Below are 55,750 nucleotides of genomic sequence, written 5' to 3'. Positions count from 1 at the left end.
GAGGCGTTGCACGATGTTGAGCGCAGTGCGCTCGGCGGTCAGCATGCTGCGCGCGGAACCACTCACCTCCAACAGGATGGCGCCTTTTTCCACACGCTGGCCATCGGCCACCAGCACCTTGATGCGCAACGACGGGTCGTAGCGCTGGAACACGCGTGCGGCCACCGCAATGCCCGAGACGGTCATGGGTTCACGCGCGTTCATGTGGAAGGACGCCTCTTCCGAGGCCTCGATCATGGTCTGGGCGGTGAGGTCGAAAGCGCCGATGTCTTCGGTCAACCAAAGATCGATCAGGCGGTCGGTGGCAAAGGTGTCGTACATGAGGTGGCTCCTGGTGAGTGTCAGAGAGATGGTGAGAGACAGAAAATGGTCGCGGGATTTATGTTTCGGTAGCGAATGATTTCATTATAAAAACCGCACCACAAAAGTCAAAGGAAATTTTTCGTTTACGAAACATATGACCTGTTGCACACAAAAAAATGCCCGCGTGGCGACGCGGGCATTGACTCCAGTGGCGGCGGACACGTCAGAGGATGTAGCGCGACAAATCCTCGTTGCGGCTGAGCGCACCCAGGCGGGCATCCACGTAGGTCGCGTCCACGTTCACGGTTTGGCCCTGCAGCTTGGTGGCATCGAAACTGACCTCGTCCAGCAGGTGCTCCATCACCGTGGACAGGCGGCGCGCGCCGATGTTCTCGGTGCGCTCGTTCACATCAAAGGCGATCTGCGCCAGGCGGGTGATGCCCTCGGGCGTGAACTCGACCTGCACCCCTTCGGTGGCCAGCAGCGCCTGGTACTGGCGCACCAGGCTGGCGTGGGTTTGCGTGAGGATGGCCTCAAAGTCCTGTACCGACAGCGACTGCAACTCCACGCGGATAGGGAAACGCCCCTGCAACTCGGGGATCAGGTCGCTGGGCTTGGCCAGGTGGAAAGCCCCGCTGGCGATGAACAGGATGTGGTCGGTCTTGACCATGCCGTACTTGGTCGACACGGTGGTGCCCTCCACCAGCGGCAGCAGGTCGCGCTGCACGCCCTGGCGCGACACCTCACCGCCGCTGCCTTCGGCGCGCGAGGCCACCTTGTCGATCTCGTCGATGAAGACGATGCCGTTTTGTTCGGCGCTCTCGATGGCCTGTTGCTTGATCTCTTCCTCGTTGACCAGCTTGGCGGCCTCCTCGTCGATCAACAGGCGACGGGCCTCGGCGATGGTCAGCTTGCGTGTCTTGCGTTTGCCGCCACCCATCTGGCTGAACATGCCCCGCAGCTGCTCGGCCATCTCCTCCATGCCGGCCGGGCCCATCACCTCCAGCGATGGCGCAGCTTGCGCCAGGTCGATCTCGATCTCCTTGTCGTCGAGCAGGCCTTCGCGCAGCTTCTTGCGAAAGACCTGCCGCGTGGCGTTGTCGGGTGCCGGCGGGTTGACGCCGAAGTCACCCCGAGGCGGCGGCAGCAACACGTCGAGGATGCGGTCTTCGGCCGCGTCTTCGGCGCGCATGCGCTGGCGCTTCATGGCGGTTTCGCGTGTCATCTTCACCGCGCTGTCCACCAGGTCGCGGATGATGGTGTCCACGTCCTTGCCCACATAGCCCACCTCGGTGAACTTGGTGGCCTCGACCTTGATGAAAGGCGCATCGGCCAGCTTGGCCAGGCGACGCGCGATCTCGGTCTTGCCCACGCCGGTGGGGCCAATCATCAGGATGTTCTTGGGCGTGATCTCGTGGCGCAGCTTCTCGTCCACCTGCTGGCGCCGCCAGCGGTTGCGCAGGGCGATGGCAACAGCGCGCTTGGCACCGGCCTGGCCGATGATGTGGCGGTCGAGTTCGGAAACGATTTCCTGAGGGGTCATGGCGCTCACGAAAGCACCTCGATCGTGTGGTTCATGTTGGTGTAAATGCAGAGTTCGCCGGCCACTTTCAAGGACTCGCGCACGACCTGCTCGGCGCTGAGTTCGGTGTGGTCGATCAAGGCCTTGGCGGCCGACTGGGCGTAGGCGCCGCCCGAGCCAATGGCCACGATGCCGTGTTCGGGCTCCAGCACGTCGCCGTTGCCGGTGATGATGAGGCTGGCACTCTTGTCGGCCACGGCCAGCATGGCCTCCAGGCGGCGCAGCACGCGGTCGGTGCGCCAGTCCTTGGTCAGCTCGATGGCCGCGCGCACCAGGTGGCCCTGGTGTTTTTCAAGCTTGGCCTCGAAACGCTCGAACAGCGTGAAGGCGTCCGCCGTGGCGCCCGCAAAACCGGCCAGCACCTGGTCGCGGTAGAGCTTGCGCACCTTGCGTGCCGTGCCCTTGACGACGATGTGACCCAGCGTGACCTGGCCGTCGCCGCCGATGGCGACCTGCACACCAGCGGGCGTCTGGCGGCGCACGCAGACGATGGTGGTTCCGTGAAACGATTCCATGTGACAACTTCCATTGCAGGCCCGGCGTGGTGCCGGGCGGAGGGACGAATATACCTATCCCTGAGCGCGGGGGCGCGGCAGCACACGGGCCACGTCGGCGATGCCAACGATGTGGAAAAAGGCGGCCAACAAGCCGTGCACGTTTTGCAGTTCGACCTGGCGCCCGCCGTCCTTGAGCGCCACCGACCACTGGAGCAAGGCCCCAGCGGCCACGAAGTCGGTGCGGGTCACGGCCGAACAATCCACCCCCACCGCACCTTGCCCGGTGCCCGGCTGGGCAATCGCATTGAGGGCGCGGGTCACGTCCCCCAACAGCGCACCTGTGAGACGACCCGTGGGCACCACCAGCGGCGCGGTGGCTGGCGGGCGCATGGCTGGCACGCTGTCGAGCTGTTGCACATGGCAACGCGGCTGTCCCCAGTCGGGTGGGGTCACGCCGTAGGTCACGCAGTAGTCCAGCGCCGCCAGATCAAATTCGTCGGCCCGCCCCATCAGGCGCAAGCTGGCCAAACGCAGTTGCCACCACACGGGGTGGTTCTCGCGCCGTCCCGAGGGTGTGCTGGCGCGCAGGCTGCGGCGCAAGTTGGTGGTACCCACGAACACGATGGCGATGTCGTTCTCCGCCCACCGCTCGAACAACAGCAAGAGGCGTTGCGCCGCCGCCGGGTCGGCCGAGGCCAGCGCCCCCCAGTCCAGCACCAGGTGGGCCGCACTTGCGCCGACCAGGGCCTCCAAGCGGGCCACCGCGGCCACGTCGAGCAAGGCGGGGCAGGTCCACACCGCCGGTGCGCTGCCGCCGGCCACCGCATGATCGGGCAGCGCTGCTGCGGCAGGCACTTTTTCACCAATGGCGCTCCATGCCACCACCGGGTCGCCGTGCTGTCGCGCCCACTCGGCCACGTGCAGCTCGTACGACTCGCGCCGTCCGGTGGCGCGGAAAAAATCCAGCAACAGCGCGCGCAAATCGGCCGCCACCCCACCGTGGCTGGTGTGGGCCACAGCCTGCCCCAGGTGACGCTCGGTGCCGGCGTCATCGCTGTTGGCAAACCGCACCGCCGCCTCTTCCACACCCGCCACCTGCAGGCAAGCCGCCAGCTGCCAACCGGTCTCGTCAGGGCTCGCGGGCTGCGCCCCTTGCAAGGCCTGGGAATGGGTGGTTTCATCGCCAAAAGCCACCGGCAGGCTGTGGGGTGCCTGGCTCGCGGCCCCGCCACGGGTGCTGGCGCCGGGCAGTGGCCAGTGGGTCTCAGCGGCGGGCTGCGTGTGGGGTTGCGAAGACGTGGTGATGCCGTCTTGTGTGGCACCCCAGGTGTTGCCTGCGTGGTAGAGCCTCGCCTGGAGGTGAGCCGCCACTTCGCCCAAAGGGGCGATGTCGGTGGGTGGTGCCTGCAGGCGCTGCGAGCTGCGCGGCGCCTCGTCGCCCGGCACCGGCTGCCACCAGTGGGTGGACATCTGCGCCTCGATGGCGTCGATCTTCTTGATCGTCTGCTCGCGCCCGTCGTTGTCCGAAGGCACACTGCTCTGGAAGAAAGACGGGCGCGCCACGACGTCTTGCGCGTTCTGCTGTTCGCGCTTGCGGATGGTGCGCAGCATGTCGAACTCGCGCTTGCGCACGAAATCGTTGCGCCGCTTGCGCTCGATCGCTGCCTTGAGGGCCTGTTTGTCGGTCAGTTGCCCCGGGGGCTGGGCGCTGTCGCCCCACGCGGCGCCAGGGCCACGCACCAGTTGCGCCACCTTGGAGAGAAATCCACCGGGCGAATCCTTGGACATTCGTCAGCCGCCATGGGAGGCGTCAGCCAGTCAGGGGACCTCAGTCCCCGAACATCTTCTGCTTGAGTTCGCGGCGCTGCTGGGCCTCCAGCGACAGGCTGGCGGTGGGACGGGCCAGCAAACGGCCCACCCCGATGGCTTCACCCGTTTCATCGCAGTAGCCGTAGTCACCGGCGTCGATGCGCGCGATGGCCTGCTCGATCTTTTTCAGCAACTTGCGCTCACGGTCGCGGGTGCGCAACTCCAGCGCATGTTCTTCCTCAATGGTCGCGCGGTCCGCCGGATCGGGCACCACCACCGTGTCTTCACGCAGGTGTTCGGTGGTTTCGCCGGCGTTGGCCAGCATGTCGGCCTTGAGGTTGGTCAGCTTGAGGCGGAAGAACGCCAGCTGAACGTCGTTCATGTACTCGCTGTCGGGCATCGACAACACCTCGTCGTCGCTCAACTGGGCCACCGGTTTGGACTTCCAGTTGTTGGCGAGTTTGGGATCTTTGCGGACAGGGGTGTGCACGGGAGTGTTCATAGCACGTTCATTCGAAAAGGAAAAGGTCGCCTTGGCGGCGTCCGGGTCGTGAGTGGGCAGAGAAACGGCCTGGGCCATCTGCGCCATCATGGCTTTTTTGGCGGCCCGCTTGCCCACGGCCTGCACGGCAATCTCCTGGCCGGGGCGCATGGTGGCCTCAGGGGTGCTGGCGCGTTTGGAAGCCACAGCGGTGCTGCCCGCTGCGGCCTTGCCCGGCGAAGCGGCAGGCCCCGCTTTGGTCGGCGTGGACTTGGCCGGCGCCGGTTTCGACACAGCGGCGGGGACCGCTGGCGCCACCGCTGGCTTGGCCGGCGCTATTTTGGCGGCGGGGGCAGCGGCCTTCTCGACCGGCTTGGCGACCGCCTTCGCCACGGGTTTCGGAGCCGGCTTGGCGGCGGTTTTGCCCCCAGGCGCCTTGGCCGCCAATGGCTGGGCCGCGACCGTCTTGACGGCCGTCACAGGCTTGGCCTTGGTGGCGGCTTTGGCGGTCGATTTTGCGGCGGCTTTCACTGTGTTTCTCCTCGGAACACCGGTCGTCGAATGGGCGGCACCCGATTGGGGCCGCTCCAGCGTGCCTGAGGTTATACCCTGTTTGTCGGCGGTCACCCGCGCGGCAGGCTCCGACCGGAATCCCAGGCCACGCAGTATGGACAGAAACAACATCGCGTCAAGCACCCACGGCGGTCAAGCCAGGCACTGGTCCAGCCCTTGCACCAGGATGTCGCGCGGCAAATCGATGCCGATGAACACCATCTTGCTGACGCGCGCCTCGCCTTCGGGCCAGATCGGTCCGAGGTCGCTGCCCATGAGCTGGTGCACGCCCTGGAAGATGACCTTGCGGTCGGTGCCCTGCATGTCGAGCACGCCCTTGTAGCGCAGCATGCGTGGGCCGTACACCTGCACGATGGCACCCAGGAAATCTTCCAGCTTGGCGGGGTTGAAAGGTTTGTCGGCACGGTAAACGAAGCTTTTCACATCGTCGTCGTGATGGTGGTGGTGACCATGCCCGTGCTGGTGCGAGGGGTGGTTGCAGTGCTCACCGTGTTCGTGGTCATGACCATGGTGATCGTGCCCATGGTCGTGTCCGTGATCGTGGTCATCGGCCTTGAGGAAGTCGGGGTCGATGTCGAGCTTGGCGTTGAGGTTGAAGCCCCGCAGGTCAAACACCTCTTTCAGCGCCACCTCGCCAAAATGGGTGCTGCGCATGGGCGCACGCGGGTTCATGTGTTTGAGGCGGTGGGTCAGCGCGTCCAGCGTTTCGGCATCCACCAGTTCGCTTTTGCTGATGAAGATCTGGTCCGCAAAACCCACCTGGCGCCGCGCTTCCTGGCGCTCGTTGAGCTGCTCGGCCGCGTGTTTGGCGTCGACCAGGGTCAGGATGGCGTCCAGCAAATACTGCTCGGCCACCTCGTCGTCCATGAAAAACGTTTGCGCCACCGGGCCCGGGTCGGCCAGGCCGGTGGTCTCGATCACCACACGCTCAAAATCCAGCTCGCCCTTGCGCTTTTTTTCGGCCAGATCGGCCAGGGTGGAGCGCAAATCGTCGCGGATGCTGCAGCAGATGCAGCCGTTGCTCATCTGGATGATGTTTTCGGTGGTGTCGGCCACCAGGATCTCGTTGTCGATGTTCTCTTCGCCGAACTCGTTCTCGATGACGGCGATCTTTTGGCCGTGCGCCTCGGTGAGCACACGTTTGAGCAGCGTGGTTTTGCCCGAACCCAGAAAGCCGGTGAGGATGGTGGCGGGAATCAGGGACATGGCGGGCAGGTCGGAGGATCAGGAAGGGGTGGTCGAAAAACAGGCGCAGAGTGTATTCGACCTGAGCGTCCCCAGGCTGACCGAGCCCGTCACCGGTCAGGGACGCAGGTAAACGAAGCCCTCACGTGCCTGCAAACGGGCCACCTCGGCCACACCCGAAGGCACAACCTTGGTTTCCATCAGAAGCTTGTTGGCGTCGATCTTGCGCGAAACCAAGGTGTTGTTGCAGACCCGGAACTCCACACCCTTGGACGCCAGATCGGCCACGCTGCCGGAAAAGGGTTGCTCCATTTGGTTGGTGGCGCCATCGATCAAGAAATCGATGCCCAACCCATGGGTGACCACCACGATCTTGGCCTTGGGGTCGGCGGCCAGATGGTTGCGGATGTTCTGGATCGCCCGCGAGGCCTGCGGGATGCCTTCGCTCAGGTGGTAAACCACCTTGATGGCCTCCTGGGCCTGCGCGGCCACACCGGCCATCAGGGCACCGGCCAGGAGCAAACCACGCACAAAACGGGAACGTGAGGTTGAAAACATGAATATCTCCTTATATACCGATGAAATATCGAAGTGTGGCAGTTGCCTGGCGCGGGTGACACCGGGCTAACCCGCAAGCCCCCGTTCACGAACGGGGTTTGCGGCCAGCCTTGCCGGCGCGCGGGTGGGCGGCATCGTACACCTGGGCCAGGTGCTGGAAGTCCAGCCGTGTGTAGACCTGGGTGGTCGCGATGTTGGCGTGGCCCAGCAGCTCTTGCACCGCGCGCAGATCGCCGCTGGACTGCAACAGGTGGCTGGCAAACGAATGCCTCAGCATGTGCGGGTGCACGGGTGTGGCCAGGCCCGCCTGTTGCGAGCGCTGACGCAAGCGCAATCGGATGTGCTGCGGCGTGAGGCGCCGGCCGTGGGCACCGATGAACAAGGCCGGGTCGTCGCCCGCCCAATGCACGCGGAGCACCAGCCAGTCGGCCAAGGCCGCCAAAGCCTGGGCACCCACCGGCACACTGCGGCGTTTGCTGCCCTTGCCCAGCACGTGGGCCTCGCCGGCCTGGGCGTCTATCCAGCCGCGCGCCTGCGGGCCGGGTTGCGCGTCCAGCCCCACCAGCTCGCCCAGGCGCAGGCCACTGCCGTACAACAACTCGGTGATGCAGCGGTCGCGCGCTTCGCGCTCGGGGGCGTCGTCTTCGTTGCCGTGGTCGGCCAGCCGCACGGCGTCGTCCACCGCCAAGGCCTTGGGCAGCGGCTTGCCGGCCTTGGGCGCACGCACATCCAGCACGGGATTGACCTCGATCTGCCCCTGACGCCCCAGCCAAGTGTAAAAGCCGCGCCAGCCCGACAGGATGAGGGCGATGCCACGCGCGCTGCGCCCGCCGCCGTGCATCTGGGCCACCCAGCGGCGGATGTGGGCATCGCGCACCTGCAACAGGCCCACGCCGGCGGCCAGCGCCTGGCGCGCAAGTTTGTTCAGGTCTTCGGTGTAGAGCGCCACGGTGCGCTCGGCCAGCCGTTTTTCCACCCGCACGTGCTGCAGGTAGCCGACGATCAGCTGGGCATCGGCGGGGGGCAACTCAGGGCTGGCACCCATGGCTGGACATCACGCGGCCGTCAGCCGACCCAGGGCGGCGCTCGCCAGTTCGGCGATGCGCTCCAGAAAGTCGGTGCCCATGCCGGCGTGAAAACGCTGGGGGTCGGAGGAGCCCAGAACCAGCAGACCAAACACCTTGTCGGCGGGGCCGGCACGCAAGGGCAGCAGGGCCAGCGAGGCGGCCGGAGCTCCAGCGGCATCTTCCAGCCACGAGGCCGCTTCCAACCCTGGGTTGACACCGCAGTACGGCATGGTCAAGGATGCGGCAAAGGCCTGTGCATCGGCACTGACGCCCAGGGCAAAAGGCTGGACAGCCCATTCGGGGGCCACGCCCCAGACACGGATGGCGGCCTGAGGCACCTGGAACTGGGACTTGATCTGCTCGACGATGACGCTGGGCAAAGCCGACGGCTCGCGGGTCAGCAACAGCTCGCGCGTCCAGCGTTGGAGCTTGTCGGCGATGAGCACGTTTTCCTGCCCGTGGCGGATCATCTCGGCCGCCTTCAGCTCCAGCGAACGGATCTTTTCGCGCAGCATCTCGGCCTGGCGCTCTTGCAGGCTCACGGCCCGCTGGCCGTGTGGGCTGGTCAGTTGCACCGCCGCCAGCAGCTCCGCGTGACGCTCGAAAAAGTCGGGCGTGTTGAGCAGAAAGTCAGCGATGTCGTCTTCGGTGATGGGGTTCATGTCGGTCATAGGTCAGGCCGCGGCGCAGAGCCGCCTCAAGCAAGGCCGCGCCCCCTCGGGGGGCAGCGAACACACGCAGTGGTGAGCGTGGGGGTCATGGTTCCGGGACGTCGATTTCGCCCTGGAACACGGTGGTGGCCGGGCCGGTCATGAGCACCGGCGCGTCCAGCTGGCCGGCGCCACCCGCCCATTCGATGGTGAGCTGGCCGCCGCGTGTGGCCACGTCCACCCGCTCATCGAGCCAGCCCTGGCGTATACCCGCCACCACGGCGGCGCAGGCACCGGTGCCACAGGCCAGGGTTTCGCCCACGCCGCGCTCGAACACGCGCAGCTTGACGTGGCCTCGGTCCAGCACCTGCAAAAAGCCGGCGTTGACGCGCCTGGGAAAGGCCGGATGTGCCTCGATGAGTGGGCCCAGCCCCAGCACAGGGGCCTGGTCCACGTCGTCCACCCGCAGCACCGCGTGGGGGTTGCCCATGGACAGCACCGCCACCGGCACGGCCGCGTGGCCGGGCAGTGGCAAGGTCCACAGGGGCCAGGCGTTGCCACCGGATGCGTCTTCGGGGGCGCTTTCGGTGTAGGCCTGGCCGGCGTCAAACGGCACACGTGGCAGATCAAACACCGGCGCGCCCATGTCCACAGTCACGCGCCCGTCGGCGTTCAAGCGCAGTTCGATCACGCCGCCGTGCACCTTCACACGCACCACATCCTTGGCGGTCAAGCCACGCTCGCGCACAAAACGCACAAAACAGCGCGCGCCGTTGCCGCAATGCTCCACCTCGCCACCGTCGGCGTTGTGGATCACGTACTCGAAATCGACCCCCGCCATCGGCGCAGGCCGGACCGTGAGGATCTGGTCGGCGCCCACACCAAAGTGGCGGTCGGCCAGAAAGCGGTACTGGGCCGCGCTCAGGCCCAGGCGGCCTTGCGTTTCGTCGAGCACAACAAAGTCGTTGCCCGCGCCCTGCATCTTGGTGAATCGGATCAGCATGGCCGCATTATCGGCGTCAATCCGTCACCCACAGTTCGATGCGCCGGTTCCGGGCCCGGCCTTCCGGCGAGTCGTTGGCCACCAGCGGCGCGCGGGCGCCCCAGGCCTCCACGTCCAGCGCAGCTGCGGGCAGGCCACGCTGCACGAGGGCATCGCGCACACGCAGTGCACGCTGCGCCGCCAGCGCGGCGGCAGCGTCGTTGTCGGCGGTGGAGGCGTCGCTGTGGCCCTGCACCCGGCCGCGCCAGGCAGGGCCATCCAACAAGGCAGCAACCACACGGCCCCACACGGCATCGGCGGCGGGGCTGGGTGTGGCGGTGTTGCCAACAAACGCACGGTCGGCCGGCCAGCGCAACAGCAGCGCGTTGTCAGGCGTGCGCTGCACCTCGACACCGGCCGAGGACAGGCTGTCGGCCAGGCGCGCGCGGCGCTGCGCCATCGCCTCGGACCAGACCCGGGTTTGTGCCGCCGGCCCACCCAGTTGCGCGGCCGCGCCTGGCATGCCCCCATCTTGCGGGGGTTGGGCAGCACAGGCCGTCAAAACGATCGTGGCCAGCGCCAACAGCCACACGCGGGCCTTCGTCAAAGGGTCACGCAACACGGTCGGTCTCCAAAAACCGCAACCTTACCGCAGCGTGCCCCACCCGGGCTCAACGCGCGGGCGCCACCGTGGCGGTTGGCGCCGGTGCTGGCGCGGCCTCTGCCATGAAGATCTCGACGCGGCGGTTGCGGCCACGGCCTTCGGCGGTGTCGTTGCTGGCGATGGGCTGGCGAGAGCCCATGCCGCTCACATCCACACGCGACAAGGCCACGCCACGCGCCACCAGATGGTCCCGCGTGCGGGTGGCGCGGTTCACCGACAGCGGGTCGTTGATGGCGTCGCTGCCGGTGTTGTCGGTGTGGCCCACGATGCGCACACGCGCCTGCGGGTTGGCCACCAGGCCTTGCGCAAAACCGTCGAGCACCGTGGCGAAATTGGCCTTGATGTCGGCGCGGCCGACGTCGAAGGAGATGTCGCTGGGCACGTTGATCTTGAGCTGGTTGTCGGCGGTCTTGACGACGTCGATGCCGGTGCCCTGGGTCGCGGTTTCCATCTTTTTGCGCTGGTCCTCCATGCGCTGGGTCCACACGTAGCCGCCGATGGCGCCCACGCCGGCCCCAATGGCAGCGCCTTTGGCGGCGCCACTGCTGCCCCCGGTCACGGCGCCCAACACGGCGCCTGCCGCGGCGCCAATGCCCGCACCCTTGGCGGTGCCCTGCTGGGTTTCGCTCATGTTCGCGCATCCGGTGGCCAACAAGGCCAGGCTCAACACCGCTGCCGTGGTCTGTATCCGCTTGTTCATTCAAAACCTCCTTGATTCATGAAACAGCCCGCATCAAAAGCGGGCCACCCCATTGTCAGAGCGGCGCGTCCCTCAATTTGCAAACGATGTACAGCACTTTGTGAACAAGTGTTCGTCCTGCCCACACCCGGCCATGCACAATCGCCCCACCATGGCACGCAACTCCCAACTCCTGCACCCGCAACGCGAACCCGCCGCGCTGCGCCCTGCCGCCACCGTCCTGCTGCTGCGCGACACACCCGCCGGCATCGAGGTGCTGATGACCCGGCGTTCGCTCACCGCCAGCTTCGCGCCCGGCGCCTACGTGTTCCCGGGCGGTGGCATCGACGCGGCCGACCAGGCGGCCCACAGCCAGTCCACGCGCCGCCCCACGCAGAGCGACCTGCACCTCACGCAGGCCATCGCCGCCATCCGCGAAAGTTTTGAAGAACTGGGCGTGCTGCTGGCCCGCCACGCCGATGGCCGATGGGCCAACACGGCGGACATTGCTGCGCTGGACCGCAAGGCGCCGTTTGCCGCGCAATGCGCCGAGCGTGGCCTCACGCTGGCGGCCGACCAGGTGTTTGTGCTGGCCCACTGGATCACCGACCGCGACCTGCCGCGCCGTTTTGACGTGCCGTTTCTGGTGGCCCGCATGCCCGAAGGCCAGACCCCGGTGGCCGACGAGGCCGAGCAGTTCGAACCCGTGTGGGTGCGCCCGGCCGACGCGCTCGCGCGCCACAAGGCGGGCAATTTCTTCATCATCTTCCCCACCATCCGCACGCTGGAGCGGCTGCAGGCCTACGCCACGGTGGATGCCGTGCTGGCCGCCTGTGCCAGCGAACAGCCGCTGTGGACCAGTTGCCCGCGCGCTGGCCTCAAACACGGCCAGGATTCGCGCCACATGGAGCACGAACCCGAGTTTGGCGAACTGGCGCTGGTGTCGCCGGATGGCCAAATCGTGCACGAGCTGGCCTGGCAGAACGACACCCCCGTGCCGCTGCTCAAGAACGTGCTGCGCCTGACCGCCCCCAACCCCGGCTTCATGACCGGCCCGGGCACCAACAGCTACCTCATTGGCGACCCCGCCACCGGCTACGTGGCCATCGACCCCGGCCCGGACGACGCCGGCCACATCGAGCGCCTGTGGCGTGCCTGTGGCGGGCAGATCCGCCACATCGTCTGCACCCATTCCCACCCCGACCACTCGCCCGGCGCGCGTCGGCTGCAGGCCCTGTGCGCCGAGCGCCCCCCCATCTTGGGCCTGGCCAGCAGCGCCACAGCACGCGCCGACAGCCAGTTCCAGCCCGACCGCGAGCTGGCCGATGGCGAGCGGATCGTTCTGCAGGCCGCAGGGCATGAAACCCACACCCTGCAGGTGGTGCACACCCCCGGCCACGCGGCCAACCACCTGTGCCTGCTGCTGCTCGAAGATGGCCTGCTGGTCTCGGGCGACCACATCCTCAACGGCAGCACCACCGTCATCAGCCCGCCCGATGGCGAGATGCAGGCCTACCTCGATTCATTGGACAAGCTGGCCGACCTCTGCCGACAACACGGCGCCGACTTCATCCTGCCCGCCCACGGCCATGTGCTGGGCGACGCGCCTGGCGCGATTGCCCACCTCAAGGCGCACCGCCTCAAGCGCGAGGCCAAGGTGGCCGCCGCCATGCGAGCCCTGCCCAACGGCAATCTCGACGACTGGGTGCCGCTGGCCTACGACGACGTGCCCGAACGCCTGTGGCCGGTGGCCAAACGGTCGTTACAAGCGCATGTGGACCACATCCGCAGCCTGGGTGGTTTTAATGTCTGACGACAACAGCGGCGTGCGCCTGGCCAAACGCGTGGCCGAACTCAAAGCCTGCTCGCGTGCCGAGGCCGAACGCTACATCGAGGGCGGCTGGGTCAGCGTCAACGGCGCCGTGGTGGAGTTGCCGCAGCACCGCGTCGGCGAGGCCGATGAGGTCACACTGGCAGCCGATGCGCGAGCCACCATGCTGCCGCCCGTAACGGTGATGTGGCACAAACCCGTGGGCGTGCGCTGCGATATCGAACAGGCGCCCAAGGCCGAGTGGCTGGCCGCCGAACACCGCAGCGCCGACGATCGCAGCAAACAACGCCTCTTGCTCAAACACTGGACCGGCCTGCGCTGCGCTGCGCCACTGGACACCGCCGCCAGTGGCCTGGTGGTGTTCACGCAAGAAGGTGGCATCTGGCGCCGCCTGGTGGACGACGCCATCACGGTGGAACACGAACTGTGGGTGGATGTGAAAGGCGTGGTGGCGCCCGGCGCACTGGCGGCACTGCAACGCCAGGTGCGCGCCAGCGTGAACCGCCAGAACGAGGCCGGCACCCGCCTGCGCGTGGCCACCAAAGGCCTGCGCAAAGGGCAGCTGGGCGTCTGGTGCGAGGCAGCCGGCATCCAGCCCGACGCGGTACACCGCGCCCGCCTGGGGCGCCTGGCCCTGGGCACGCTGGCCGTGGGGCAATGGCGCCTGATGATGGGCTACGAGCGCTTTTGAAGCGCCGCCGTGAATAAAGTGTGAAGTCTGCCGGTACGCCGGATTCTGTGCGCGGGGGTTGCCCCCCGCGTGACCGCCATTCCTCTGGGCCGCTGGTCACCCAAGCGGCTCGGTGCTGCCTACCCGCCAACTCCGCGGAACCACGTCACTGTTGGCCTATTTGGCATTGCTGCGCGCAGAGATTGCCCGTTTCACCCCCGGTGGTCTACCTTGCGGCACGCCCCCGGGACTCGTCTCTGTTGCTCTGATCCTCACCTCACGGTGGAGAGCCGTTAGCTCCTGCGCTGTCCTGTGCAGTCCGGACGTTCCTCCAGTGCGACCTTTCGGTACTTGCACCAGCGGCGGTCTGGCAGGCTTCACCTCTCAATTATCGCCTGACTCTTCGGAATCAGCCCGCCGAGCACACCTAGATGATCGATGGCCCCGTGGACGGCGGCGGAGGCGGCGGCGCTGTGATGGACGGTGGGGGCGGGACTGCGGTGAAAGGCGGCACGCCCGTGACAGGCGGTGGAGCGGTGGTCGCAGGTGGTGGCACCGACGTGGTGGGTGGGGGTGGCGGGGGCAGTGGCAGATCGTCCGGGTCGTCGAGCGGCGGAGGCGCTGGCGAAAAATCAGGCGGTGGTGGCAACACCACCTGTGGCGGAGGTGGGGGCGGCAGTCGGGGGTCGATCCGCAGCTCCGACGGGTACTCGGCCCCCCTGTCAAAACCATCGAATCCCTTGCGCCGCAGCGGGTTGTTTTCGGTCACACCCGGGGTGACCGAGAGCGGAGACGTGCTGATGCTGACGGCGGGCACAGGTGGCTTGGGCGCCACCAATGCGCGGGCGCGGGGCATGATCTCCACCGCACGCCCTCGGGCCTCCAGATTCCGGTCACTCAGGTGGCGCGGCACCTGCAACAAGCGCGAAGGCAGGGTGTTCTGGTTGGCCACATAAAAATACTCCTGCTGGCGGAACAACACCTCGCCCGCCTGGTTGCCCACGCCTATGGTGCCGTCGGTCACACCACCGTATGTGCCATCGGCCACGGCGCTGCCGTTGTCATTGAAACAGTCGGCTGCACAATGCAGCGCCGTGAAGTGGGTGCCTCGGATGCCCACGGTCGCGGTCGCGGTCTTGAGGCCAAAACCGTCCGGGTTGTTCTTGCCGATCAGACCGGTCACCGTCCTCAGACCGCCCTTGAGGAGTGACAACACCAAGTGATCGGAGCCGCTCTTGCTGCGGTCGTGCTGAAAGGCCTCCACCTGCATCCGGCTGTTGGAGCGCAACGATGCCAGCGACTCGTCCAGAAAGCGCACCTGCAGCGCGCTGCGCTCGCCCACCAGCAACACGTCGCCCACCTCGATGTCGGCCCCCACCCGCAAAGGCACACGTTGGCCACCCCGCTCAGCAAACACCTCGTCGCCAGAGGCCAGCAGCACGCGCCCCACGGCGGCATGCGCCGATGCCAACCCCAAGGCCAGGCCCACGGCGGCAGACAGTTGTTTCAGTCGCAAAGTCATGGTGTGCCTGGCCTGTCGGTTGCTGTCAGTTGTACTCATAGCGCAGCTTGATCCAGTACGCGGTCTGGCTCACCGAATGCACCGCGATGTTGGACGACTGGCGCCAGCGGTACACATGACCTGACAGGGACCACTCCGGCGTCAACAGGTAGCGGGCCGACAGCTCCATCGCCCATTGGTTGTCCCGCCGAGAGGGCAAACCTGCAGCGTAGCGGTCGCCATACCGGTGGTGCATGTAGCGCACATGGGCCGACACCACCCAATCCACATGGGGGCGCGCGGTGATGTCGGAGCGCAGGCCTATGGCGTGGTTGGACAGATCACCCCGACCACGGCGGTTGCTCTCATCCTGCAACACGATCTGGTTGGTCCAGACGGGCACCCATTGGTTCTCAAAACCCCTGCGCCAGCGGGCATTGAGCCCGGTTGCACGGTGCGAGCGCACCGCGCTGCTGGACCTTTCGGCGGGTCGCGACCCGTCCAGGAAGGGCGGAATCAGGACATCGCGGTAATCGACATTCCCCCAATGGCCGCCCACGCTCCAGTGGTTGAACTGGTCGGCCTGTACACCCCATTCGGCCACCAGGTGCTTGGATGAAAGGTACGACTGGTCGTACAGGCGCATGTGCGACTGCTCAAACCCCACGCGGTACATCTGCCGCCCATAAGAAAACTGGCCGCCCGCCTGCAACGCCATGTGCTGTTGATCAAACGGATCGTGCAAAGCGTCGCTGTAAGCCCGCCCCCGCGCAGACAGAGCGCCGTACACCAGACTCCTCGGCCCCACAGCCAAGCTGCCGTGCATGCCGGCGGCCCAGCTGGAAAAGCGGTCTTCCACACGCTCGTGGATGCTGCCTGCGGGAATCACCCATGTGGGGCCCGTGCCCACCGGGCCTGGTGCCAGCCCGGTGTTGATGTTGTTGTCGTGCCCCACCGCAGCTTCAACAAAAAAGCCCGCCAGGGGCGCATAGCGCCCGGAGCGCATGCGAATGGCGTCCAGATAGCTTTGGAGCAGCTTGCGCTCCAGGGGCTCCGCCTTGTCCAGAAGGCTCAAAAACTCGTCCTTGGCGCGCAGATCCTCACCCATCACAAAATAGCCCCGGGCCAGGTGAAAGCGCGCGGAGCGGTTGTGGGGGTAGTGCATGACATAGCGCTCCAGAGCCAAGGTGCCCTCGCCGGGGGCGCCTGCACTGACGGCCGCGATGCCGAAATAGAAGTCGAACAAGGGATCGCCCAGTTCTCCGCTGGCCGAACGGCCCAGTGTGTAAGCGGCGCGATCGTCACCCGCGCCGATCAGCACCTTCATCTGTTCAGCGGTGGACTGGGCATGGGCGCTGCCCCCCCACCCCAGGGCCCACCCCAGGATGACCAGCACCGCCGGCATGCGAAGGAGCCTGTTCACCACATCGAGTCCTTTGCTGTTGGGTACACCACGCCGGGCATCCTGATGAGCGGTCAAGGGATGCATGACCAGCACATCGGAAACATCCACGAACACATCGTAAAGATAATTTGCAATTGTGCATAGCCACCACCCAGCCCCCACCCACACGGCGTTGGATTCGGCTGAACGTGCCCGCCGGGACAACGCCGCCACAAAACTAAAATGCAGGCTTGCTTGATCAACACGAGCCCCCATGATCCGACTGACCGAACTCAAGTTGTCACTGGCCGACGTGCCGGTGGAACACCGCCGCGCCGCCGATGCCCCCACTGAAACCGAGGCCGACCGCGCTCCCCCGCCCCACCCCACCGCCGCGCTGACGCGCCTGGCCGCGCAGGCGCTGGGCATTGCCGAAAGCGACATCGGCCAACTGCAGGTGTTCAAGCGCAGCTTCGACGCCCGCAAGGCCGAGCTGCTGGCGGTGTACATCGTGGACCTCACGCTCACCGACCCCGCCGCCGAGGCCGCGCTGCTGGCCCGGCACGCGGGCAACCCCCACATCGTTGCCACGCCCGACATGGGCTGGACCGCCCCCGCCCACGCGCCAGCCGGCCTGACGCCGCGCCCGGTGGTGGTCGGATTTGGCCCCTGTGGCATCTTCGCTGCGCTGACGCTGGCACAAATGGGCTTCAACCCCATCGTGCTGGAGCGTGGCCGCAGCGTGCGACAACGCACCAAAGACACCTGGGGGTTGTGGCGCAAGCGGGTGCTCACGCCCGAGAGCAACGTGCAGTTTGGCGAGGGTGGCGCGGGCCTGTTCTCCGATGGCAAGCTCTACAGCCAGATCAAGGACCCGCGTTTTCTGGGTCGCAAGGTGATGCAGGAGTTCGTGAACGCGGGCGCGCCCATTGAAATTCTGTACGAGGCCCACCCCCACATCGGCACCTTCAAGCTGGTGAAGGTGGTCGAGCACATGCGCGACGAGATCGTGCGCCTGGGCGGCGAGATACGCTTTGAGCAGCACGTGAGCGACGTGCTGATCGACAACGGCGCGCTGCGTGGCCTGGTGGTGCGCGATCTGGCCAGTGGCCAGACGCAGGAACTGCGCTGCGACCACGCGGTGCTGGCACTGGGACACAGCTCGCGCGACACCTTCGAAATGCTGCACGCGCGTGGCGTGGACATCGAAGCCAAGCCGTTTTCCATCGGTTTCCGGGTGGAACACCCGCAAGGCGTGATCGACCGCGCCCGCTGGGGCCGCCACGCCGGCCACCCGTTGTTGGGCGCAGCCGAATACCGTCTGGTGCACCACGCCGCCAATGGGCGCGCGGTCTACAGCTTCTGCATGTGCCCGGGTGGCACGGTGGTGGCCGCCACGTCAGAGCCCGAGCGCGTGGTCACCAACGGCATGAGCCAGTACTCGCGCAACGAGCGCAATGCCAACGCCGGCATCGTGGTGGGCATTGATCCGGCACGCGATTTCCCTGGTGGTCCGTTGGCCGGCATCGCACTGCAACGCGCGCTCGAATCGCACGCCTACGTGCTGGGCGGCCGCAACTACAACGCCCCCGGCCAACTGGTGGGCGATTTTGTGGCCGGGCGCGATTCGCAGCAGCTGGGCGAGGTCGAGCCGTCGTACAAACCCGGCGTCACGCTGGGCAGCCTGCACAGCGCCCTGCCCGCCTACGCCATCGAAGCCATGCGCGAGGCCTTCCCGGCTTTTGGCAAAAAAATTCCCGGCTTCGACCGCTTTGATGCGGTGTTGACCGGGGTGGAAACCCGCACCTCGTCCCCCATTCGCATGCCACGCGGCGACAGCTTGCAAAGCACCAACGTGCGCGGCCTCTACCCGGCCGGTGAAGGCGCGGGCTACGCGGGCGGCATTCTGTCGGCAGGGGTGGACGGCATCAAGGTGGCCGAGGCCTTGGCGCGCGAGGCCGTGGCGCTGTTGCCCAACGTTTGACGCCTGCTTCACAGCCGCTTGACATGCCCGGCGCACACTCCGAGCATTCCCGTTGCAGAGGTGCTTCCATGAGATCCATTCCCACCCCTTTGGCCGCTGCCCTGGCGCTGGTGCTGGCCACACCCCTGGCCGCCCAGGCACAGGAGCGCGGCCGCGTCATCAGCCGCACCCCGGTGCTGATGTCGGTGGCCGTGCCCCGCGAGGTGTGCACCGACCGCACCGTCGCTGAAGCGGGCCAGACGTCGGGCGCAGGCGCGTTGCTGGGCGGCATCGCGGGCGGTGCCGCCGGCAATGCCATCGGTGACGGCAGCGGGCGCGCAGCGGCCACCGCCATCGGCATCATCGGTGGCGCGCTGCTGGGCAACAAGATCGAAGGCGGGGGCCAGACCCAAAACCGTGTGGTTCGCCATTGCAGCACCCAGACGGTGTACGAAGACCGGGTGAGCGCCTTCGACGTGGTGTACGAATACGCGGGTCGGCAGTACAGCGTGCGCCTGGCAGAAGACCCGGGCGAGTTCGTGGAACTGCAGCTCAGCCCGGTGGGCGCATTGCCCGAGGCCGCACCGGCACCACAGTACGTGCCACCCCGCACCACCTACCCGCCGAGCTACACCCCGCAGTACGCGCCCCAATATGTGCCCCAGTACGTGGCGCCCCAGTACATCGCGCCGCCGGTGACGCGCATCATCGTCTCGCCCGACTACTACCACGCGCCACCGCCCCGAATCTACTACCCCCCGCCAGCCTACCGCCCCCGGCCTGACCGCGACCACAGGGACGACCGCCGCGGCGATAGACGCGAAGATCGGCGCGAAGACCGACGTGATGACCGCCGCGATGACCGCGCCAGCGCTGGCCGCGACGACCGGCGCGACCAGCCGGTGCCGATCGGGCGCCCATCGCCCCGACCCACGCACCCCGGCGATCGGCGCCAGCCGGGCGATTTCCCCTGAATTTCCCCTGAAACGGTGCCGTTTCAGACGCAAAAAAACCAGCCAGGCGGCTGGTTTTTTTGTGGGTGTCAGATGGCGCGCAGGTGACGCGTTCACTGTGCTTGTTGCAGGCGGGCGATGCGCTCTTCCATGGGCGGGTGGGTGGAGAACAGCTTGCCCAGGCCACCGGCAATGCCCATGGCCTGCATGGTCTTGGGCAGCTCGCCAGGCACCATGCCGCCCAGGCGGGCCAGCGCGTTGATCATGGGTTGTTTGCGGCCCATCAGTTGGGCGGCACCGGCATCGGCGCGGAATTCACGCTGGCGGCTGAACCAGGCCACGATGATGGCCGCCACAAAGCCCAGCAGGATGTCCAACACGATGGTGGTGACCATGTAGCCGATGCCGGGGCCTGAACTCTGGCTGTCGCCCTTGCGCAGGAAACTGTCCACCGCGTAGCCAATCACGCGGCTGAGAAAGACCACAAAGGTGTTCATCACACCCTGGATCAGGGTCATGGTGACCATGTCGCCGTTGGCCACGTGCGCCACCTCGTGGCCAATCACGGCCTCGACCTCTTCACGCGTCATGTTCTGCAACAGGCCGGTGGACACCGCCACCAGGGCCGAATTCTTGAACGCACCGGTGGCAAAGGCGTTGGGTTCACCGTCGTAAATAGCGACCTCGGGCATGCCGATGCCGGCTTTCTCGGCAAACTTCTGCACGGTTTGCACGATCCAGGCTTCGTCGGCGGTCTGCGGCTGGTTGATCACGCGCGCGCCGGTGCTGAACTTGGCCATGGGCTTGCTGATGAGCAGCGAGATGATGGCACCGCCAAAACCCATGATCAGCGAGAAGCCCATCAGCGCGCCCATGTTCAGGCCGTTCGCCGTGAGGTAGCGGTTGACGCCCAGCAGGCTGGCGGTGATGCCCAGCACCACCATCACGGCGACGTTGGTGAGGACAAACAGCAGGATGCGCTTCATGGATTCTCCGAAAAAGGAAACAACGGACGGATCATAGTGGGGGTGGTGCCCCCTTTTTCAAGCCAGACCTCAAACCTGGGGCAGCAGGTAGCGGCGCTCCCAGGCGCTGATCTCGTTCAGGTAGTGTTCGTGTTCCAGCGCCTTGACGGCCAGGAAACCCCGCACGAAACGCTCACCCAACAACACAGGCGCCTGCTGGCTTTGCGCCATTTGTTCGTGGGCGGCAGAAAAAGTTCGCGGCAACCCGCGCGCCTCGTCATAGCCATTGCCCAACACCGGCTCGCTGGGCTGGCGGCGGGCCTCCATGCCCGCCAAGCCAGCGGCCAGCGTGGCGGCCATGGCGAGGTAGGGGTTGGCATCGGCACCGGCCAAGCGGTTTTCCACCCGCCGGGCCGCGGGCGGCGACACCGGCACACGCAGGCCGGTGGTGCGGTTGTCAAAACCCCAGGCCACGTTGATGGGCGCCTGGCTGCCGGCGACGTAGCGGCGGTACGAATTGACCGTGGGTGCGTAGATCAAGGTCAGATCGGGCGTGTGGGCCTGCAACCCGCCGATGTAGTGGAAAAAGGCCTCGCTGGGCGAGCCATCGGCCTGGCTGAAGATGTTGCGCCCCTCGGCGTCCACCACACTCTGGTGCAGGTGCATGGAGCTGCCCGCCTGCCCCGCTAGGGGTTTGGCCAAAAAGACGGCGTTGAGCCCGTGTTGCAACGCGATCTCGCGTGCAGCGGTCTTGAACAAAAAGGCCTGGTCGGCCACGGCCACCGGGTCGCCGTGTTGCAGGTTGATTTCGTACTGGCCCGGGCCCACCTCGTGCAGCCAGGTGTCTGCGCGTATGCCCAAGACGTCGATGGCGGCGTGGAAGGCGTCCCAAAACGGCGCCCATTCGTTGAGCTGGTTGAGGCTGAAGGCCGACTGCCCCACCTCGGGCCGCCCGCCCCGCCCCACCGGCAACGTGAGCGGCTGGCTGGGGTCGGTCATGGCGGTGGTGAGGTAGAACTCGATTTCAGGCGCGATCACCGGCGTGAGGCCTCGCTCGGCATAACGCGCCACCACGTTTTTGAGCACCGAACGCGGCGCGAATTCGCACAGGCTGCCGTCCATTTCCACGCAGTCGTGCACCGCAAGGTAACGCGGCACGCTGGCCCAGGGCACGGGCTTGAGCGTGGCCAGGTCAGGCACCAGGCGCACATCGGGGTCGCTGTCGGGAAAAACCGGGTCATAGGAATACTCACCGGTCACACACTGCATGGGAATGGCCTGGCAGATGCGCAGTTCGCTGCCGGTGGCAAAAGGGGCGGCCGGCATCAGCTTGCCACGCGGGTAGCCCGTCACATCGGCAAACAGGCATTCCACGTCGCGCACGCCGGCGTTGCGGAAGTGCTGGGCCAGCGTGTGGCGGTCGGCGTCCTGCGACAGGTTCAGGTGGGACCAGGAGGGTGAGGTGGGCAGGGTCATGCCCAGATTGTCAGGCCGGCGCGCGCCGGGGTCGGAAGACGGTGGCATCGCCATAAAAAGCCGCATGCGCGTTTTCAGGCCACCAACCGGGCACGCCCAGCACAGGCAGTGGGGTGAACGGCTTGTGGCGCAGGCCATCGGCGCTCAGGCTGTTGGCCAGCCAGGCGTCCCAGGCGGCATCGCCGTCCAGCCCCAGAGGCACGGGCACCACATACACGTGGGCGGTGATGCCCTTGTAGGGCTGCACCAGCTTTTCCAGCAGCGCGTGGCCAAACAGCTCCAACCGCGCCTGTGCCCACAACGGCCGCAAGTCCAAGAACAGGCGCTGCCATTCGCGTGCCAACAAGGCCTGCCACAACGGCTCGGGCGCTTGCAGCAAGGCCGCGTTTTCATCGAACAGGGTCAGCGCGTCGCGCAGTGGGCCGCGTGTGTTTTGTACGCCTTGTCGGGCGATCTCGGCACCCTGCAAGCGGTTGAGCTGTTGCTTGGTTTGCGGATACCGCAGCCAGCACAAGCCATTGAAAAAGTCGTGCAGATTCTCGCGGGTGGGCACCTGGCCTTGCTCGAAGATGAACTGTTCGTAGGCCTGCCCCTCAGGCAAGGCAGCCTGGGACACGAAACGGACCGACAAGCCCTGTGCGGCACCGACCTCACTCAACAGTCCGGGCAGCGGCGCCCCCGTGCGCCAGGCGTGCTGCAGTCCCTCGCCCCGTGCGCGCCAGCCACTCAGCCAGGGCGCAGACCAGTCCATCTCAGGCGGCATGCACCAGGCGCCAGGGCAGCGCCTCGCCCGAACGCAGCGGCTTGAGGTCGGCCTCGCCGAAAGCAAAGGACTCGGGCGGCGTCCAGCTCTCGCGCTTCAAGGTGATGGTGCCGGTGTTGCGCGGCAGGCCGTAGAAATCGGCGCCGTTGAAGCTGGCGAAGGCCTCGAGCTTGTCCAGCGCACCCGCCGCGTCAAAAGCCTCGGCGTACAGCTCCATGGCGGCGTGGGCGGTGTAGCAACCGGCGCAGCCGGTGGCGTGTTCCTTCAGGTGCGCGGGGTGTGGCGCGCTGTCGGTGCCCAAGAAGAAGCGGTTGTTCCCGCTGGTGGCGGCCTGGACCAGGGCGATCCGGTGGGTTTCGCGCTTGAGCACCGGCAGGCAGTAGTAGTGCGGGCGGATGCCACCGGTGAAGATGGCGTTGCGGTTGTAGAGCAGGTGGTGGGCGGTGAGGGTGGCACCCAGATAGCGGTCACCAGCGCTCACGTAGTCAGCCGCCTCTTTGGTGGTGATGTGCTCGAACACGACCTTGAGTTCGGGGAAGGCGGCGCGCAGCGGGATGAGGTGCTGGTCGATGAAGGCGGCCTCGCGGTCGAACAGGTCGATCTCGGGGCTGGTGACCTCGCCGTGCACCAGCAGCAGCATGCCCTCGCGCTGCATGGCTTCCAGCGTGGGGTAAATCTTGCGGAGGTCGGTCACGCCGGCATCGGAGTTGGTGGTGGCGCCGGCCGGGTAGAGCTTGGCAGCGACCACGCCGGCGTCCTTCGCACGCTTGATTTCGTCGGGCGCGAGGTTGTCGGTGAGGTAAAGCGTCATCAACGGCTCGAAGCTCACGCCAGCGGGCACTGCGGCCTGGATGCGCTGCTTGTACGCCAGGGCCTGCGCGGCGGTGGTGACCGGCGGCTTGAGGTTGGGCATGATGATGGCGCGGCCGAACTGGGCGGCGGTGTGGGGCACCACGGTGTTCAGGGCGGCGCCGTCGCGCACGTGCAGGTGCCAGTCGTCGGGGCGGGTGAGAGTGATGTGTTGTGCGCTCATGTTGCGTATTTTCTCACTGCCGTTGTGGGCGGGATCGGGGCGGCAGGGCGCTCTGCGCCGCTCGTGTCCCCCGCCGACCTGCGGTCGGCTCCTCCTTTACCTCGCTATGCAGAACGCCCTACCACCCCGATCTGAAGTAACGGTGGCGCGCCAACGGTGGTGTGCCTGTGTAGTGGTTGCCCTCGGGGGTGGGGTGACTGGCGCAGCGAGGTAAAGGAGGAAGCGGCGTAGCCGCTGGGGGACACGAGCGGAGCCAGTCACCCCACACCCGAGGGCGCGAGGCCACAACCAGCCGAAATCACCCAGCCAACTGCCGCGCCAAATCGTCCCAAAACCGGTCCACCGCCCGCTTGGATTTGGACCCCACGGGCCGCTCGCGGTAGATGCGGATGTCCAGCGCCATCTCTAGGCCACCACCGGCCGGCACCAGCTTGTGGCCACGCAACTCCTTGCGCACCGCGCTGGACGGCAGAAAGGCCACGCCGTGGCCTTCCAACGCCATGGCCTTGAGGCCTTCGGCCATGTCGGTTTCATACACCCGGTCCAGCCAGGTCGCCGCCCCCGATTGCTTGAGCAACAACTCCACCACCCGCCCCATGTAGGCACCCGGCGCGTAGGCCAGATAGGGCAGCGGCTGGCTGGCCGAACCGGGGAGGCGGAACAAGGGCTCGCCATCCGCGTTGGGCTTGACATAAGGCGCCAGCGTCTCGCGGCCCAGCGGCAACATCTCGTAGCGGTCGGTGTCCAGCTGGATGGGCTGCGAGGCGTGGTGGTAGGCGATCAGCAGGTCGCAACTGCCCTCCACCATGCGCAGCACGGCATCGTGCACATTGAGGGCGATCAGCCGTGTCTTGACCGGCCCGCAAGCTTCACGCAAGCCCGAAAGCCAGGCCGGAAAAAACGTGAAAGCCAGCGTGTGCGGCACCGCAAATTCGATCACGTCCTGCGCCGCCGCCGTGTGCGAACGCAACATGGTGCGGGTGGACTGCAGCGCCTGCAGGATGTCCAGCGCCTGCTCGTAAAGTGTCTGGCCGGCGGGGGTGAGCCGCGTGGGGTAACTGGACCGGTCCACCAGATCGGTGCCGGCCCAAGCCTCCAGCGACTGGATGCGGCGCGAAAACGCGGGCTGCGTGACGTGCCGCACCTGGGCCGAGCGGCTGAAGCTGCGCGTCTCCGCCAGACTCACAAAATCTTCAAGCCACTTGGTCTCCATGGGGCGAGATTATGCGACGCCGTTTCCCGACCGATCAGCGGCCCCATCGGCACCACTTTGTTGCAGCGCCCACATGCCGGCATACACGCCGCCCCGCGCCACCAGCTCGGCGTGGCGTCCACGCTCCACGATGTGGCCATGCTCCAGCACGATGATCTCGTGCGCGTCCACCACGGTGGACAGGCGGTGGGCGATGACCAAAGAGGTTTTGTTGCGCGCCGCCGTTTTCAGCTCACCCTGGATGGCACGTTCATTGGCCGAGTCCAGCGCCGAGGTGGCCTCATCGAAGATGACGATCGGCGGATTTTTGAGCAGCGTTCGGGCAATCGCCACACGCTGTTTTTCGCCGCCCGACAGCTTGAGCCCACGCTCGCCCACGGTGGTGGCGTAGCCCTGCGGCAGGCGGCTGATGAAGTCGTGGATGTGCGCGGCCTGCGCCGCCTGCACGGCGGCCTCATGCCCCGCATCTGGGCGGCCATACAGGATGTTGTACTCAATGCTGTCGTTGAACAACACCGTGTCCTGCGGCACGATGCCAATGGCCTGGCGCACGCTGGACTGGGTGACCTGGCGAACATCCTGACCGTCCACCGTGATGCGCCCCTGGTTCACGTCGTAAAAGCGGTAGAGCAGCCGCGCGAGCGTGGATTTGCCCGAACCCGATGGCCCCACCACGGCAACGGTTTTGCCCGCCGGAATCTCGAAGCTGATGCCGTGCAGGATTTCGCGCGCCGGTTCGTAACTGAAACGCACGTCCTCAAAACGCACCGTGGGCGGCCCCTCCAGACGCAGGTCGGTGGCGCCGGGCGCGTCGGCAATCTCGCGCTCCTTTTCGAGCAGCACAAACATCTTGTCGAGGTCGGTCAGGCTCTGCTTGATCTCGCGGTACAGCACCCCCAGAAAACCCAAGGGGATGTAGAGCTGGATCATGAAAGCGTTGATCATGACCAGGTCGCCCAGCGTCATGCTGCCATTGGCCACGCCCTGGGTGGCGCGCCACAACATGGCCACCAGGGCCACAGCAATGATGAGCTGCTGCCCGGTGTTGAGCAGGGACAGCGTGGTCTGGCTCTTGATGCGGGCGCGGCGCAATTTCTCCAGGCTCTCGTCGTAGCGCCGTGCCTCGAAGGCTTCGTTGTTGAAGTACTTGACGGTCTCGTAATTGAGCAGCGAGTCGATGGCCTTGGTCTGGCTCTGCGACTCGATCTCGTTCATGCGGCGGCGAAACTGCGTGCGCCACTCGGTGATCCACACGGTAAAACCGATGTAGAGCACCAGTGCGCCCAGCGTCGTCCACACGTACCACATGTCGAACTGGGTGCCCAGCACGGCCAGCACAAAGGTCACCTCAATCAGCGTGGGGATGATGCTGTAGAGCGAATAGGAAATGAGCGACTGCACGCCGCGCGTGCCGCGCTCGATGTCGCGCGTCATGCCGCCGGTCTGGCGCTCCAAGTGGAAGCGCAGGCTGAGCGCGTGCAGGTGGCCAAACACCTCCAGCGCAATGCTGCGGGTGGCGCCTTCGGTGGCCTTGGCAAACACCAACTCGCGCAGTTCGGTGAACAGGCTGGTGGAGAAACGCAACAGGCCATAGGCCACCAACAAGCCGACTGGCACCACCAGCAAGGCCTGGGCACTGCCGGGCGCGATGTTCATGGCATCGACCAGTTGCTTGAGCAACAGCGGCACCGCCACGTTGGCGCCCTTGGCACCCACCATAAAAGCCAGGGCCAACACGACGCGCCATTTGTAGCGCCACAGGTAGGGCAGCAGGCGCTGCAGGGTGGCCCAGTCCGAGCGCCCCTTCTGACCAGGGGAGGGCGCCGGGGCCGGGCCAGCTTGTGAGGGCGAAAAGGAGCGCATGGGGGACAATGTGAAATCTTTTTGTTCGCCGATTGTGCCCATGTCCAACGCCCCCCTCCCCCTCATCAACCCAGTGCCCTTGCCCCTGGACAAGGAACTGGTGCTCAAGGTCATCCCCATGCCGGCCGACACCAACGGCAACGGCGACATCTTTGGTGGCTGGGTCATGGCCCAGGTGGATCTGGCCGGCTCGGTGCTGCCGGCGCGCCACGTGCAGGGCCGCATGGCCACGGTGGCGGTCAACGAATTCATCTTCAAGCAGCCGGTGCGCGTGGGCGACATCCTGAGCTTTTTCTCCAGCGTCACCCGTGTGGGCCGCACCTCCATCACGGTGCAGGTGGAGGTCTACGCCGAGCGTTTCCGCTCGCAAGGCCAGTACGTCAAGGTGACCGAGGCCAGCCTGACCTATGTGGCCATCGACGACGAAGGCCGCCCTCGTCCCATCCCGCGCTGATCAGCGTTTTTTGATCACGCCCCACCCAGCCAGCGGGTGTAGATGTGACGGGCCATGGCCTGGCTGCCCGCCAGGTGCAGCGCGGTGGCAGCCCGCATGTCGGGCTCGCTCTGCACGCTGTGTGGGCAACGTGCCAAGGCGGGCGCATAACCCTCACCGGGGTGGTCCAGCCAGTCGTCGACCTTGGCCGGCGTGATCTCGATGTGGAACTGCATGCCCAGATGCTGGCGCAGACCAAACGCCTGGTGGGCGCACACCGCAGAGCCGGCCAACACCTGTGCGCCTGGCGGCAGCACCACAAAACTGTCGTAGTGCCACTGGTACACCATGGCCGCACCAGGCGGACCCAACCAGTCCTGAGCCTCGGCACTGTGCGCCACCACGATGGGCCACCAGCCGATTTCTGGCTCGGGCAGGGTTGCAACATGGCCGCCCAGCGCGCGGGCCAACAACTGTCCGCCCAGGCAATGACCCAGCACCGGCATGCCCAGCGCATCGGCCTCACGGATCAAGGTCTCGGCTTGGCGCAAGCTGGGGCGCTCGTCGTTGGCGCTCCAGGCACCGCCCAGCACCGCCAGCGCTTGGTAACCCCGCACGCTGGCAGGGTAAGCCTGACCCGCTTCGGCGCAGGGCGCGTGCCAGCGCAGGCCTTGTTCATCCAGCCACTGGCCCAGGTACCCGGGTCCGTCTTCGCAGGTGTGCTGCAACACCAGCACACCACCATTCACCTCGTTGATGTCCATGCGCCGATGCTAGGGGCATGAAGGCCGCGCAGGCGGTCCACTCTGCGCCCTCCAGCGCGGACAACTTCAGAACTGGCCGTGCCGCCCTGCACCCCCCGTGAAGCGCGTGGCACCTGTCAGCGCATCGGCAATACAACCGCGCCCGCGCGCCCACTCCTGGTGCAGCGCTTGCGGCAAGGGCAGGTCCCACTGCCGGTAGGCACTCTCGCGGTCGGCGCGCATCGTGGCCTGCGGAAAGGCCGCCAGTTGCTGCGCCAGCGCGATGGCCGCCTCGCGCGCCGTGCCGCTGGGCACCACGCGGTTGGCCAGGCCCATCTGCCGGGCTTCTTCGGCCTCGACCTTGCGCCCCGTCAGGATCAGGTCCATCGCGTGGCCCATGCCAATGAGGCGCGGCAGGCGCACCGTACCGCCATCAATCAGCGGCACGCCAAAACGCCGGCAGTAGACGCCGAAATAGGCGTCGGCCTCCATCACACGCAGGTCGCACCACAACGCCAGCTCCATGCCCCCGGCCACGGCCGCACCCGACACGGCCGCGATGACGGGTTTGGACAACAGCAGGCGCGACGGCCCCATGGGGCCGGGTGGACGGGTGTCGCCGGGCGCAAAGTCCAGACGCTGCGTCAGCGCGTCTGCGGTGTGGGCGCCCTGTTGTGCCAGTGCGGCACCGTGCTGCAAGTCCCAGCCGGCACAAAAGTGACCATGGGCACCGTGGAACACGGCCACCCGCGCCTCGGGGTCGTCGTCGAATGCCACAAAGGCATCGAACAGCGCACGCGCCGTGGCGTCGTCCACCGCGTTGCGCACGTCGGGGCGGTTCAAGGTCACCAATGTCACGGGGCCGAAACATTCGGTGTGGACGCTCTGCTGTGGTGCATTGTTGGGCGCGGGCATGGTCATTGCATGAAGACGGGGACAGTGCGGAACAAGGATGGAACGACACCGCGTGCGGTGGTTGGCACCTGGGCGACTCGATATGGGGAAGAACCCTAGCAGTTGTATCGGAGCTTACCGCTATAACTCACGCACCCTCAAGCAAGGAGAGACGTGTGCAACTGCTGCAACTGCTGATCAGCGGCGCGGCCCAGGGATGTATCTACGGATTGATCGCCCTGGGTTTTGTGCTGATCTACAAAGCCACCGAAACGGTCAGTTTCGCCCAAGGCGACCTCATGATGGTGGGCGCGTTCGCGGGCCTGGCCGCCACCACGGCGCTGGGTTTTCCGTTTTGGTTGGGCGTCATCAGCGCCATCGTCGCCATGATGATCTTCGGCTTCGTGCTGGAGCGCCTGGTGGTGCGCCCCATCCTCGGCCAGCCGGCCTTCTCCATCGTGATGTTGACCATTGGTGTGGGCTACGTGGTGCGCGGCCTGATCACCATGATCCCCGACGTGGGCACCGACACCCACACCTTGCCCGTGCCCTACACCGGGCAGGTGCTCAACATCGGCACGGCTGTGATTGCGGCCGAGCAGCTGGTGGTGATTGGTGCCACCGCCGTGTTGTGCGCCCTGTTGTTTGCGATGTTCAAGTACAGCAAGCTGGGCATCGCCATGCAGGCCTCGTCGCAAAACCAGCTGGCGGCCTACTACATGGGCATACCGGTCAAGCGGCTCAACGGTCTGGTGTGGGGTCTGGCTGCGGGCGTGGCGGCCGTTGCCGGCCTGCTGCTCGCCCCCATCACCTTCGTGCACGCCAACATGGGCTTCATTGGCCTGAAGGCTTTTCCGGCGGCGGTGGTGGGCGGCTTCACCAGCCTGCCGGGTGCCATCGTGGGCGGCCTGATCATTGGCATCGTCGAAGCCCTGTCCGGCTTCTACCTGCCCGAAGGCTTCAAGGACATCGCTCCCTACATCGTGGTGCTGCTGATGCTGGTGCTCAAGCCCAACGGCCTGTTCGGCGAAAAACTCCGCAAGAAGGTTTGAGGTAGGCCCCATGCGATTCATATTCAAAACCGACTACAACCAAGACATCAAACTGGCCAAACACGGTGGTCACACCTTCTGGTACAGCGCGTTGATGGTGTTCATGCTGACCGCGCCGTGGCTGGTCGATGAGTATTGGCTGGCACAACTGACCTTTGTGCTGATCTACGCCATCGTTGGCCTGGGGCTGATGCTGCTGGCGGGCTTCACCGGCCTCTTCTCGCTGGGACACGCGGCCTTTCTGGGCGTGGGCGCCTACACCCAGGCGGTGATGGTCAATGCGGGCGTCCCCTTCCCGCTGGCCCTGGCGTGCGCGGCCCTGCTGTCGGCCGCCGTAGGCATGGTGGTGGGTCTGCCGGCGCTGCGCGTCAAGGGCATCTACCTGGGCATGGCCACGCTGGCGTTTGGCTTCATCGTCGAAGAAGTGATGGCCCGTTGGGAAAAAGTCACCGGCGGCAACGCGGGCCTGCATGTGCACACGCCCAGCCTGTTCGGCTGGGAGCTGGACAGCACCACCGAGTTCTACGGCCTGTGCCTGCTGCTATGTGTGGGCGCCACGTTGGCCATCGTCAACCTCATGCGTTCGCCCACGGGCCGTGCTTTTGTGGCCATCCGCGACTCGGAAATTTCGGCCCAGAGCATGGGCATCCACATCGCTCGCTACAAGACCATGAGTTTCGCGCTGTCGGCCGCCCTGGCGGGTTTGGGGGGCGCTTTGTACGCCCACAAGATCCAGTTCCTGTCGCCCGAGCAGTTCAGCATCATCCAGTCCATCGACCTGCTGCTGATGGTGGTGATCGGTGGGCTGGGCTCCATCCACGGCGCTTTCTTCGGGGCCATCTTTCTCATCGTGATGCCGCAGATGATCGCGCAGGCCAAGGACTTCCTGCCACCGGCCATTGGCCAGGCGGCCGGTTTGCAGGGCACGGTGTATGGCCTGGTGCTGGTGGCCTTTGTGCTGTTTGAGCCCATGGGCCTGTATGGCCGCTGGCTCAAGATCCGCACCTACTTTCAGCTGTTCCCCTTCTACCGGCGCGGCATGTTCAAGCGTCAGAAATCCTTCCAGAAATCGGATCGACTCAAATGAGCCAGCCGCAGAACCCCAACGCCGATGTGTTGTTGTCGGCCCAAAACCTCAGCGTGCGCTTTGGCGGCGTGCTGGCGGTCAACAACGTCAGCTTCGACGTCAAGCGCGGCGAGGTGTTCACCCTGATCGGCCCCAACGGTGCCGGCAAGACCACGGTGTTCAACCTCATCAGCCGCATCTACACGCCCACCAGCGGCACCATCGACTTCGCAGCCCCCGGCGGCCAAAGTGGCATGCTGCGCCTGACCGACAAGGCGCCCCATGAAATCGCCAAACTGGGCATTGCGCGCACCTTCCAGAACATTGAGCTTTTCGAGCACGCCACCGTGCTGCAAAACCTGCTGATCGGGCGCCACACGCACCGGCGCACGGGGCTGTGGAGCGAGATTTTTTTCACCGGCAAAACGCGCGCGGCCGAGATCGAGGCACGTGAAAAGGTGGAGCAGGTGATCGAGCTGCTGGACCTGCAGCACCACCGCGAGTCCATGGTGGCCGGCCTGCCTTACGGCGTGCGCAAGGTGGTGGAGCTGGCGCGTGCGCTGTGTACCGAACCGCAACTGTTGCTGCTCGATGAGCCCTCCTCCGGCCTGAACGTCGAGGAGACCGACGATATGGCATTCTGGATCACCGACATCAAGGACGAACTGGGCATCACCGTGTTGATGGTGGAACACGACATGGGCCTGGTGTCCAAGGTGTCCGACCGCGTGCTGGCCATGAGCATGGGGGCAGAACTGGCCACCGGCACCCCGGCCGAAGTGCAGCGCGACCCGGGCGTGATCGAAGCCTACCTGGGCTCGGTGGACGATGTGTCGAGCCTGCGCCGCGAGAACCACCCCAAAAGCCACACAGGAGCATCCGCATGACGGCCCCGGTCACCGACAACGCCGTGCTCAAGCTGCTCAACGTCGAGAGCGCCTACGGCCCGATCAAAGCCATTCGCGGTGTGAGCCTGCAGGTGCGTCGCGGCGAAATCGCCACCGTGCTGGGTTCCAACGGCGCCGGCAAAACCACCATCCTCAAAACCATCAGCGGCATCATCGACCCGCGCAAAGGCAGCATCGAGTTCAAGGGCGAGAACATCACCGCCCAGGACCCGGCCCACATCGTTCAACAAGGCCTGATGCACGTCCCCGAAGGGCGCGAGGTGTTCCCGCTGCTCTCGGTGCGCGACAACCTGGTGATGGGCGCCTACACCCGCAAGGACCGCGATGGCGTGGCGCGCGACATCGAAGCGGTGTTTGGCTACTTTCCCATCTTGCGCGAACGCGCCGCGCAGGACGCAGGCCTGCTGTCGGGTGGCCAACAGCAGATGCTGGCTATCAGCCGCGCGCTCATGGCCAACCCCGACCTGATCCTGCTCGACGAACCCAGCCTGGGACTCTCGCCCAAACTCACGAAAGAGATTTTCGAGATCGTGGTGCGCATCAACCGCGAGCGTGGCACCACCATCCTGCTGGTGGAGCAGAACGCCAACATGGCGCTCAACGCCTCGGACTACGGCTACGTGCTGGAGAACGGCCGCATCGTGATGGAGGACACCTGTGCCCACCTGCGCGAGAAGGATGACATCAAGGAGTTCTACCTCGGCATGAAGGAAGAAGGCGTGCGCGCCGACCGCCGCTGGAAGAAGAAAAAGAACTGGCGCTGAGCGCGGCCGCACCAAGCAGACCCAGAGGAAGACTACAGACATGAGCAATTTGTGGGACCCGTCCCGTACACAGCCCGAGACAAAGGTGGTCATGCCGGGCGACACCATTCCCGCCATCTTCTGGAACGCCGCCAAGGCACGCGGCGACAAGGTGTGGCTGCGTCAAAAGGAATTGGGTATCTGGCGCATCTGGACCTGGCAACAGACGGCCACCGCAGTGCGCGAAATTGGCAACGGCCTGTTGTCGCTGGGCTTTTCGGCCCATGAAACCGCTTCGGTGCTGTCCAACACCAATGTCGAGTGGGTGTTGTCCGATCTGGCGATTTTGAGCGCTGGTGGCGTGGCCAATGGCATCTATCCCACCGACGCGGCCGAACAGGTGCACTACCTGTGCGACGACTCGTCCACCACCATCCTGTTCGTGGAAGACGACGAACAGCTGGACAAGGCGCTGGAGGTGCGCGAACGGCTGCCCAAGCTGCGCAAGATCGTGGTGTTCGACATGGAAGGGCTGCGCGATCTGAACGACCCCCAGGTGATCAGCCTGGCGCAGCTGCGCGAGTTGGGCCGCATGTACGGGCTCGAACACCCGAAGGCGCTGGACGAGCGCGTGGCCGCCTGCCAACCCGAGGAGCTGGCCATCCTGATCTACACCTCAGGCACCACCGGCAAGCCCAAAGGCGCAATGCACAACCACAAGGCACTGGTGTACACGGTGCGCGGCTATAACACACTCATCGCACAGGACGAGACCGACGAGCGCATGTGTTTTCTGCCGCTGTGCCACGTGGCCGAGCGCCTGGGCGGCGAGTACTTTGCGATGTACACCGGCACCATCCTCAACTTTGTAGAAAACCCCGAAACCGTGCCCGAAAACGTGCGCGAGATTGCGCCCACGGTGTTCACCGCCGTGCCGCGCGTGTGGGAAAAGTTCTACTCGGGTGTGATGATCACGCTCAAGGAGGCGAGCCGGCTGCAGCAACTCGCCTATGGTTGGTCCATCGGTGTGGGCACACGCATTGCCGATCTGGTGCTCGCCAAACAACCGGTGCCGGGCTCGCTCAAGCTGCAGTTCCAAATCGCCAAGGTGCTCGCACTCAACAATGTGCGCAAGCTCATCGGCGTGCACCGGGCGCGCTTTTTGGTGACCGGCGCGGCCCCCATCTCCCCCGATCTGGTGCGCTGGTACCTGGCGCTGGGCCTGCCCATGCTGGAGGTCTGGGGCATGACCGAATCGTGTGGTGCCTCGACCGGCATGCCAGCGGACCGCATCAAGCCCGGCTCCATCGGGCCGGCCACCAGCTACAACGAAGTGAAGCTCGACCCGGCCACGGGCGAAATCCTCGTGCGTGGCCCCAACGTTTTCATGGGCTACCTCAACCAGCCCGAAAAAACAGCCGAGACCATAGACAAGGACGGCTGGCTGCACACCGGCGACGTGGGCACGGTGGACGAGGAAGGGTTTTTCCGCATCACTGACCGGATGAAAGACATCATCATCACAGCAGGCGGCAAAAACATCACGCCCAGCGAACTGGAAAACGAGTTGAAATTTTCTCCCTACGTCACCGACGCGGTGGTCATTGGCGACAAACGCCCTTACCTCACTGTGATCGTGATGATCGACCAGGAAAACGTGGAGAAATACGCCCAAGACAACGACGTGCCCTTCAGCAACTACGCTTCTCTGACCAAGTCAGCCGAGGTGCAGGCGCTGATCCAGGCCGAAGTCGAACGCGTCAACAAGAAGTTTGCCCGGGTCGAGCAAATCAAGAAGTTCTGGCTGCTTGACACGCAATTGAGCGCCGAGGACGAAGAACTCACACCCACCATGAAACTCAAACGCAAGCTGGTGCAGCAAAAGTACGCCGCACAAATCGATGCGATGTACCGCTGAGCCCGCCCCACCCTTCCTTCAACAACGCAGGAGACAACCCCGATGAAACTCAAGACCACCCTCACCGTGACCGCGCTGGCGGCCCTGACCGCCACCGGTGCTTTCGCGCAATCTCAGGGCGTGAGCAAGGATGAAATCGTGCTGGGCTCCATCCAGGACTTGTCCGGCCCATTGGCAGGTTTTGGCAAGCAGGTTCGCCTGGGCATGATCCTGCGCGTGGACGAGCTCAACGAGCAAGGTGGCCTGAACGGCCGCAAGGTGAAGCTGCTGGTGGAAGACTCGGGCTACGACCCGCGCCGCGCCGTGCTGGCGGCCCAGAAGCTGGTCAACCAGGACAAGATTTTTGCCATGGTCGGCCACATCGGCACGGCCCAGAACATGGCCACGTTTCCAGTGCTGTTCCCCAAGAACGTGATCAACTTCTTCCCGGTCACGGCCGCGCGTGAAATGTACGAGCCTTTCCACAAGCTCAAATACTCGTTCGCCGCCACCTACTACGACCAGATGCGCCTGGCCGTGCCCAAGATGGTGAAGGAAAAGAACGCGAAAAAAGTCTGCGCCATGTACCAGGACGACGAATTTGGCCTGGAGGTGTTGCGTGGTGCCGAAGAAGGCCTGAAGTCCATCAACATGCAGATGGCCGAAAAAACCTCGTACAAACGCGGCGCCACCGACTTCTCGTCGCAGATGCAGAAGCTGGCCTCGGAAAAATGCGACATGGTGGTGATGGGCACCATCATCCGCGAAACCATCGGCGGCATCGCCACCGCGCGCCGCCTGGGCTTCAACCCCACCTTTGTGGGCTCCAGTGCGGCCTACACCGACCTGATCCACAAACTGGGTGGCCCCGCCATGAACGGCCTCTACGCCACCATGACGGTGCAACACCCCTACCTGGATGAATCGTCGCAACCCATCCGCTTCTGGGCCACCAAGTACCAGACCAAGTTCAACGAAGAGCCCACGGTGTTCTCGGTGTACGGCTACAACGCGGTCGACTCCTTCCTGCGCGCCGCCTCCAAGGCAGGCAACAACCTGACCACCGACAGCTTCATCAAAGCCATGGACACCATGGTCATCCCGTCCGACATTTTCGGCAGCGCGGAGATGACCTTTGGCCCACAGAAGCGCCTGGGCAACGCCGACTCGCGCATGTCTCAAATCCAGGACGGCCGCTGGAAAGTGGTGTCGGGCTACCTGAACAAGTGACCCACTGAGCGACTTGGCTCACACAGAAGCGGCCCAAGCGGCCGCTTTTTTCATGGCAAAAGTGGCAAGGTCAGCACAAACTGCGCGCCGCCACCAGGCGCTGCCTCGCACCGCACCTGCCCGTGGTGCCGTTGGGCGATGGTGCGCACCAGCGACAAACCCAGCCCCACCCCACCCTCGCGCTCGCTGGCGCCTGGCAGCCGGTAGAAAGGCTCGAAGATGCGCTCGCGCAAGGCCTCTGGCACGCCGGGACCGTGGTCGCGCACCACCAGTTCGGCGCGGCTGCGATCGGGTGCATGGCGCACATCGACCTCGATGGCGCGCAACTGCCCCTGCGCGTCGCGCCCGTAGCGACGGGCGTTTTCCAGCAGGTTGCGCAGCGCCCGTCGCAACAAACGTGCGCTGCCCCAGGCCACCAGCGGCGGCCCGCCGTCGTGCACCGACAACTGGGCATCGGCCTGGGCGCAGGCCTCCGCCGCCAGGCCCACCAAGTCCACTTCTTCCAGTTGGCCCATGGGCGCATCGGCCATGTCCAGCCGGCTGGCCAGCAGAATTTCATCGATGAGCTGGTCCAGCTCGGCGATGTTGCGCGTCAATTCATCGCGCACATGGGCGTCCGAGCCCGCGACGCCGAGCGGCATCAGCTCCAGCCCCATGCGGATGCGCGCCAGCGGCGAGCGCAGTTCATGCGACGCGTTGGCCAACAAGGCTTTATGGGAGCGCACCAGGGTCTGCACCCGCTCGGCCGCCACATTAAAGCGCTGGGCCAGCGAGGCCACTTCGTCTTCGCCGGCCTCCGGCAAACGGACCGACAAATCACCGGCGCCCCACTGCTCCACACCGCGCTGTACGGCCTCAAGCCGCTGCGTGAGCCGGCGCACGATGGGGTAGGCGCCCAAGGCCACCGCCAACGCGGTGAGCCCCAACAAGCCGACGAAGCCGAACGGCGCCTGCAGCCAGAAGGGCTCGTTGCGGCCGGGCGGGCGCGGGGGCCGAGGCAGCTGGATGGACAAGGTCTCGCCATCGACCATGGGCACCTGAAATTCCAGCCCCTGCCCGGGCACCCGGACGCCTCGGCTGGCGGCCTGGCCAACCACATCGCCGTCGCTGTTGCGCACAATGATTTCACGCCCAGGACGCTGCGCGCGGTCGTGCTCGACCTGCTCCTTCCAGATCCAGCCCACCAGCAAGGCCATGACCGCCAGGGCCGCGACCACGGCCAGCCAGATGCGCAGGTACAGGCGCTGACCCAGGGGCGCGATCATGGCCGCCATCTTTCAGTCTTGCTGCTTGGCAAACACATAACCCACACCCCGCACGGTGAGGATGCGTTTGGGGGTTTTGCTGTCCGCCTCAATGGCATTGCGGATACGCCCCACATGCACGTCGATGGAGCGATCGAAGGCCTCCAGCTCGCGGCCACGAACCGCCTCCATGATCTGGTCGCGCGTGAGCACGCGGCCCGCACGCTCGGCCATGGCCAGCAAGAGGTCGAACTGGTAGGAGGTCAGTTCGCAAGCCACACCGGCCACCGTCACAGTGCGGGCGTCGCGGTCGATTTCGAGCGAACCAAAGCGCAACAGCGGCTGGCGGGCGTCGGCCGCATCGGCACGCGATTCGCCCTTGCGCCGCAGCACCGCGCGGATGCGGGCCAGCAGCTCGCGCGGCTCAAAAGGCTTGGGCAAGTAGTCGTCGGCACCCATCTCCAAGCCGATGATGCGGTCCATGGGGTCGCCCTTGGCGGTGAGCATGAGCAGCGGCACGCGCGCGGCCTCGCCGGGCAGAGCCCGTATGCGGCGACACACTTCCAGTCCGTCCATGTCGGGCAACATCAGGTCCAGAATGACCAAATCCGGCATGCGTTCTTGCACCGCCGCCAAGCCCTTGCCGCCGTCGTCGGCATGGGCGACCTCGAATCCAGACTGCCCCAGGTACTCCGCCACCATGCGGGCCAGGCGGGTGTCGTCTTCGATGATCAGGAGTTGGGTGGATGCCATGGGCGTGCGGTTGTCCATCGGTTGAGTGTGCGGCGGCCGTTTGGCAGCGCGTTTTCGGCAGCGTAAAGATTGGGTGAAGCCCGTTCAGGCACGTGCGCTGACCCGAGACGCCAGCCACACGAGCAACAGCACCGGCAAGCCCAGCAAAGCGGTGCCGATGAAAAAGCTGGTGTAGCCGTGGGCGTCCACAAAGGCGCCCGAAAACCCGGCCAGCCATTTGGGTGCCAGCAGCATCATGGAGCTGAACAGCGCGTACTGCGTGGCCGAATAGCTGACGTTGGTGAGGCTGGAGAGGTAGGCAATGAAGCCGGCCGAGGCCACACCAGCGCTCAGGTTGTCGGCCGAGATCACCAGCACCAACGCCGTCACATCGTGGCCATGGCCACCCAACCACGCGAACAACAGGTTGCTGCAGGCACTCAGCACCGCACCCAGCATCAGCACGCGCATCACACCCCAGCGCATGGCCAAAGCGCCCCCCAGGAAGGCGCCCACCAGCGTCATGATGACCCCATAGACCTTGGTGACGGCAGCCACCTCGTCCTTGGTGTAGCCCATGTCCACATAAAACGGGTTGGCCATGATGCCCATGACCACGTCGCTGATGCGGTACATGCCGATAAGTGCCAGCACCAGCACCGCCTGTTTGCCGTAGCGGCGCAGGAAGTCGGCAAACGGTTCAACCAAGGCACCCCGCAACCATTCGGCCAGGTTGCGTGAGGGCGGCAGCACACGGTGCGCGGGCTCGGTCGACAACAACACGGTGAGCACCCCTACCGCCATCGATGCCGCCATCACCAGGTACGCCCACTGCCACGCGGCCTGCTGGTAACCCGACACCGCGCCCAGCTCAGCCCGCGCGGCCAGCCACAACACCCCCGCGCCGGCCCAGATCATGGCCAGGCGGTAGCCGGTCTGGTAGGTGGCGGCCAAGGCCCCCTGGTGTTGTGCGTCGGCCGATTCGATGCGGTAGGCGTCCAGCGCGATGTCCTGCGTGGCCGACGCAAAGGCCACCATCAGGGCACACCACACGATGGGGCCCAGGGCCTGGCGTGGATCGGACAGTGCCATGCCCACCAGGCCAGCGGCAATCGCCAATTGCGACAGCAACAGCCAGGAGCGGCGCCGGCCCAGCCACCGGCTCAGAAGCGGCAGGGGCAAACGGTCCACCAAAGGTGCCCAGCACCACTTGAAGGCGTAAGCCAAGCCCACCCAGCTCAGGTAGCCGATGGTGGAGCGGTCCAGCCCAGCCTCGCGCAAGCGGAAGCTCAGCGTGCCCAGCACCAGCAGCAGGGGCAGCCCGGCCGAAAAACCCAGCGCCAGCATGCGCAGACTGGCCGGCTCCAGGTACACCCGCCATGCCTGCCGCCAACTCATGCGGGGCGGTGGAGACGTTTCAGGCGGTGCAGCAGGCGCGGAAACCGTGGAAGGGGGCATGAAACCTCAATGTTTGCAAGGCCACACAGGGGCACGGCCTTTTTCCTTATTATTCCCGCATATGTGCTGGCTTTGTGACGCTAAAACCTCCGCCTCCCCGCCGCCCGCTGAGGCCACGCGGTCGGGGCACCGCTGGTCCTCTCGGCGGGCCTTCATGCTGGCTGGCGCGGGTGCGGCGGCGCTGGGGGGTACAGGTGCGGCCTTCGCGCAAGTGGAGGTGGGCAAAGCCTCGTCGCTGCGCAAACTGGTGCCGGCCGAACGCCTGGAGGCGGCGGCCGCCCAGCAGTACGCGCAGATGTTGGCCGAAGCCAAGGCCCAGCGTGCGCTGGCGCCCGACAACCACCCTCAGTTGCAGCGCCTGCGCGCCATGGCCACCCAGCTGATCCCATTCACCGTGCCCTGGAACGACCGGGCAAGGCAATGGCGCTGGGAAGTCAACCTGATCGGCAGCAAACAGATCAACGCCTTTTGTATGCCGGGCGGCAAGATCGCCTTCTACACCGGCATCCTCGACCAGCTCAAACTCAGCGACGACGAGGCGGCCATGATCATGGGCCACGAAATGGCCCACGCGCTGCGCGAGCACGCCCGCGAGCGCATCGCCAAAAGCCAGGCCACCGGCCTGGGCCTGTCCATCGGCGCCCAACTGCTGGGCTTGGGCGAATTGGGCAACATGGCCGCCAACCTCGGCACCCAGTTGCTCACGCTCAAATTCAGCCGCGAAGACGAAAGTGAAGCCGATCTGGTGGGGCTGGAACTCGCCGCGCGCGCCGCCTTCCGACCCCAGGCCAGTGTGACGCTGTGGCAGAAAATGACCGCTGCCGGCGGTGGCAGCGGGCCGGGCTTTTTGTCCACCCACCCCAGCGGCCCCGAGCGCATCCGCGAGCTGCAGGACAACGTGCCCAAGGTCGAAACGCTGTACAACCAGGCCCGCCGCGGGGGCTGATCAGGTGCCGCGCACGTAGGGGTTGCTGCGCCGCTCGCGGCCGAACGTGCTTTCCGGCCCGTGACCGGGGATGAACACGGTGTCATCGCCCATGGGCCACAGGCGCTGGGTGATGCTGGCAATGAGCGTGTCGTGGTCGCCTTGCGGGAAATCGGTGCGACCGATGCTGCCGGCAAACAACACGTCGCCCACGAAGGCCCGCTGAATATCGGGCGAGTGGAACACCACGTGGCCAGGCGTGTGACCCGGGCAGTGGCGCACGTTGAGGGTGCAGTGGCCGATCTGCACCGTGTCGCCATCGGCCAGCCAGCGCGTGGGGGTGAAGTGCCCCGCTGGCGGGAACCCAAACATCACACTTTGCTGGGGCAAACCGTCGATCCAGAACTGGTCGCCCGGGTGGGGGCCGATGATGGGCAGGTTCAGGCGTTTGGCCAGCTCGGCGGTGCCCCCGGCGTGGTCGATGTGGGCGTGGGTGAGCCAGATTTGCACCAGCTTCACATCCAGCCGTTGGGCTTCGGCCAGCAGGTGGTCCAGATCGCCGCCCGGATCGATGATGGCGGCCTCGCGGGTGTCATCGCACCAGACGATGGAGGCGTTTTGCTGAAAGGGGGTGACGGGAACGGTGTGGTAGCGCAGCATGGAACAGGCGTCACAAGGACGCGAGACAGGGATGCGCTATTGTGGGCCAGACCGCCAGGTGAGCGTCTGGGCGGTCAGACGTAGAGGTTGACCTGCGTGCCCAGGTTGCCGCTGGGCGCCAGTGGCATCACCGCCGGCATGGCCTGCAGCAAGGCCAGAGCGCCGGTGGCCTGGGCGTCCAGCGCGGTTTTGAGCACGCTGACCTGCACCTGCTGTTCCAGCTCGACCTGTTGGGTGGCCACAACGGCGTTGACCATGGCGGTGGGTGAAATGTCCATGAGGTGGTATCGGCAGGCCGGCGCGGCACTTGAGCGCCGGGCCGACCAGCGGCAGGGATTCAGTCCAACAGCTCGCGCGGCACGTTGCCGCCGTTGGCCGCGATGTGCCCCAGCACGTTCTTGTGCAGCCACATGTTCATCTGCGCCGAGTCGGCCATTTTGTCCACCGGGCAGTGCAGCTCCTCGGCCAGGGCTTTGCGCGCGGCCAGGCTGCTGTCCATGTCCAGCAGCTTGAGCAAATCCACAATGGAAGTGCGCCAGTTGAGCTTTTGTGGATTGGCGGCAGCGCGCTGTTCAAGCTGGGCCACCACGTCCACCATGGCAATGGCGTTGACCACGGGGGCCGCAGGCGCTGCCGCAGTGGGCGCCGCAGCGAGATCGGGCGCGAGTTCCGGCGCTGGCACAGGCGCTGCGTTGGCCGAACCGATGCCCAGCTTTTCGAGAATGTTGCTGAAAAAACCCATGATGTGCTCCCAAAAGCGATCAGCTGACGAGGGCTGGCGGGAGTGCCTGTCCCTTCACCGATGACCTGATCACATCCTACGGCATTCAGGTGACAGAACGGCCCGCCTCACAGGCCAAACTCGTAAACGATGGTCAAAGGCGCGTGGTCGGAAAACGTCTGCTTTTTGTAGAAAAGTCTCATCAGGTCACGCCTTTTCTTGTGCCCTCAGCCAGGTGTTCGACGGAGGGTCTGATCCAGTGAGGATCATCAAGTTGTTTCTGAATGCATTCACGCAACCACCGATGCGCCGGATCGGCTCGGTGCCGGGGGTGCCACACCATGCGCATGGGTTCCCACTGCACGGTGAAGGGCAACTCGAAAATCGCCAACCCCAATGACGCTGCCATTCCATGCGCGGTGCGCTCAGAAACGCTGGCCACAAGGTCGGTACGCGAAGCTGCGACCAAGGCAGAAAACGTGCTGGGCACCAGCAACACCATCTGCCGTTGCAGACCAAGCGCCGCCAACGCGATATCGACCGGGGAACCATCGCCGGGACGAGGTGTGACACCCACGTGACGCGCCTCGGCAAATCGTTCCAGCGCGGCAGGAGTCTCCAAGGCGTTGAGCAATGGATGCCCCGAGCGAACGGCCCCGACGAGTGATTGTTTCGACAACACATGGGTTTCAGCTTCGGGATCCATCGTGCGGAAACTGCCCAGATCAAGGTCTATTCGTCCGTCGCGCAGGGCGCCTGGATCGGCATGGGTTTCAGGCAGAAATTGCAAGGAGGCCAGCGGCATCTCGCGTTCCAGCGCGCGCGACAGGCTTGCGCCGAAAACAACAGCAATGCCCTCTGGTGCACGCACGACAAAACGACGTCGAACGGCGGCCAAACCTTCAGCTTCTGCCGGTACGCGCAACGCATGTGCTTGCGCCAACAAGGTTCGGATCGGTCCTGCCAACGCCATCGCACGGGGCGTCGGCACCAGCTTTCGGCCGGCTCGCACGAGGATAGGGTCTCCGAACGTTTCACGGATGCGCGCGAGGGTATGGCTCATCGCCGGCGTACTCAGATGCATGCGCGCAGCAGCCTCCGTCACGCTGCAGGTTGCCAGCAGCGCATCGAGTGCTGCGAGCAGATTGAGGTCATAGGTGTTCGCCATAAGAAATCATAAGTTCAATACATTGCACTGTACAAAATTCACTGGGATTCCGACACTGTCGCCCCTTACCTCAAGCAAAGGCACTGTCTCCATGAATCCCCCCTTGAAACCTCCCCTGTGGTCCTTCGGCATGCTCGTTCTGACGCTTGTGCTAGCAGCGCTGGATCAAACCATCCTGTCCACGGCCCTGCCCGCCATCGCACGCGAACTGTCAGGCGATTGGCCACTGGCATGGGTGTTTTCGGCCTACCTGCTGGCAGCAACTGTGGTCATCGTCCTGTACGGCCGAATGGCCGACATCCTGGGCAAGAAATCCATGCTGCTGCTCGCGATTGGCCTGTTTCTTCTCGGCTCGTTGGCCTGCGGCGCGAGTCAGGACTTGCAACAACTCGTCATGGCACGCGCGCTACAGGGCGCGGGCGGTGGCGGACTCATGACGCTGGCCATGTTGACGGTTCCGGACCTGTTTGCACCCGCCCAGCGGGGCCGCTATCAAGGTCTGTTGGCTGCGGCCTACGGCATTTCGACGATGTTCGGCCCACTGTTGGGCGGCACGTTGGTGGAACATTGGTCCTGGCATTGGGCGTTCTGGCTGAACGTACCGCTTGCCGCCTTGGCTTGGGGCGTGCTCGCTTGGGCGCTACCGTCCAAACGACACTTGACGCAAGCATCAACTCCGCAGGAATCACACATTCGGATCGATTGGTTGGGTGCAGCGCTGCTGGCGGCTGCTTTGGTCTTGCTCCTGCTGGCCACGCAACACGGTCAACTGCATCTGTCAGAGCACTTGCCACTGTGGCTGCTGCTGGCTGTCGGCACCGCGTTCACGCTGACGTTTCTTGGGCATCAATATCGAACACCCCATCCCTTGCTGCCCTTGTCGCTGTTCTCTCGCCCAGCCTACACAGCGGTCAGCTTCATCGGTTTCGCCACGGGCGTCGCGCTCTACGTCGCCGTGGTATTCCTCCCGCAATACCTGCAGGTGGGACTGCACCTGTCGCCTACCGGATCAGCATGGCACCTGTTTCCCTTGATGGCCGGGATCACAGTGGCGGCGGTGGTCAGCGGCAAGCGACTCCGCGCGGACACACCACCCGTGTTGCTGGCGAGGGTCGCTTGCACATTGATGCTGCTCTCCTTCGGCCTCATTGTCAGCATGCTGCAATGGCATTCACACGCGCCGTTGGCGCTTTCGGCCGCCTTGTTGCCACTCGGGCTGGGGTTGGGATTGTTGTTTCCCATCGTCACCGTGGTGGCGCAGCGCGTGTCGCCCACCCATCACATGGGCATCGCCACAGCGGCACCCATCATGTTTCGCAGCCTGGGTGGCGCGGCCGGTGTGGCGGTGCTTGCTGCGCTGCTCACACATTGGATGGCCGAGTACATGGCCGCGACGAACGCGCCAGCACACAACGATGCATCCACGGCAGCAATGGGCCACGGGCTGCAACTGGTGTTCGCAAGCGCGGCAGCCGTGGTACTCCTTGCGCTGTGGGTGTGTGGCTGGCTGCCCTCTGCCCAACGGGCGACGGTGCCAGAGGGCGCGGCAAGATGCCGACCTTGAAACAATGCACACCGCTGCAGCACCCGATATCGAAAACCCCTCTCACAGCCACAGGCGCGCTTGCCTAAACTTGGTTGCCAAGCGGCAAGCGGCCCATCATGCCAACCGTCAAAGTGCGAAGTTGTATTCGATGGTCAGCGGCGCATGGTCGCTGAATTTGGTGTCTTTAAAAATCGAGGCGGTCCGGGCTGTTTCCGCCAGAGCCACGGAGGCCAGGTGGTAGTCCAGCCGCCAGCCAACGTTCTTGGCGTAGGCCTGGCCCCGGTTGCTCCACCACGTGTAGCAGGCGTCGGTGGTGTCGGGGTGGAGCTGGCGGTAGACGTCCACCAGCCCACCTGCGGTCAGGGTTTGGGTCATCCAGGCGCGCTCTTCCGGCAGGAAGCCGCTGTTTTTCTGGTTGCTTTTCCAGTTCTTGAGGTCTTGTTCCTTGTGGGCGATGTTGAGGTCGCCACACAGGATGAAGTCGCGCTGGGCCTTCAGCCCCATCAGGTGCGGGTAAACCACATCCAGGAATCGGAACTTGGCGGCCTGCCGCTCTTCGCCCGAGGAGCCGCTGGGAAAGTAGGCGCTGATGACACTGCGCTTTTGGCTGGGCGTGTCAAAGCGCAGTTCGACGTAGCGGCCCTCGCCGTCGAATTCACCGCCGTCAAAACCCACGATGACATCGCTGGGCTCGTGCCGGCTGTAGACGGCCACACCCGAATAGCCCTTCTTCTCGGCAAAGTGGAAGTGCCCCTTGAGGCCGGCCAGCGATTCAAAGCGGCCCGCCACATCCGGCGCCTGCGCCTTGAGCTCCTGCACACAAATACAATCGGGCGCGGTGGCGGCCACCCAGTCTTCCACGCCCTTGGTGGCGGCGGAGCGGATGCCGTTGAGATTGAGGCTGGTGAGTTTGAACAAGGAAAACCCCATGTTGGATTCGGGCACGCAAGACGAACTTGCGCAGGCGTTTGTGCAATTTTCGGTCGAATCGGGCGTGCTGCGCTTTGGGGAATTCAAGACCAAAGCGGGGCGGATGTCGCCCTACTTCTTCAACGCAGGCCTGTTCGACGACGGCGCCAAACTGGGCCGGCTCGCGGCATTCTATGCAAAGCGCATCGTGGACAGCGGGATCGAATTCGACATGATTTTTGGTCCCGCCTACAAGGGCATTCCGCTGGGCGCAGCGGTGGCCATCGAGCTGGCGCGGCTGGGCCGCAACGTGCCGTTTGCCTACAACCGCAAGGAAGCCAAGGACCACGGCGAAGGTGGCACCCTGGTGGGCGCGCCGCTCAAAGGCCAGGTGCTGATCGTGGACGATGTGATGAGTGCGGGCACGGCCGCGCGCGAATCCATCGCGCTGATACGCGCGGCAGGTGCCACCGCCAGCGCGGTGGCGATTGCGCTGGATCGCCAGGAAATGGCCACCGAGATCGGCGCCGACGGTGTGCAACGCGACCTGCCCCACAGCGCTGTGCAATACGTGCGCAACACCCTGGGCCTGCAGGTGTGCACCATTGCCCAATTGACCGACCTGCTGCAGTATCTGGAAACCCGCCAGAACGACCCCGAAGTGGCCCAGCACGGCGCCCGCGTGCGTGCCTACCGGGAACGCTACGGCGTCCAATAAACCCACCACACACACCATGCCATCACAAGCCCGCGCGTCAGCCCGCTCAATCGCCTGCGCTCTGGCGCTGGCCTGGTGTTATGGGGGGCTGGCGCAAGCAGCCATCTTCACCTGTGTGGATGCCCAGGGAAGGCGCATCACCTCCGACCGCCCCATCGCGGCCTGCATGGACCGCGAACAGCGCGAGTTGTCCCCCAGTGGCAGTGTGCGGCGCGTGATTCCCCCCGAACCCACCGCAGAAGAACGCGCGGCACTGGACGCCAAACGCAAAGCCGACGCCGAGCGCGATGCCCGACTGAATGAGGAAAAACGCCGGGAACGCGCCCTGCTCTCGCGCTACCCCAACGAAGCGGCGCACCAGCGCGAACGGGTCAAGGCCCTGGAATCGGTGGACGCCGTGGAAGCAGCCATCCACCACCGCATCGAAGAACTGGTAAAGCAGCGCGCCAAGCTGAACGAGGAAATGGCCTTTTACGCCAAAGACCCCGCCAAGACGCCCCCGCTGCTCAAGCGCCAGTTCAACGACAACAAAAACCTGGTCAGCGCCCAACAAAGCGCGTTGAAGCAGCAAGCCGAAGAACGCCAACGGGTGAGCGAACGGTTTGATGCGGAACTGGCGCAACTGCGCAAGCTCTGGGCGCAGTCAGCTGCGGGGCCAACCACCCGCTGAAGCACAGCGGGCGGCGGGTACGTCAAAGCCCCAGCTTTTTCTTGATCAGCTCGTTGGCCTGGGCCGGGTTGGCCTTGCCCTTGCTCGCCTTCATGACCTGACCGACCAGCGCGTTGAAGGCCTTGTCTTTGCCGGCGCGCACCTGGGCCACGTTGTCGGCGTTGGCGGCGATCACGTCTTCGACGATCTTCTCCAGCGCGCCGGTGTCGTTCATCTGCTTGAGACCCTTGGCCTCGATGGCCGCGTCCACGGTCGAGGACGCATCGGCCCACAACACGTCCAGCACCTGCTTGCCCGCGTTGTTGCTGATGGTGCCATCCGCAATGCGGCCCACCAACGCGGCCAGTTGTTCGGCCGACACGGGCGAGGCAGCGATGTCGCGCTCCTCGGCGTTGAGCCGGCGCGAGAACTCGCCCATCAACCAGTTGCTCACCAGCTTCGCCTGGCCGCTGGCTTTGGCAGCCGTTTCAAAAAACGCGGCCATGGCCGTGCTCTGCGTCAGCATGGTGGCGTCGTACTCGGGCAGGGCGTAGTCGCGCACAAAACGCTCGGCCATGGCGCGCGGCAGCTCGGGCATCTCGGCCTTGACGCGCTCCACCCAGTCGCGGCCAATCACCAGCGGCGGCAGGTCGGGGTCGGGGAAGTAGCGGTAATCGGCCGCGTCTTCCTTGGTGCGCATGGCGCGGGTCTCGCCCGTGTCGGGGTCGAACAGCACGGTGGCTTGCTGGATTTTGTTGCCGTCCTCGATCTGTTCGATCTGCCAGCGCACCTCGTAGTCGATGGCCTGCTGCATGAACTTGAAGGAGTTCAGGTTCTTGATCTCGCGGCGCGTGCCCAGCGGCTGGCCCGGCTTGCGCACCGAGACGTTGGCGTCGCAGCGGAAGCTGCCTTCCTGCATGTTGCCGTCGCAGATGCCGATCCAGGTGACGATCTTGTGCAGTTCCTTGGCGTAGGCAACGGCCTCGGCACTGGAGCGGATGTCGGGCTCGGTCACGATTTCCAGCAGCGGCGTGCCGGCGCGGTTGAGGTCGATGCCGCTCTGGCCAATGAAGTCCTCGTGCAGCGATTTGCCCGCGTCTTCTTCGAGATGGGCGCGCACCAGACGGACGGTCTTTTTCTCTTCGCCGAGGAAGAAACTCACCTCGCCACCCTGCACCACCGGGATCTCGAACTGGCTGATCTGGTAGCCCTTGGGCAGGTCGGGGTAGAAGTAGTTCTTGCGCGCGAACACGCTCTCTTCGGCGATGTGCGAACCCAGGGCCAGGCCCAGGCGGATGGCGCGTTCGACGGCGCCCTTGTTCATCACCGGCAGCGTGCCGGGCAGGGCCAGGTCCACCGCGCAGGCCTGGGTGTTGGGCTCGGCGCCGAAGGCGGTGGGCGCGCGGCTGAAAATTTTGCTCTGGGTGGAAAGCTGGGCGTGGGTCTCGAAGCCGATCACGACTTCGTAGCCGTGCACCAGCAGGGATGTCGTCTGGCTCATGCGAAGGCCTCGGGGGAACGGGTGTGCCAATCGGTGGCTTGCTGGAAGGCGTGGGCCACGCCCAGCAGGCGCGACTCGTCGAAGTAGTTGCCCACGAGCTGCAAGCCCACGGGCATGTTGCCTGCACCAAAACCGGCGGGCACGCTCATACCGGGCAGACCGGCCAGGCTGGTGGACAGGGTGTAGATGTCGGCCAGGTAGTTGGCCACCGGGTCGTCGCTTTTTTCACCGATCTTCCAGGCCACGGTGGGCGCCACCGGGCCAGCGATCACGTCGCACTGGCTGAAGGCCTGCTGGAAGTCCTGCGCGATCAGGCGGCGGATCTGCTGGGCCTTGAGGTAGTAGGCGTCGTAGTAGCCGTGGCTCAGCACGTAGGTGCCGATCATGATGCGGCGCTGCACCTCGGGCCCAAAGCCCTCGCTGCGCGACTTCTTGTACATGTCGATCAGGTCGTCGTACTGCGCCGCGCGGTGACCAAATTTGACGCCGTCGAAACGGCTCAGGTTGGAGCTGGCCTCGGCCGGTGCAATGACGTAATACACCGGGATGGACAACTCGGTGCGCGGCAGGGCGATGTCCACCAGGGTAGCGCCGAGCTTTTCGTATTCGCTGAGCGCAGCGCGCACAGCGGCCAGTACGTCGGGCGCGCAGCCAGCGCCGAAGAACTCCTTGGGCAAGCCAATGCGCAGGCCTTTGAGCGGCTGCGCGGCGGTGGCATCCGCCAGAGGTTTGAGCATGCCGGCGCTGTAGTCCTCGGCGGGACGGTCCAGGCTGGTGGAATCGCGGTCCAGGTCGGGGCCAGCCATGGCGGTCAGCAAGGCGGCGCAATCGGCCGCGCTGCGGGCCATGGGGCCGGCCTGGTCGAGGCTGGAGGCGAAGGCCACCATGCCATAGCGCGAGCAACGGCCGTAGGTGGGCTTGATGCCGGTGATGCCACAGAAGGCGGCGGGCTGGCGGATGGAGCCGCCGGTGTCGGTGCCGGTGGCGGCGGGCGCCAGGCGCGCGGCCACCACGGCGGCCGAGCCGCCCGAGGAGCCGCCGGGAATGCGCGACACATCCCACGGGTTGTGGGCCGGGCCGTAGGCCGAGTTGTCGTTGCCCGAGCCCATGGCGAACTCGTCGCAGTTGAGCTTGCCCAGGGTCACCGCGCCGGCTTCCGCCAACTGGCGCACCACGGTGGCGTCGAACGGGCTCTGGTAGCCCTCCAGCATCTTGCTGCCGGCGGTGGTGGTGAAGTCGCGGGTGACGAAGATGTCCTTGTGCGCCAGCGGCACACCCAGCAGCGGCGTGCGTTCGCCGGCGGCGATGCGGGCATCGGCCGCGCGGGCCTGGGCCAGGGAGGCGTCTTCGTTGAAGGCCAGGTAGGCGCCCAGGCCGCTGTGCTGTTTGGCGCGCGCCAGCAAATGCTGCGCAGCTTCGACGGACGAGGTTTTTTTGTCTGCGATGGCGGCGGCCAGTTCGGCCACGCCCATCTGGTGGATGTCGGCGGCGCTCATTCGATCACCTTGGGCACAAGGAACAGGCCGCGCTCGACGGCGGGGGCGCTTTTCTGGTTGGCTTCGCGTTGGTTGGGTTCGCTGGCGACGTCGTCGCGCAGGCGCAGGGCCACGTGGTCGATGACGGCGGTGGGGTGGGCCAATGGCGCCACGCCGGTGGTGTCCACCGCATTCATCTGTTCGACGATGTCAAAAAAACCATTGAGCTGCGTGAGCATGCGCTCACTTTGATCGGGCGACAGCGAAAGCCGCGCCAGATTCGCGATACGCGAAATGTCGTTGAGTTGCAGGGACATGGGCAGAGCCGGCCTGGAAGCCGGATGTAAAAGTGCGTGAAATGGTCGCCAAATGGCGGCCTGCCTCACAGGCGATGCGTTATTATCCAGCGTTTGTCGGCAGAACCCGCCAAGATGTCCGTCAGATCGGCACACAACGGCACATCGGGCCCGTTTTGCCCCACAGAACCTTTACCGCACTCCCGCCGCACAACCCCTTTCTCCGGGGCGAGGTCCCAGCGAGCCGCCGGCCCGCCCCGACAGGACTATCCAACATGTTCGAAGTTTTCCGTCGGCATTTTTCGACCGACCTGGCCATTGACCTCGGCACGGCCAACACCCTGATTTATGTGCGTCACAAGGGCATCGTGCTGGACGAGCCCTCGGTCGTGTCCATCCGCCACGAAGGCGGCCCTCAGGGCAAAAAATCCATCCAGGCCGTGGGCCACGAGGCCAAGGCCATGCTGGGCAAGGTGCCCGGCAACATCGAGGCCATCCGCCCCATGAAAGACGGCGTGATCGCCGACTTCACGGTGACGGAGCAGATGCTCAAGCAGTTCATCAAGATGGTGCACCCGCGCTCCATGCTCAAGCCGAGCCCGCGCATCATCATCTGCGTGCCCTGCGGCTCCACCCAGGTGGAGCGCCGCGCCATCCGCGAAAGCGCCCTGGGCGCCGGTGCCTCCGAGGTCTACCTGATCGAAGAACCCATGGCTGCGGCCATCGGCGCTGGCCTGCCAGTCTCAGAAGCCTCCGGCTCCATGGTGGTGGACATCGGCGGTGGCACCACAGAAGTGGGCGTCATCTCGCTGGGCGGCATGGTCTACAAGGGCAGCGTGCGCGTGGGCGGCGACCGGTTCGACGAAGCCATCATCGCCTACATCCGCCGCAACTACGGCATGTTGATCGGAGAACCCACGGCCGAAGCCATCAAGAAGAGCATCGGCTCTGCCTTCCCCGGCTCCGAGGTCAAGGAGATGGAAGTCAAGGGCCGCAACCTCGCTGAAGGTGTGCCGCGCAGCTTCACCATCAGCAGCAACGAAATCCTCGAAGCGCTGACCGACCCGCTCAACAACATCGTCAGCGCTGTCAAGACCGCGCTGGAGCAGACCCCGCCCGAGCTGGGCGCCGACATCGCCGAGCGCGGCATGATGCTGACCGGTGGTGGCGCCATGTTGCGCGACCTCGACCGCCTGCTGGCCGAAGAAACCGGCCTGCCGGTGCTGGTGGCCGAAGACCCGCTGACCTGTGTGGTGCGCGGCTGCGGCATGGCGCTGGAGCGCATGGACCGCCTGGGCGGCAGCATCTTCACCAGCGAATAAGCGGGGTCCGAGGCCATGCCCCTGGGCACGCTGGACCGCACGCCACCGCCGTTCTTCAAGCAGGGCCCGTCGGCCCTGTCCAAACTCACCGTGCTCAGCGCGGTGGCCATTGCGCTCATGGTGGTGGACGCCCGATTCAAACTCGCCGAACCGGTGCGCAGCGGGGTCGCGACCGTCATCTACCCGCTGCAATGGCTGGTGATGCAGCCGGTCAAAGGCGCCAGCCTGGTGGCGGGTTACTTCACCAGCCTTCAGGCCGCGCAGAACAAACAGACCGAAGCCACCGAAGCCTTGGCTCGGCAGGCCATGCGGGCGGCGCAGGTGGAACTGCTGGCGCTGGAGAACCAGCGCCTGCGCGAGTTGCTGGGCATTCAACAACGGCTGGCCACACCGTCGCATGGCGCACAGGTGTTGTACGACGCAGGCGATCCCTACACCCGCAAAGTCATGATCGACCGTGGCACCGCCCAAGGCGTGGCGGCCGGTGCGCCGGTGCTGGATGGCCACGGCGTGCTCGGTCAGGTGACCCGCGTCTACCCCCTGAACGCGGAAGTGACGCTGCTGACCGACCGCTCGCAAGCCATCTCGGTGATCAACACCCGCACCGGCGTGCGCAGCCTGGCCTATGGCATGCCCGGCACCGGGACCAGCGGGCTGGAGCTGCGCTTCATTGCCACCCACACCGACATCGAAGAAGGCGACCTCCTGAGCACCAGCGGGGTGGATGGCGTCTACCCCTCAGGCCTGCCGGTGGCCCGTGTCACCCGTGTGGAGCGTGAAACCAGCGCCGCCTTTGCCCACATCGAAGCCGAACCGGTGGCACACATGGATGCCGCCGTGCATGTGCTGGTGCTGCAACTGCCGCCCGCCTCGCCCGAGCCAGGCGCAGCGGCCACCAAGGGAGGCCGACCATGATCATGCGCCCCGGCCAACCGCTGCTGCTGCCGGCGAACCCGCTGTTCATCTGGGGCAGCCTGCTGGCTGCGTTGGGCTTGAACATGATGCTCAACATGGGGGCCGCAGGCCGCGCGGCCTGGGTGCCCGATCTGCTGGCCCTGGCCCTGGTGTTCTGGAACGTGCACCAGCCCCTGCGCATCGGCGTGGGCGTGGCTTTTGCCTTTGGCTTGGCCATGGACGTGCACCTGGGCGCGCTCCTGGGCCAGCACGCCTTGGCCTACACGGCCATGAGCTTTCTGGCCGTCACCATGCACCGGCGGCTGCTGTGGTTCCCGGTGGGTGCGCAGACACTGCAGGTGTTGCCGCTGTTTGCCGCAGCACAGGTGTTGGAGTTGCTGGTGCGGCTGATGGCTGGCCACGGCCTGCCCGGCTGGTCCATCCTGCTGGGGCCCTTGCTGGAAACCCTGCTCTGGCCGCTGGCCAATGTGTTGTTGCTGGCACCCCAGCGGCGCGCCCACGACCCCGACGACAACCGCCCGCTATGACGGACAGAGCCCCCACGCTCCGCCGCTGCGCGGGTCGCTGCCCCCCGAGGGGGCTGATTCGCCTTGGGGCGGCCCGGCGGCGAATCACGCTCGCCATGGATCCTCGACCATGACCGAGCTGCGCAACGTCGAAGCCGAGCTCTCGCGCTTTCGCTTGCGGGTGCTGGTGGCCGGCTTGTTTGTGCTGCTGGCCTTTGGGCTGCTGGTGTCACGCATGGTGACGCTGCAGGTGCTGCGGCACGACCAGTTGTTGGCCCAGGCCGAGACCAACCGCACGGCGGTGCTGCCCGTGGTGCCCCACCGGGGTCAGATACTGGACCGCAATGGCGTGGTGCTGGCCACCAACTACTCCGCCTACACACTGGAGATCACGCCCTCGCGGGTGCCCGATCTGGACGCCACGCTGGACGCGCTCGCCCAGGTGGTGGACATCCAGCCCCGTGACCGCAAGCGCTTCCAGCGCCTGCGTGAAGAATCCAAACGTTTCGACTCCCTGCCCATACGCACCCGCCTGACCGACGAGGAGGTGGCGCGCTTCACGGCGCAGCGCTACCGTTTTCCAGGGGTGGAGGTGCAGGCACGCTTGTTCCGCCAATACCCGCTGGGCGACCTGGCCAGCCATGTGGTGGGCTACATCGGCCGCATCAACCAGCGCGAAAAAGAAGCCATGGACGACTGGCCGGAAGAAGACCAGGCCAACTACCGTGGCACTGAATACATTGGCAAACTGGGCATAGAACAGAGTTACGAACGCCAGTTGCACGGCCAGACCGGTTTTGAGCGTGTGGAGACGTCTGCCGGTGGGCGGGCGGTGCGCTCCTTGGCCAACACCCCGGCGCGGCCCGGGCAAACCGTGATCCTGTCGCTGGACATCAAGCTGCAAAAACTGGTGGAAGACATGTTCGGCCAGCGCCGTGGCGCGCTCGTCGCCATGGACCCGCGCAACGGCGAGGTGCTGGCCTTCGTGAGCAAGCCCACCTTCGATCCCAACCTGTTTGTCGAAGGCATCGACGTCGAGAACTGGCGCCTGCTCAACGAGTCGCTGGACAAACCCCTGCTCAACCGCGCCCTGCGCGGCACCTACCCGCCCGGTTCGACCTACAAACCCTTCATGGCCCTGGCCGCGCTGGAGACCGGCAAGCGCACCACGACCAGCATCACCCACGACCCCGGCTACTGGATGTTTGGCAACCACCGCTTCCGCAGCCACGGCGACCACGGCCTGGGTGCGGTGGACCTGCACCGCAGCATCGTCTCGTCCAGCAACGTGTACTACTACGCGCTGGCCAACGACATGGGTGTGGACATGATCCACGACTTCATGAAGCCCCTGGGCCTGGGGCAGATCACGGGCATCGACCTCAAAGGCGAGGTGCGTGGTGTCTTGCCCAGCCAAGCCTGGAAACGAGGCAACTACAAGAAGCCGGAACAGCAACGCTGGTACGCAGGCGAAACCATCTCGCTGGGCATTGGCCAGGGCTACAACAGTTTCACCATGCTGCAGCTCACACAGGCGATGTCGGTGTTGGCCAACCAGGGTGTCAAACACAAGCCCCGGTTGGCCGTGGCCACCGAAGACCCGGTGCTGCGCACGCGTTTTCCGGTGCCGGCCGAGGCGCCCGAGAACCTGCGCTACAAGCCCGACCACGTCACCGCCGTGCTGCGTGCCATGGAGGGCGTGACCACCGGTGGCACCTCCACCCGCGTGTTCGCCGGTGCGCCCTACCGCAGCGGCGGCAAAACCGGCACGGCGCAGGCCGTCACCATCGGCCAGAAAGACAAGTACGACGCGCGGCGCATGGAAGAGCACCAGCGCGACCACTCGCTGTACCTGGCCTTTGCCCCCTTGGACAAGCCGCAGGTGGCGCTGGCCGTGGTGGTGGAAAACGCGGGTTTTGGCGCCGCACACGCCGCCCCCATGGCGCGCCGTGTGTTCGACTACCTGCTGCTGGGCCACTACCCCAGCGAAGAGGACATGGCGGCCGTGAGCAAAGGCCAGGCCGCCGCGCCGATCGGCAAACCGCGTCTGGCCAGCGACATCAGCCTGGGTCCGCAGCCCTGATGCTCAGGCGCTTGCACGCTCGACCAAGCTGAATCCAATATCGAGAATCGGCTGATCGACCGATCGCCCCTCTACGCGATCGACGATGTACTGCGCCGCCGTCTGACCGATGCGGGTGCCATCGATGCGTACCGTTGTGAGCGCGGGTTGCAAGCTGGCGGCGAAATCCAGATCGCCCAGCCCCACCACCGCGAGTTGGTCCGGCACGGCAAGTCCTCGCGTCTGCGCCTCAATCAGAACCCCGAGCGCCAACATATCTGAGGTGCAGAAAACAGCATCGGTGAGTGGGTGCGCGTCAAGCAAAGCCGCCAGTCCCGCACGTCCCTGCGCTAGCGTGGTGGGCGCGGGGACCAGATGCACGGGAGCCGACACGGCCCAGCCCAACAACTGAGCCATGTGCTTGAACCCTTTCGCACGCCGCTGTGCTCGCTCGTCGTCGCCACACAAAAGCGCCGGCACACGGTAACCCTTGCGATGCAGGTAGGCGCACACCGCTTCACCAATGCGCTCGTTGGAGAAGCCCACCAACATGTCCAGCGGCGAAGCAGTCAAATCCCAGGTCTCGACCACTGGAATGCCCGCAGACAACAAACGGCGGCGGCTGTTCGGTGAACGCAGGATACCGGTCAACACGATACCGTCGGGCCGCCGACGCAGAACGGCGTGCAGGAGTTCATCTTCGCCGTCGGGGCCGTAGCCTCCTTGGCCAATCATGAGCTGATAGCCGCGCTCGGCCAATGCCTGATTGAGCGCGCGCACCATCTCTTGAAACACCGGGCCGGTCAGGGTGGGCAACACGGCCGCCACCAGCCGCGCCCGCGCCGATCGCAGGCTGCCGGCGGTGGCATTGGGCACAAAACCGGTGTGCCGCACGACCTCCAGCACCCGCTCACGCATCGCTTGTGACACCCGATCGGGTTGGTTGATGGCCCGCGAAACCGTCATGGACGACACGCCGGCCAACCGCGCAATGTCATGAATAGTTAAGGCTTGCACCATGAGATAACGATATCACAGGCAGCTTGGCTTTGCCTCCATGAAATCTTTGACTTTTGATAGCGAACTTTCGGGTTATTACCTAGATTTCAATGGGGCATTTTTCGTTAATCTCTCAAATTGTTATCGATAACAAATTATGGGAACTTCCTCCAACTCAAACACCCCGACGGTCTCGTCCATGCGCATCATCCCGGTCGCCGGCCGGGACGGCATGCTGCTCAACCTCTCGGGCGCCCATGCGCCCTTTTTCACCCGCAACATCGTCATCGTCACCGACAACGCCGGGCACACCGGTCTGGGCGAGGTGCCCGG

The 55,750-nt window shown here is 65.4% G+C and carries 53 protein-coding genes, 1 other RNA gene and 1 pseudogene (1 of these 55 cut by a window edge); 20 read left to right on the top strand and 35 right to left on the bottom strand.

What is annotated here, in order from left to right:
* The 12 genes from nadC to ACFQPB_RS11860 form a co-directional block, all read right to left on the bottom strand.
* A protein-coding gene (nadC, locus tag ACFQPB_RS11915; RefSeq protein WP_382223463.1) for a carboxylating nicotinate-nucleotide diphosphorylase crosses the window boundary here: on the bottom strand, window positions 1–321 show its 5' end (the start). It extends 516 nt beyond the left edge of the window; 321 of the gene's 837 nt are visible here — the first part of the coding sequence; the start codon lies at window positions 319–321; its stop codon lies off the left edge, out of view.
* A gap of 205 nt (window positions 322–526) precedes the next feature.
* On the bottom strand, window positions 527–1,855 hold the full coding sequence (gene hslU, locus ACFQPB_RS11910) for an ATP-dependent protease ATPase subunit HslU (RefSeq protein ID WP_382223461.1): 1,329 nt from the start codon (window positions 1,853–1,855) through the stop codon (window positions 527–529).
* Window positions 1,852–2,400 (bottom strand): ATP-dependent protease subunit HslV, encoded by a 549-nt coding sequence (gene hslV, locus ACFQPB_RS11905; RefSeq protein WP_382203919.1) that lies wholly within the window; start codon window positions 2,398–2,400, stop codon window positions 1,852–1,854. The genes hslU and hslV overlap by 4 nt, the downstream gene beginning before the upstream one ends.
* Before the next feature lie 54 nt (window positions 2,401–2,454).
* Complete coding sequence (locus ACFQPB_RS11900) at window positions 2,455–4,170, bottom strand: STAS domain-containing protein (protein WP_382223460.1); 1,716 nt, start codon at window positions 4,168–4,170, stop codon at window positions 2,455–2,457.
* A gap of 40 nt (window positions 4,171–4,210) precedes the next feature.
* Window positions 4,211–5,203 (bottom strand): RNA polymerase-binding protein DksA, encoded by a 993-nt coding sequence (gene dksA / locus ACFQPB_RS11895; protein ID WP_382223457.1) that lies wholly within the window; start codon window positions 5,201–5,203, stop codon window positions 4,211–4,213.
* 174 nt (window positions 5,204–5,377) lie between these two features.
* Window positions 5,378–6,451: a CobW family GTP-binding protein gene (locus ACFQPB_RS11890; RefSeq protein WP_382223454.1), complete on the bottom strand. Its 1,074-nt coding sequence runs from the start codon at window positions 6,449–6,451 to the stop codon at window positions 5,378–5,380.
* A 96-nt stretch (window positions 6,452–6,547) separates the two neighbouring features.
* Window positions 6,548–6,988: a DsrE family protein gene (locus tag ACFQPB_RS11885; RefSeq protein WP_382223451.1), complete on the bottom strand. Its 441-nt coding sequence runs from the start codon at window positions 6,986–6,988 to the stop codon at window positions 6,548–6,550.
* A gap of 85 nt (window positions 6,989–7,073) precedes the next feature.
* Window positions 7,074–8,033 carry a tyrosine recombinase XerC gene (locus tag ACFQPB_RS11880; RefSeq protein ID WP_382203928.1) on the bottom strand — a complete coding sequence of 320 codons (960 nt, stop codon included), beginning with the start codon at window positions 8,031–8,033 and terminating at the stop codon, window positions 7,074–7,076.
* Window positions 8,034–8,042: 9 nt separating this feature from the next.
* Window positions 8,043–8,717 carry a DUF484 family protein gene (locus tag ACFQPB_RS11875; protein ID WP_382223448.1) on the bottom strand — a complete coding sequence of 225 codons (675 nt, stop codon included), beginning with the start codon at window positions 8,715–8,717 and terminating at the stop codon, window positions 8,043–8,045.
* Window positions 8,718–8,811: 94 nt separating this feature from the next.
* Complete coding sequence (gene dapF / locus ACFQPB_RS11870) at window positions 8,812–9,708, bottom strand: diaminopimelate epimerase (RefSeq protein ID WP_382223445.1); 897 nt, start codon at window positions 9,706–9,708, stop codon at window positions 8,812–8,814.
* Between the two features lie 16 nt (window positions 9,709–9,724).
* Window positions 9,725–10,309 (bottom strand): OmpA family protein, encoded by a 585-nt coding sequence (locus ACFQPB_RS11865; protein WP_382223443.1) that lies wholly within the window; start codon window positions 10,307–10,309, stop codon window positions 9,725–9,727.
* 49 nt (window positions 10,310–10,358) lie between these two features.
* Window positions 10,359–11,051 carry a YiaD family glycine zipper/OmpA-like lipoprotein gene (locus ACFQPB_RS11860; protein ID WP_382223440.1) on the bottom strand — a complete coding sequence of 231 codons (693 nt, stop codon included), beginning with the start codon at window positions 11,049–11,051 and terminating at the stop codon, window positions 10,359–10,361.
* A gap of 151 nt (window positions 11,052–11,202) precedes the next feature.
* On the opposite strand from ACFQPB_RS11860, the gene ACFQPB_RS11855 reads away from it, so the two are divergent.
* Together ACFQPB_RS11855 and ACFQPB_RS11850 are read left to right on the top strand one after the other, a co-directional pair.
* Entirely contained in the window at window positions 11,203–12,843 is a 1,641-nt protein-coding gene (locus ACFQPB_RS11855; RefSeq protein WP_382223437.1) for an MBL fold metallo-hydrolase, read from the top strand.
* Window positions 12,836–13,552 carry an RNA pseudouridine synthase gene (locus ACFQPB_RS11850; protein ID WP_382223434.1) on the top strand — a complete coding sequence of 239 codons (717 nt, stop codon included), beginning with the start codon at window positions 12,836–12,838 and terminating at the stop codon, window positions 13,550–13,552. The genes ACFQPB_RS11855 and ACFQPB_RS11850 overlap by 8 nt, the downstream gene beginning before the upstream one ends.
* Before the next feature lie 18 nt (window positions 13,553–13,570).
* On the opposite strand, the gene rnpB is transcribed toward ACFQPB_RS11850, so the two are convergent.
* The 3 genes from rnpB to ACFQPB_RS11835 form a co-directional block, all read right to left on the bottom strand.
* Window positions 13,571–13,910, bottom strand: an RNA gene (gene rnpB / locus ACFQPB_RS11845) — RNase P RNA component class A.
* 48 nt (window positions 13,911–13,958) lie between these two features.
* Window positions 13,959–15,053 carry a FecR family protein gene (locus tag ACFQPB_RS11840; RefSeq protein ID WP_382223431.1) on the bottom strand — a complete coding sequence of 365 codons (1,095 nt, stop codon included), beginning with the start codon at window positions 15,051–15,053 and terminating at the stop codon, window positions 13,959–13,961.
* A 25-nt stretch (window positions 15,054–15,078) separates the two neighbouring features.
* The gene (locus tag ACFQPB_RS11835; protein WP_382223428.1) at window positions 15,079–16,455 is read right to left on the bottom strand and encodes a hypothetical protein; all 1,377 of its coding nucleotides are present in this window, start codon (window positions 16,453–16,455) and stop codon (window positions 15,079–15,081) included.
* A gap of 235 nt (window positions 16,456–16,690) precedes the next feature.
* Here ACFQPB_RS11835 and ACFQPB_RS11830 point away from each other — a divergent pair, with 235 nt between their 5' ends.
* Together ACFQPB_RS11830 and ACFQPB_RS11825 are read left to right on the top strand one after the other, a co-directional pair.
* Entirely contained in the window at window positions 16,691–18,400 is a 1,710-nt protein-coding gene (locus ACFQPB_RS11830) for an NAD(P)/FAD-dependent oxidoreductase (protein WP_382223426.1), read from the top strand.
* 68 nt (window positions 18,401–18,468) lie between these two features.
* On the top strand, window positions 18,469–19,353 hold the full coding sequence (locus ACFQPB_RS11825; protein WP_382223423.1) for a glycine zipper 2TM domain-containing protein: 885 nt from the start codon (window positions 18,469–18,471) through the stop codon (window positions 19,351–19,353).
* Window positions 19,354–19,445: 92 nt separating this feature from the next.
* Here the strand turns inward: ACFQPB_RS11825 and htpX are convergent, their stop codons facing one another.
* From htpX to ACFQPB_RS11795, 6 genes are all read right to left on the bottom strand, one after another.
* Entirely contained in the window at window positions 19,446–20,318 is an 873-nt protein-coding gene (gene htpX / locus ACFQPB_RS11820) for a protease HtpX (protein WP_382199973.1), read from the bottom strand.
* A gap of 69 nt (window positions 20,319–20,387) precedes the next feature.
* Entirely contained in the window at window positions 20,388–21,773 is a 1,386-nt protein-coding gene (locus tag ACFQPB_RS11815) for a glutamine synthetase family protein (RefSeq protein WP_382223420.1), read from the bottom strand.
* A gap of 10 nt (window positions 21,774–21,783) precedes the next feature.
* Entirely contained in the window at window positions 21,784–22,536 is a 753-nt protein-coding gene (locus ACFQPB_RS11810; protein ID WP_382223417.1) for a DUF3025 domain-containing protein, read from the bottom strand.
* Window positions 22,526–23,569, bottom strand: coding sequence for a dihydroorotase (gene pyrC, locus ACFQPB_RS11805; protein ID WP_382223414.1), 1,044 nt, complete (start codon window positions 23,567–23,569; stop codon window positions 22,526–22,528). The genes ACFQPB_RS11810 and pyrC overlap by 11 nt, the downstream gene beginning before the upstream one ends.
* A 298-nt stretch (window positions 23,570–23,867) precedes the next feature.
* On the bottom strand, window positions 23,868–24,782 hold the full coding sequence (locus ACFQPB_RS11800; protein ID WP_382223411.1) for a LysR substrate-binding domain-containing protein: 915 nt from the start codon (window positions 24,780–24,782) through the stop codon (window positions 23,868–23,870).
* Between the two features lie 9 nt (window positions 24,783–24,791).
* Entirely contained in the window at window positions 24,792–26,645 is a 1,854-nt protein-coding gene (locus tag ACFQPB_RS11795; RefSeq protein ID WP_382223408.1) for an ABCB family ABC transporter ATP-binding protein/permease, read from the bottom strand.
* Window positions 26,646–26,685: 40 nt separating this feature from the next.
* Here ACFQPB_RS11795 and ACFQPB_RS11790 point away from each other — a divergent pair, with 40 nt between their 5' ends.
* Complete coding sequence (locus ACFQPB_RS11790) at window positions 26,686–27,099, top strand: acyl-CoA thioesterase (RefSeq protein WP_382199953.1); 414 nt, start codon at window positions 26,686–26,688, stop codon at window positions 27,097–27,099.
* A 14-nt stretch (window positions 27,100–27,113) separates the two neighbouring features.
* Here the strand turns inward: ACFQPB_RS11790 and ACFQPB_RS11785 are convergent, their stop codons facing one another.
* Window positions 27,114–27,842, bottom strand: a complete 729-nt coding sequence (locus tag ACFQPB_RS11785) for a type 1 glutamine amidotransferase (protein ID WP_382223405.1) — start codon at window positions 27,840–27,842, stop codon at window positions 27,114–27,116.
* A 66-nt stretch (window positions 27,843–27,908) separates the two neighbouring features.
* Window positions 27,909–28,736: a crotonase/enoyl-CoA hydratase family protein gene (locus tag ACFQPB_RS11780; RefSeq protein ID WP_382199950.1), complete on the bottom strand. Its 828-nt coding sequence runs from the start codon at window positions 28,734–28,736 to the stop codon at window positions 27,909–27,911.
* 155 nt (window positions 28,737–28,891) lie between these two features.
* Between ACFQPB_RS11780 and ACFQPB_RS11775 the strand changes: the two genes are divergently transcribed.
* Genes ACFQPB_RS11775 through ACFQPB_RS11750 form a run of 6 tightly spaced genes read left to right on the top strand, consistent with a single transcriptional unit; the run spans window position 28,892 to window position 35,611 of the window.
* Window positions 28,892–29,767, top strand: coding sequence for a branched-chain amino acid ABC transporter permease (locus tag ACFQPB_RS11775; protein ID WP_382223402.1), 876 nt, complete (start codon window positions 28,892–28,894; stop codon window positions 29,765–29,767).
* A 10-nt stretch (window positions 29,768–29,777) separates the two neighbouring features.
* Window positions 29,778–30,854 (top strand): branched-chain amino acid ABC transporter permease, encoded by a 1,077-nt coding sequence (locus tag ACFQPB_RS11770; protein WP_382199946.1) that lies wholly within the window; start codon window positions 29,778–29,780, stop codon window positions 30,852–30,854.
* Window positions 30,851–31,720 carry an ABC transporter ATP-binding protein gene (locus tag ACFQPB_RS11765; RefSeq protein WP_382199944.1) on the top strand — a complete coding sequence of 290 codons (870 nt, stop codon included), beginning with the start codon at window positions 30,851–30,853 and terminating at the stop codon, window positions 31,718–31,720. Before ACFQPB_RS11770 ends, ACFQPB_RS11765 begins: the two co-directional genes overlap by 4 nt.
* Window positions 31,717–32,505 carry an ABC transporter ATP-binding protein gene (locus ACFQPB_RS11760; protein WP_382199942.1) on the top strand — a complete coding sequence of 263 codons (789 nt, stop codon included), beginning with the start codon at window positions 31,717–31,719 and terminating at the stop codon, window positions 32,503–32,505. Before ACFQPB_RS11765 ends, ACFQPB_RS11760 begins: the two co-directional genes overlap by 4 nt.
* Window positions 32,506–32,545: 40 nt before the next feature.
* Complete coding sequence (locus tag ACFQPB_RS11755; protein WP_382199940.1) at window positions 32,546–34,402, top strand: AMP-dependent synthetase/ligase; 1,857 nt, start codon at window positions 32,546–32,548, stop codon at window positions 34,400–34,402.
* Window positions 34,403–34,444: 42 nt separating this feature from the next.
* Complete coding sequence (locus ACFQPB_RS11750) at window positions 34,445–35,611, top strand: ABC transporter substrate-binding protein (RefSeq protein ID WP_382223399.1); 1,167 nt, start codon at window positions 34,445–34,447, stop codon at window positions 35,609–35,611.
* Between the two features lie 50 nt (window positions 35,612–35,661).
* Here ACFQPB_RS11750 and ACFQPB_RS11745 read toward each other — a convergent pair whose 3' ends face one another.
* The 3 genes from ACFQPB_RS11745 to ACFQPB_RS11735 all read right to left on the bottom strand — a co-directional run bounded on the left by ACFQPB_RS11745 (window position 35,662) and on the right by ACFQPB_RS11735 (window position 39,045).
* Entirely contained in the window at window positions 35,662–36,885 is a 1,224-nt protein-coding gene (locus tag ACFQPB_RS11745; RefSeq protein ID WP_382223396.1) for a HAMP domain-containing sensor histidine kinase, read from the bottom strand.
* Between the two features lie 3 nt (window positions 36,886–36,888).
* A complete protein-coding gene (locus ACFQPB_RS11740; protein ID WP_382223393.1) occupies window positions 36,889–37,626 on the bottom strand; it encodes a response regulator in 738 nt (245 codons plus the stop codon).
* Window positions 37,627–37,692: 66 nt separating this feature from the next.
* A complete protein-coding gene (locus ACFQPB_RS11735) occupies window positions 37,693–39,045 on the bottom strand; it encodes an AmpG family muropeptide MFS transporter (protein WP_382223390.1) in 1,353 nt (450 codons plus the stop codon).
* A 61-nt stretch (window positions 39,046–39,106) separates the two neighbouring features.
* Between ACFQPB_RS11735 and ACFQPB_RS11730 the strand changes: the two genes are divergently transcribed.
* Complete coding sequence (locus ACFQPB_RS11730; RefSeq protein WP_382223388.1) at window positions 39,107–39,991, top strand: M48 family metallopeptidase; 885 nt, start codon at window positions 39,107–39,109, stop codon at window positions 39,989–39,991.
* On the opposite strand, the gene ACFQPB_RS11725 is transcribed toward ACFQPB_RS11730, so the two are convergent.
* From ACFQPB_RS11725 to ACFQPB_RS11710, 4 genes are all read right to left on the bottom strand, one after another.
* Window positions 39,992–40,630, bottom strand: a complete 639-nt coding sequence (locus ACFQPB_RS11725) for an MBL fold metallo-hydrolase (RefSeq protein ID WP_382223385.1) — start codon at window positions 40,628–40,630, stop codon at window positions 39,992–39,994.
* A 74-nt stretch (window positions 40,631–40,704) separates the two neighbouring features.
* Window positions 40,705–40,908 (bottom strand): putative motility protein, encoded by a 204-nt coding sequence (locus ACFQPB_RS11720; protein WP_382223382.1) that lies wholly within the window; start codon window positions 40,906–40,908, stop codon window positions 40,705–40,707.
* Between the two features lie 59 nt (window positions 40,909–40,967).
* A complete protein-coding gene (locus ACFQPB_RS11715; RefSeq protein WP_382223380.1) occupies window positions 40,968–41,372 on the bottom strand; it encodes a DUF3597 domain-containing protein in 405 nt (134 codons plus the stop codon).
* A 181-nt stretch (window positions 41,373–41,553) separates the two neighbouring features.
* Complete coding sequence (locus ACFQPB_RS11710) at window positions 41,554–42,519, bottom strand: LysR family transcriptional regulator (RefSeq protein WP_382223377.1); 966 nt, start codon at window positions 42,517–42,519, stop codon at window positions 41,554–41,556.
* Between ACFQPB_RS11710 and ACFQPB_RS11705 the strand changes: the two genes are divergently transcribed.
* Complete coding sequence (locus ACFQPB_RS11705) at window positions 42,509–44,083, top strand: MFS transporter (protein WP_382223375.1); 1,575 nt, start codon at window positions 42,509–42,511, stop codon at window positions 44,081–44,083. The two genes, ACFQPB_RS11710 and ACFQPB_RS11705, sit on opposite strands and share 11 nt — an antisense overlap.
* 108 nt (window positions 44,084–44,191) lie before the next feature.
* Here ACFQPB_RS11705 and ACFQPB_RS11700 read toward each other — a convergent pair whose 3' ends face one another.
* Complete coding sequence (locus ACFQPB_RS11700; protein WP_382223372.1) at window positions 44,192–44,995, bottom strand: exodeoxyribonuclease III; 804 nt, start codon at window positions 44,993–44,995, stop codon at window positions 44,192–44,194.
* On the opposite strand from ACFQPB_RS11700, the gene pyrE reads away from it, so the two are divergent.
* On the top strand, window positions 44,994–45,692 hold the full coding sequence (pyrE, locus tag ACFQPB_RS11695; protein ID WP_382223369.1) for an orotate phosphoribosyltransferase: 699 nt from the start codon (window positions 44,994–44,996) through the stop codon (window positions 45,690–45,692). The genes ACFQPB_RS11700 and pyrE overlap by 2 nt on opposite strands.
* 16 nt (window positions 45,693–45,708) lie before the next feature.
* A complete protein-coding gene (locus tag ACFQPB_RS11690; RefSeq protein ID WP_382223366.1) occupies window positions 45,709–46,362 on the top strand; it encodes a DUF4124 domain-containing protein in 654 nt (217 codons plus the stop codon).
* A gap of 22 nt (window positions 46,363–46,384) precedes the next feature.
* Here the strand turns inward: ACFQPB_RS11690 and gatB are convergent, their stop codons facing one another.
* Genes gatB through gatC form a run of 3 tightly spaced genes read right to left on the bottom strand, consistent with a single transcriptional unit; the run spans window position 46,385 to window position 49,634 of the window.
* Window positions 46,385–47,842, bottom strand: a complete 1,458-nt coding sequence (gatB, locus tag ACFQPB_RS11685; protein ID WP_382223363.1) for an Asp-tRNA(Asn)/Glu-tRNA(Gln) amidotransferase subunit GatB — start codon at window positions 47,840–47,842, stop codon at window positions 46,385–46,387.
* The gene (gatA, locus tag ACFQPB_RS11680; protein WP_382223360.1) at window positions 47,839–49,338 is read right to left on the bottom strand and encodes an Asp-tRNA(Asn)/Glu-tRNA(Gln) amidotransferase subunit GatA; all 1,500 of its coding nucleotides are present in this window, start codon (window positions 49,336–49,338) and stop codon (window positions 47,839–47,841) included. The genes gatB and gatA overlap by 4 nt, the downstream gene beginning before the upstream one ends.
* On the bottom strand, window positions 49,335–49,634 hold the full coding sequence (gene gatC, locus ACFQPB_RS11675; RefSeq protein ID WP_382199915.1) for an Asp-tRNA(Asn)/Glu-tRNA(Gln) amidotransferase subunit GatC: 300 nt from the start codon (window positions 49,632–49,634) through the stop codon (window positions 49,335–49,337). Before gatC ends, gatA begins: the two co-directional genes overlap by 4 nt.
* 254 nt (window positions 49,635–49,888) lie before the next feature.
* On the opposite strand from gatC, the gene ACFQPB_RS11670 reads away from it, so the two are divergent.
* From ACFQPB_RS11670 to mrdA, 4 genes are all read left to right on the top strand, one after another.
* Window positions 49,889–50,935, top strand: coding sequence for a rod shape-determining protein (locus tag ACFQPB_RS11670; RefSeq protein ID WP_382199913.1), 1,047 nt, complete (start codon window positions 49,889–49,891; stop codon window positions 50,933–50,935).
* Between the two features lie 15 nt (window positions 50,936–50,950).
* Window positions 50,951–51,850, top strand: a complete 900-nt coding sequence (gene mreC / locus ACFQPB_RS11665) for a rod shape-determining protein MreC (protein ID WP_382223357.1) — start codon at window positions 50,951–50,953, stop codon at window positions 51,848–51,850.
* Window positions 51,847–52,377 carry a rod shape-determining protein MreD gene (gene mreD / locus ACFQPB_RS11660; protein WP_382199909.1) on the top strand — a complete coding sequence of 177 codons (531 nt, stop codon included), beginning with the start codon at window positions 51,847–51,849 and terminating at the stop codon, window positions 52,375–52,377. Before mreC ends, mreD begins: the two co-directional genes overlap by 4 nt.
* A 109-nt stretch (window positions 52,378–52,486) precedes the next feature.
* Window positions 52,487–54,439, top strand: coding sequence for a penicillin-binding protein 2 (mrdA, locus tag ACFQPB_RS11655; protein ID WP_382223355.1), 1,953 nt, complete (start codon window positions 52,487–52,489; stop codon window positions 54,437–54,439).
* 3 nt (window positions 54,440–54,442) lie between these two features.
* Here mrdA and ACFQPB_RS11650 read toward each other — a convergent pair whose 3' ends face one another.
* Window positions 54,443–55,438, bottom strand: a complete 996-nt coding sequence (locus tag ACFQPB_RS11650; protein WP_382199905.1) for a LacI family DNA-binding transcriptional regulator — start codon at window positions 55,436–55,438, stop codon at window positions 54,443–54,445.
* Window positions 55,439–55,574: 136 nt separating this feature from the next.
* Between ACFQPB_RS11650 and gudD the strand changes: the two are divergent.
* Window positions 55,575–55,750, top strand: a pseudogene (gudD, locus tag ACFQPB_RS11645) (glucarate dehydratase); the annotation flags it as partial.

The organism is Hydrogenophaga atypica, assembly GCF_042665215.1.
GTDB lineage: Bacteria > Pseudomonadota > Gammaproteobacteria > Burkholderiales > Burkholderiaceae_C > Hydrogenophaga > Hydrogenophaga defluvii_A.
Note: the sequence above shows the minus strand (reverse complement) of the source record. Positions and strands in the feature narration are given on the sequence as shown.

Excerpts from the sequence above, each read along its gene's own strand:
- hslV (WP_382203919.1), bottom strand. The coding sequence starts at position 2,400 with ATGGAATCGTTTCACGGAACCACCATCGTCTGCGTGCGCCGCCAGACG.
- ACFQPB_RS11900 (WP_382223460.1), bottom strand. The coding sequence starts at position 4,170 with ATGTCCAAGGATTCGCCCGGTGGATTTCTCTCCAAGGTGGCGCAACTG.
- ACFQPB_RS11890 (WP_382223454.1), bottom strand. The coding sequence starts at position 6,451 with ATGTCCCTGATTCCCGCCACCATCCTCACCGGCTTTCTGGGTTCGGGC.
- ACFQPB_RS11885 (WP_382223451.1), bottom strand. The coding sequence starts at position 6,988 with ATGTTTTCAACCTCACGTTCCCGTTTTGTGCGTGGTTTGCTCCTGGCC.
- ACFQPB_RS11880 (WP_382203928.1), bottom strand. The coding sequence starts at position 8,033 with ATGGGTGCCAGCCCTGAGTTGCCCCCCGCCGATGCCCAGCTGATCGTC.
- ACFQPB_RS11875 (WP_382223448.1), bottom strand. The coding sequence starts at position 8,717 with ATGAACCCCATCACCGAAGACGACATCGCTGACTTTCTGCTCAACACG.
- dapF (WP_382223445.1), bottom strand. The coding sequence starts at position 9,708 with ATGCTGATCCGATTCACCAAGATGCAGGGCGCGGGCAACGACTTTGTT.
- ACFQPB_RS11860 (WP_382223440.1), bottom strand. The coding sequence starts at position 11,051 with ATGAACAAGCGGATACAGACCACGGCAGCGGTGTTGAGCCTGGCCTTG.
- ACFQPB_RS11855 (WP_382223437.1), top strand. The coding sequence starts at position 11,203 with ATGGCACGCAACTCCCAACTCCTGCACCCGCAACGCGAACCCGCCGCG.
- ACFQPB_RS11850 (WP_382223434.1), top strand. The coding sequence starts at position 12,836 with ATGTCTGACGACAACAGCGGCGTGCGCCTGGCCAAACGCGTGGCCGAA.
- ACFQPB_RS11840 (WP_382223431.1), bottom strand. The coding sequence starts at position 15,053 with ATGACTTTGCGACTGAAACAACTGTCTGCCGCCGTGGGCCTGGCCTTG.
- ACFQPB_RS11830 (WP_382223426.1), top strand. The coding sequence starts at position 16,691 with ATGATCCGACTGACCGAACTCAAGTTGTCACTGGCCGACGTGCCGGTG.
- ACFQPB_RS11825 (WP_382223423.1), top strand. The coding sequence starts at position 18,469 with ATGAGATCCATTCCCACCCCTTTGGCCGCTGCCCTGGCGCTGGTGCTG.
- htpX (WP_382199973.1), bottom strand. The coding sequence starts at position 20,318 with ATGAAGCGCATCCTGCTGTTTGTCCTCACCAACGTCGCCGTGATGGTG.
- ACFQPB_RS11815 (WP_382223420.1), bottom strand. The coding sequence starts at position 21,773 with ATGACCCTGCCCACCTCACCCTCCTGGTCCCACCTGAACCTGTCGCAG.
- ACFQPB_RS11810 (WP_382223417.1), bottom strand. The coding sequence starts at position 22,536 with ATGCCGCCTGAGATGGACTGGTCTGCGCCCTGGCTGAGTGGCTGGCGC.
- pyrC (WP_382223414.1), bottom strand. The coding sequence starts at position 23,569 with ATGAGCGCACAACACATCACTCTCACCCGCCCCGACGACTGGCACCTG.
- ACFQPB_RS11800 (WP_382223411.1), bottom strand. The coding sequence starts at position 24,782 with ATGGAGACCAAGTGGCTTGAAGATTTTGTGAGTCTGGCGGAGACGCGC.
- ACFQPB_RS11795 (WP_382223408.1), bottom strand. The coding sequence starts at position 26,645 with ATGCGCTCCTTTTCGCCCTCACAAGCTGGCCCGGCCCCGGCGCCCTCC.
- ACFQPB_RS11790 (WP_382199953.1), top strand. The coding sequence starts at position 26,686 with ATGTCCAACGCCCCCCTCCCCCTCATCAACCCAGTGCCCTTGCCCCTG.
- ACFQPB_RS11785 (WP_382223405.1), bottom strand. The coding sequence starts at position 27,842 with ATGGACATCAACGAGGTGAATGGTGGTGTGCTGGTGTTGCAGCACACC.
- ACFQPB_RS11780 (WP_382199950.1), bottom strand. The coding sequence starts at position 28,736 with ATGCCCGCGCCCAACAATGCACCACAGCAGAGCGTCCACACCGAATGT.
- ACFQPB_RS11770 (WP_382199946.1), top strand. The coding sequence starts at position 29,778 with ATGCGATTCATATTCAAAACCGACTACAACCAAGACATCAAACTGGCC.
- ACFQPB_RS11765 (WP_382199944.1), top strand. The coding sequence starts at position 30,851 with ATGAGCCAGCCGCAGAACCCCAACGCCGATGTGTTGTTGTCGGCCCAA.
- ACFQPB_RS11760 (WP_382199942.1), top strand. The coding sequence starts at position 31,717 with ATGACGGCCCCGGTCACCGACAACGCCGTGCTCAAGCTGCTCAACGTC.
- ACFQPB_RS11755 (WP_382199940.1), top strand. The coding sequence starts at position 32,546 with ATGAGCAATTTGTGGGACCCGTCCCGTACACAGCCCGAGACAAAGGTG.
- ACFQPB_RS11750 (WP_382223399.1), top strand. The coding sequence starts at position 34,445 with ATGAAACTCAAGACCACCCTCACCGTGACCGCGCTGGCGGCCCTGACC.
- ACFQPB_RS11745 (WP_382223396.1), bottom strand. The coding sequence starts at position 36,885 with ATGGCGGCCATGATCGCGCCCCTGGGTCAGCGCCTGTACCTGCGCATC.
- ACFQPB_RS11740 (WP_382223393.1), bottom strand. The coding sequence starts at position 37,626 with ATGGACAACCGCACGCCCATGGCATCCACCCAACTCCTGATCATCGAA.
- ACFQPB_RS11735 (WP_382223390.1), bottom strand. The coding sequence starts at position 39,045 with ATGCCCCCTTCCACGGTTTCCGCGCCTGCTGCACCGCCTGAAACGTCT.
- ACFQPB_RS11730 (WP_382223388.1), top strand. The coding sequence starts at position 39,107 with ATGTGCTGGCTTTGTGACGCTAAAACCTCCGCCTCCCCGCCGCCCGCT.
- ACFQPB_RS11725 (WP_382223385.1), bottom strand. The coding sequence starts at position 40,630 with ATGCTGCGCTACCACACCGTTCCCGTCACCCCCTTTCAGCAAAACGCC.
- ACFQPB_RS11720 (WP_382223382.1), bottom strand. The coding sequence starts at position 40,908 with ATGGACATTTCACCCACCGCCATGGTCAACGCCGTTGTGGCCACCCAA.
- ACFQPB_RS11715 (WP_382223380.1), bottom strand. The coding sequence starts at position 41,372 with ATGGGTTTTTTCAGCAACATTCTCGAAAAGCTGGGCATCGGTTCGGCC.
- ACFQPB_RS11710 (WP_382223377.1), bottom strand. The coding sequence starts at position 42,519 with ATGGCGAACACCTATGACCTCAATCTGCTCGCAGCACTCGATGCGCTG.
- pyrE (WP_382223369.1), top strand. The coding sequence starts at position 44,994 with ATGTTGGATTCGGGCACGCAAGACGAACTTGCGCAGGCGTTTGTGCAA.
- ACFQPB_RS11700 (WP_382223372.1), bottom strand. The coding sequence starts at position 44,995 with ATGGGGTTTTCCTTGTTCAAACTCACCAGCCTCAATCTCAACGGCATC.
- ACFQPB_RS11690 (WP_382223366.1), top strand. The coding sequence starts at position 45,709 with ATGCCATCACAAGCCCGCGCGTCAGCCCGCTCAATCGCCTGCGCTCTG.
- gatB (WP_382223363.1), bottom strand. The coding sequence starts at position 47,842 with ATGAGCCAGACGACATCCCTGCTGGTGCACGGCTACGAAGTCGTGATC.
- gatA (WP_382223360.1), bottom strand. The coding sequence starts at position 49,338 with ATGAGCGCCGCCGACATCCACCAGATGGGCGTGGCCGAACTGGCCGCC.
- gatC (WP_382199915.1), bottom strand. The coding sequence starts at position 49,634 with ATGTCCCTGCAACTCAACGACATTTCGCGTATCGCGAATCTGGCGCGG.
- ACFQPB_RS11670 (WP_382199913.1), top strand. The coding sequence starts at position 49,889 with ATGTTCGAAGTTTTCCGTCGGCATTTTTCGACCGACCTGGCCATTGAC.
- mreC (WP_382223357.1), top strand. The coding sequence starts at position 50,951 with ATGCCCCTGGGCACGCTGGACCGCACGCCACCGCCGTTCTTCAAGCAG.
- mreD (WP_382199909.1), top strand. The coding sequence starts at position 51,847 with ATGATCATGCGCCCCGGCCAACCGCTGCTGCTGCCGGCGAACCCGCTG.
- mrdA (WP_382223355.1), top strand. The coding sequence starts at position 52,487 with ATGACCGAGCTGCGCAACGTCGAAGCCGAGCTCTCGCGCTTTCGCTTG.
- ACFQPB_RS11650 (WP_382199905.1), bottom strand. The coding sequence starts at position 55,438 with ATGGTGCAAGCCTTAACTATTCATGACATTGCGCGGTTGGCCGGCGTG.